This is a genomic window from Lewinella sp. (assembly GCF_050633125.1).
Lineage (GTDB): Bacteria > Bacteroidota > Bacteroidia > Chitinophagales > Saprospiraceae > Lewinella.
In genome coordinates this window covers 1-57,671 of the sequence record NZ_JBOEFX010000056.1, presented here as the reverse complement: position 1 = coordinate 57,671, position 57,671 = coordinate 1, and the positions used below count along the sequence as shown (strand labels likewise).

The following is a 57,671-nucleotide window of genomic DNA, read 5'->3' as shown; positions in this document are numbered from 1 at the left end:
ACGCCCACCCAATATATTCGAGGTCTTCGCATCTCAAAAGCACAGGTTTTACTTAAAGAATCGATGTTGCCAATCGCAGAAATTGCTTATCAAACCGGATTCACCGATCCCAACTACTTTTCACGTACGTTTAATCAGTATTCAGGCAAATCTCCTCGGGAGTATAGGAAAGAAGAAGAGTAATCACCGTTGGAACTACTGCCTCATAGCCTCTACTGGATCAAGTTTACTGGCTTGTACTGCTGGAATAAAACCGGCTACTACACCGATAATGATCGACATGCCAGCACCTAGCAGCACATTGCCAAGGTCGATATAGATTGGGAAGTCCAGTGCTGCCGTGAGTATTTTAGTAATAAGAAATACCAGGCCAAGTCCCATCGCGCCCCCTAAAAGACAGAGGATAATCGCTTCGATCAAAAATTCAGACAGAATAATGTGACGTTTAGCTCCAAGCGCTTTCTTTACCCCGATTTGACTGGTTCGTTCTTTTACAGAAACAAACATGATATTGGCAACAGATACCCCACCCACGAGGATAGAAAAGAACCCAATTACACCGCCTAGTAGATTGAGGACTCCAAAAAACGAATCAAATTGTTCTGAAACGACAGTCAATTCATTGAACGCGAAAGTGTCCTCTTCTCTTGGGTTTAGCCTCCGTTGCGATCGGACGAGTATTCTTAGTTCGCCTTTGAGTTTTTCGAGGCTAACGCCTGGGCGTGCTTTTACGGCAATGAACGAATCGGTGTTATTTCCTTTGACATTAACCAAGCGACTTACTTTGTTATAGGTAACGATGACCGCTTCATCAAAATCCAGGGGGTTGATTAACTCATCTCCGGAGCTTTCTAAAACACCAATCACTTCGTAAGTACCTCCTTGAAGTTTGATGGATTTACCGACGGGCTCAACTGACCCAAAGAGTTCTTCGGCGACAGTAAAGCCAAGGACGACTTTGTTACTGGCGTAAAAAGACTCTGAAGCTGAGAAAAAGCGGCCTCTGTGAAAACCTATTCCGAATACCGAAACAAATTCTGGGGTGACCCCACAGAGGAAAGAACGCTCAACACTATTGTTTTTCCACTTCAGTGTTCTGGAACCGGCACCGAGAAAGAAAGTGCTCATTTGTGCAGAGCGTGCTTTGTCATTGATTACTTCATATTCTTCGTAGCGTGGGGTAGGGCGTTTCATCAGATCCCACCAGTTGCTACTATTATCTCCCCATGGCCATTTTTGTACATAGAGTACATCGTTCCCTAATTTTTCCATGCTACCCCGGATGTTGTCTTCTAGCGAGTCAACCGCAGAAAGCACACCGATGATACAGAAAATACCTATGGAAATGCCAAGCAAGGACAGAAAGCTTCTCAGCTTGTTGCCACTTAGTTGTTGGCTAGCTTGCCGGATACTTTCAGTGAAGATTTTGAAAAATATTCTCATGGTAATCGGGTGTTGAGTTCACGAAGCTAATGAACCTGACTGAATCAGCCGTGTTTTATAGATGAAGAAAAAGGAAAAATCTGCCAACCCTGCTTATTTCACGTTCAATCGTTGATGCTTATAGGTTATTAGCCTCGGGATTTAAACCAGATGCAGGTTTGTTCTGCCTGGTAGTGGTAATAATAAATGCTTGTTGAATAGGGTTTACAGAAGGCAAATAGCTTTGTTGTTGGTATATTTATAATTTAGGCACTCTAAGCTTGCCTTTTGGATAAATAAATTGCTATTTTTGCGCTCTTATTTAAGTAGTGAGCACGTTTAGCGTTTACCTGAATTATCTCTGATGAAGCTCCTAAGCTTTAAGGTAAGCCTTGAACTAGCATCTGAAAAAAATGTAAATGAGGACCAAACTTTCTCAGTTTAACTATGATCTTCCTGAATCACTGATTGCTAAGTATCCGACCAAAGAACGGCATGATTCCCGATTGATGGTTGTACACCGTGAAACCGGTGAAATCGAGCACCGTGTCTTTAAGGATGTTCTGGAATACTTTGACGAAGAAGATGTACTCATTTTCAACAATACCAAAGTTTTTCCTGCCCGTATGTATGGCCGTAAGGAGAAGACGGGTGCCCGTATTGAAGTCTTTTTGTTGCGGGAATTGAACACGGAAGCACGCCTTTGGGATGTACTTGTTGACCCTGCACGGAAGATCAGAGTAGGTAATAAACTTTACTTCAGTGATGAACACGATAATGATCGTTTAGTCGCCGAGGTTGTAGACAATACGACTTCTCGTGGACGTACCATTCGTTTTCTTTACGATGGTCCTGATGATGAGTTTCGTGAAGAACTCAGTTATCTTGGTACTACTCCTTTACCCAAGATGATGAATAGGGAAGCTGAAGAGAGCGATAAAGAACGTTTTCAAACAGTATTCGCTAAAAATATAGGAGCTGTTGCAGCTCCGACGGCCGGGCTGCACTTCAGCCGAGAGTTGATGAAGCGCTTTGAGATTAAAGGTGTTGATTTTGCTGAGCTTACCCTCCATATTGGGCTAGGTACTTTTCGCAGTATCGATGTTGAAGACCTGTCCAAGCATAAAATGGATGCGGAATATTACCAGATCCTCGAAAAAGCGGTCGAACAGGTAAATAAAGCTAAAGCAGCGGGTAACCGGAAGGTCTGTGCCGTAGGTACAACTTCAATGAGAGCTATTGAAAGTTCTGTTTCCGCAGAGCTGATGCTGAAAGCCTCTGAAGGGTGGACAAATAAATTTATTTACCCTCCCTTTGATTTTAAGATCGCCAATGCAATGATCTCTAACTTTCATTTGCCAAAATCAAGCTTATTGATAATGGTAAGTGCATTTGGAGGCTCTGATTTGATTAAGCACGCTTATCAAGAAGCCGTTAAAGAAAAGTACCGTTTCTTTTCTTACGGGGATGCTATGTTGATTTTATAGCAGATGCGAACAATACAAGTCCTTTGGAAAGCGTACCTTAATAAAAAAGGTACGCTTTCTATGTTTTACACCTTTCCGTTGCGGAATTTTTTCCTGGGTTTACTACTAGTAGGCATGAGTGCCCCGCTTTCAGCGACAGAGCTGGTTACTTTTGATTTCTATGATCAAAAGTTGGACCTTTATGTGCCTGATAATTTCGTTTACCCTTACCAACTTAGAATCGAAGAGATGGCGCTGAGGTCGCTGTATCAGGAGTTTGAACGGCGCCCCTATCAGTCGCTACTTACTGATTTACAGGAAAAAGCTTCTCTTCTTCAATTGAATGATTGGCTGTTTTCACAGCTGATTCGGCAGGGGCTTCAAGCGATTTATAAAAAGCAGGCAGGTGACCCAATCGTTGAGTATGCGACCTATTTCCTTTTGGCCAAAAGTGGGTACGATGTTCGGTTAACTTACCGTGATAAGCTGCTACAGGTAAATGTATATACGACGGATGTATTGTATGAAATCCCTTTGATTCAGGATGGAAGCCGTCAGTATGCAAATATTTCGAGCGGTGTTCGTGCCACAAATATGGGGCGATCAATGTATCTGTTGGACCAGGCACCTCAATCTCGTGGCCGAGTATTTTCTTTTTTAATGAAAAAGTGGCCCACCGTTTTAAACAGCAGTGAGGCAAGAAGTGCTGTTTTTCAATATCGTGGACATAGCCAGGAAATCAACTTCCGATATAACCCAGGATTGGCTGCACTCCTGAAAAATTACCCGCTAGTTGATGAGCACTGGTATATGGAAGCCCCGCTATCCGAAGCGTTGAAAGCCACACTGATTCCGCAGTTGAGACAACTCCTCAAAGGAAAGACCCAGCGGGAGAGCCTAGAGTATTTGGTAGCATTTACACGCTCTGCCTTTGTTTATAAGGACGACAAAATTGTTTTTGGAACGAATAAGCCAATGGTCGCTGATGAGTTGTTTTTTTATCCATTTTCTGACTGCGAAGATCGGTCTGCATTATTTTATGCATTGGTGAAAACGTTACTTGAACTGCCAATGATCGTCATAGCTTATGAAGATCACTTGAGTATTGCTGTAGCGGCGCCCGGATTGATAGGGGATGCTGTTACTTACAATGGTCAGGTTTATGTGTTTTGTGATCCAACAGGCCCACAAAATTCCTCGGAAATAGGGAGGATACCCCCTGGGTACGAAGACCAAACCTTTGAAATTCTCGGATCATTTACTGGGCGCAAGGAATAGTATTTTAACGATTGTTGAACTTCTGTTACTACTTACCCGTTCAGTTTATTACATTTGCCTGAATTTTAGCCTATGGCGTACGCTGTGGTTAATTGAGTATAGGAATTATTTTTGACCAAAATAAAGCAAGGGCTTTTTTACTCTTGCGGAAAATTTGCAAACAGAACAAACTGTCTAAGTATGTATTGGACATTGGAATTAGCCTCTCATTTAGAGGATGCACCTTGGCCTGCAACGCGCGATGAACTCATTGATTATGCTGTTCGTTCCGGGTCTCCACTTGAGGTGATTGAAAACCTTCAAGCAATGGAGGATGAGGGAGAAATGTATGAGACCATCGAAGATGTATGGCCTGATTATCCCCGTAAGGATGACTTTCTTTTCAACGAAGATGAGTATTAAAGAACACACGGTGTAAGTTTACGAACCCCGTTTTTAAAGCAAAAAAAGGTTTTACTCTCAGGAGTGAAACCTTTTTTTATTTTTGGAGTAAACCCTGTTACATTTAGTTCTTTATTTTAGCTATTTTGTGACAAGGCAGTCTGTGTGTGAAGAGGGTGTTGCTTGAAAAATATAGATCACTTCTTTTGATTGCCGTTTTACTTTGTATGTGAACCTACCCAAACAGAGAGACGATGAAAAACCTCTTGGAGATCGCCGGAGTGGTAACTAAAAAGAAAGTCAAAAAAATTGAGATTTTTGACGAATACGCGCTTCGTAACAAAGGCAGTAAATTCAATGAATTCTATGAAGACCTGACTTCTGGAGAATACAAGAACGACCGTGATGCTTCTAGTAAGCTTTATGGTTGCACACCTAAAGACGCCCGTTATCGCCAGCTAAAATCACGGTTTCGCAAACGGCTTTTGAATACACTCTTTTTCCTGGATGTTAATAAGCCTTCTGCTTCTAATTATGATCGTGCCCATTTTACTTGTCATAAAGAATGGACACTGGTCAAAATTCTATTGGATAATGACGCACATAGTTCAGCAATGGGGTTGGCCAGGAGCATCCTAACGACCGCCCAGAAGTTTAGAATTTCAGAAATAATTGTCAATTGTAGCCGAATTCTTAGAGAAGATGCTGCACTAAATGGCAACAATAAAGATTTTGAACTTTATGATAACCTGTTGAAAAGCTATAGTGTCATTCTTTCGGCAGAGATGCGCTCAGAAGAGCTGTATCAGCGTGTTGTAATGGATTATTATCAGCCAGTACACAAAGACAATGACCTTGAAGAACGTATTGATACCTATAGTACAACACTACTAAGTTTGTCTGAAATCAATGATTCGCCATTGATTTTTTATAATATGTTTTTGGTGTGGTCTATGCGTTTTGAAATGAAAAGAGAATACACTGCTTTATTAGAGGTGTGTGAGCGAGCAGGAAATTATATCAAGGACCACCCCAAATTTTATCAGGAAGAACGCCTGATCGAATTTTACACCAAAGAAATGTCTGCTTATTTACACCTTGGGAATTATACCAAAGGGCAGATAAATGCAGAGAAGTGTCTAAAGCAATTTCCCGAGGGAAGTAGACCATGGTTTACTTTCATGGAGTATTACTTGTTACTGGCGTTACATACCAATCATCATATTCAGGCCTTGGCCATTTATAATCAAACAGTTGCAAATAAGAAGTTTGTTAAACAAGACGCCAATACCCGTGAGCGTTGGAAATTATTTGAAGCGGTTATTTACTTTTTGCTTCAACGAAGTGGCTTATCTAAGCGCATCATAGCACCTAAACGGCAAGCAACTTTCCAGCCTGAAAAATTTGTAGAGAAAGACCATAATTATGGTTCCGATCAAAAAATATTGACGGTCTTTATGTTGATCATGCAGGTCTTCTTCCTGGTGGTGAAAAAGCAGTACAATCGGAGTGATGAACTGATTAATCAACTGCAGAACATGGCTAATCGCAACCTCCATAAGGATGAATATTATCGGCCTATCCAGTTTATTCGATTGCTATTGCAAATCCGTAAAGCGAGTTATCAGTTAGAAGAATTACGCAATACTGAAAAGTACCTGGAGAATCTGGTGAAACATCCTTTTTCTTACCGCGGGATTTCTTCCCAATTTGAGCCATTACCTTTAGAAAAACTTTGGCAGGAATTTCTGGATCATTTGGATTAACCTTGGCTTGGAGAGGCCGAAACTAGGGCTTATCTTCGCCGCTAATGAATAAAGAAGGAATAATTATAGCTGTTGATGGCTTTTCGGCGTGTGGCAAAAGCACTCTCGCGAAGCAACTCGCCCTGGCTTTGGGGTATACTTACATTGATACAGGCGCAATGTATCGCGCTGTGACTTATTTTTTCCTCAGAGAGCAACTCGACTGGAATGATGAGAAATCAGTAAAGGAGGCATTGACTAGCATCCAAATTGACTTCCGCAGAGAAGAAGATGGAAGTTTACACACTTACCTGAACGGAGAGGATGTTGAAAAATATATCCGTACCATGGAGGTGTCTGAATCGGTAAGCCCGGTAGCTACTATTTCAGCAGTTCGGCGTTTTTTGGTTAAGCAGCAACAAGCCCTTGGCGAGAAAAAATCATGCATCCTGGATGGACGGGATATAGGCACTATTGTTTTTCCGAAAGCAGATTTGAAAATTTTCCTTACAGCAGATCCTGAAGAACGGGCTCGCCGGCGATTGAAGGAATTATTGGAGAAAGGCCAATCGGTTAGCTTAGCTGAAGTGTCGAAAAACCTTACAGAGCGGGACCATATTGACAGTACACGAGAAGATAGCCCTCTGCGGCAGGCTGAAGATGCAGTTGTTATTGATAACACAGTATTGAGCCCAGAAGAACAGTTGGCAATGATTAAGACTTTGGCCGAGATGCGTGGAGCATAGATTTTATAGTATTAAAAAAGCCTCTATTTCCAACTGGTGAGAATAGAGGCTTTTTTAATAGGAAATAAGAACGGATTACAAGTCACGCAGCGAATTACGATCGCGTAAAATATCTTTTAGTTCCTTTAGGAAGGCATACTGATGAGGAAGCGCATCTTTAAGCGCATCTTTAATACTAACAAAGGCACCTAGCTCTATGTCCTTTAGTTTATCTTTCAGTTGTTTGGCATCTTGGTACAACATGGTTTTTAAACTAGGGATTTCATGCCAATCACCCTCTACTGCAAAGGCTTCTTCCTGTTCTCCGCTTGCTTCTTCCCTTACAGGGTCGAGCGTAATATAATCTTCAGGAGACTGTTCGGCGAGCTCTCCTTGAGGGAAGTTCAGGGTGTTTGCTTTTTCGTTATTGACAAAAAACACCTCCAGCCCGCTTTCGCGAAAGCGATAAATGATAAGGTTGACTTTCTTCCTGAGGCTCATAGCCTGAAATTTCGTGAATAATTAATCTTACAACAGGGGCTAACAACAAATGTTCATTTCTCGTTGTAAAGCAGTTGCAAAGTTACGGCTTATTGGCCAAATTTAGGAAACTACAGCTCTTTTTACCAGTTCTTCCAAAGCGAGGGCAAGGAACAACTGCTCTTCCTTATCGCTAATGTCGGGGCGGATGAAGCTAAAAGCCCGCTCGTGGAGTCCTTTTTCTGCTTTAACGATACTGGTTGTGAGGTTGCCTACTTCCTTTCCGCCGATTTCTACGGGTTGCATGGCTTCTTTACCTGGCTTCAATTGGGCAATTACTTTTCCTGTGCGTTTGCCTTTTAAAATGCCGTCACGAGAAAGTGTACCTACTTCCTGGCTATCAATGAAAAGGGTGGCTGTGCCTTTCTTGATCCAGAAAATATATTCGTGTTCGGCAGTACGAGCATAGAGTAACGCATTGGGCTTTTCCGCTTTGCCAAGGTATTGGCGATAGCTATAAGCGAGGACTGGCTCGTGATAGATAGTCGTGAAAATCCCTTTAGCAGTAGTCGTTACACCTTTCCGTAAAACTTGCTTGTCCTGCCCTAGGCTAAACAGCTCAAGTTCTTCTTTATCGATAGGAACCAACTTGGTTACCCAAGTATCCATATCTTCTTTTAGACGCTCGGTTTCCATGGCTAACCGCTTGTTCCCAGGAGCCATGTTTTTTGCAACGAGGCTGGTTAGTGCCAAGCCTCCAATCACCAAGGTGCCAGCAAGTATCGCTAAGTAAATCATATATTGATCGACAACTATTTATTAGTATGCAAAGGTAATGTTTTGTAAGAACAAGTAAGCCTTACTTGTTTCGTTTGCTGAGATAAAGATCCTGTATGTTAGGTCGGCCCAGGGTTTGTCGTCTATGCTTGATCGCTGCAAGGTCCTCTTGATTAAGAATGTTCCAGGTCGACTTAAGTAGGATAGTATCCAGCTCGTTTTGGATTGTTGGCCATTCTTCCCAGTAAGTATTTCCTGAAGTGCATATATCAGACACCAGTTCGTTTTTTATTACCAAGCACTCGGCTTGTAAAAAAGCGTGTTCTTGGGTAAGTTGATCCAACTCAAGTAGCAATTTGTAATGGATATTACGGCCTAGTAGACTGTGTTTCTGGTGCCGCGTAACTGGAAATTCCCAGCTGTGAAAATGATACTCAATTCCGTCTGGAGGATAAACTTCTTTTTGGTAAAACTGAAACATGGCTATTTCAGCTTCCGTTTCTGCTACTTGTGAACAGCGATCTATCCATTGGTTGAAATCTATCCACCATCCTGGGCCTGCGCCTGTTTGATAGGACAATGATGCCGGAAACAAGCCTTCGTACTGATGGGCAGGTAATAAGGGGTAATTTTGTAATGAGGTCTCGAGTTGATCGCGAAGAACACGCATAGCCTGAAAGGTGAGTAGTAGCACACCAGCTTGGTTGGTATTGTTCCACTGCTCCCAAATTTGTTCGTACTGTAAAAGTGCTGTGGTATTAAAAATACTACTTAACCTATTGTGCCATTGCCATGCTAAAACATCCTTATTCCCCAAGTTAAAATTTGTGGGATTGGCATATACCCAAGCAAGTTCCTGGTTGGGTAAGATCACTTTTAGGAAAGGCTCCAGCAAGGTGTCTTTACGCGTTGTCTGGGGATAAAGGCGTTGTGAAATTTCTCCAGTGAGGAGGAGTTTATCGCCTCTTTTTAACGCGATTACGGGCTGACCATCAGGTTGGTCATAAGCGGTAAGGTCTTGTTGTAACACCAACTGCTTTTCGGTATTCGTGTTCCCAGTTTCTTCTTCTTTAGCATCGGGGGACGGCTGACAAGAGAGACAGGAAAAGAGTAAAGCGATTACTGCTGGAAAGACAATAAGTTTGTTTCCCCATTGGAGGTACCCCTCTTTTCGTTTTGAGTATTTGCGCGGAAACACAAGTCTAGCTTTAGTAAATAAGGTAATTGATGAAGAAGAATAAAACAAGATAAATCCAGAGGATATCGAGGAAGTGCCAGTAAATGGTGAGCAAACGAAGTTTTAGCCTTTTTTCAGGATCACTGAAATAGACAAGGACACTTACAGGATCCTGCATTTTTGTAAAAGCTTGCCATATGAAATAGCCTAGAAAAGGAATACCGCCAATAACATGTGCAAAGTGTAAACCGGAAATCAAGTAAAGATAGCCAGCAGAGTTGTTGCTGTCAATAAAAACTTCTTGCCGGAAGAGTTCCATCCATCCAACAGTTTGTAAGGCAAGAAACAGAAAAGAAAGTATCATGGTAACCCCGAGAGCTACTTTATAGCGATCAGTATTATCCGATAGGTATGCTTTTTTGGCAGAAAGCATGGTTCCACTACTCGCTAGTAAAATGAAGGTATTGAAAAGAAAAATCGAGGGGAGCTTGATAGGTGGAACAGAACTCTGTACCCTGGAATATACAAACGAGATAGTCAGGGATACAAACAGGATAGATAGGCTGAAGATGATCAGCATCAACAAAACATTGTAGGGGTGGAAAGCGAAAGATCCGTATTCATCGCCATCAGCATGATACTGGTCACGAAGCGGTGTGTTTTCGTTCATCTTTTCTGGCTTGACGATTCTCCTTGCCGCAACGATTGCTACAGTATTTCACTTCATCCCACACTTTTTCCCATTTTTTACGCCAAGAAAAGGGACGTTGGCAGTGCAGACAAAGCTTTTGTGGAAAATCAGCTTTTTTTCTTGTTTTCGGCATTGTATTTTCAACAGGAAACACAACTAAAGGTTGTTGAATCAAGCTAGCGATTTAGCTATAGCGGACAATCGCTCGTTGATAGAGGACTGTTGCAACGAGATTTCTTCCAGTTGTAGGCCTTCGCGTTTCAAGTGATCGTCGAAGCGGAGGAAGTTATCATCAATACGCTTCTTAAGGTGAACAATGTAGCGTTTGAGTGTGCTATTAACTTCCTCGGTGAGGCGCTCACGGCCTTGGTCTATTTCCAAACGGAAGCCATCAATAATCTTTTTACGCTTAGAGCGTGTGCTGAAGCCAGCAAACAATAGCCCAATGGCAGTAAGTAGACCTCCAGTTATATCAAGCATCCCAATTTGACTGACGGTCATCAAAATAACACCAATAGCAGCAATCCCGGATCCGGCAGCCAGATTGGGGGAGAGGTTACTTTTTTCTGGGAATAAGGATTCGTCTGTAAAATTTTCGGTTTTATTGATAAACCGAGAGAACTGGTCTTGCAAATCGCGGAGCACATTTTCACGCCGTTCTGCGATGTCGCTGAAAATTTCGTGATCGTTACTTAGGATGGTTTTACTGGATCTGATCTTTAGATCAATAATTTTTGCCATTTGCTGGATACTGTCAGCCAGGTCAATCATACCTTCGTTAAGTCGCTGCTGTAGGGCGCCATTGAGTTCGCCTTCCATTTCTTTAGCAAGCCCTTCAAGCCATTGCTGGGCAGAAGGCGTTTTGGAGAAAATACTGCTTACCGACCGGCGCAGAAGTCCGAATAAGCTAAGACCACCTTCTAGTTCGTAGGCTTTTTTGGTGGTGATTCTATCGTATGCTCCCACTAGAGCATCATTGAGTAAATCAACCTGTTTGTAACTTTTTGTTTCCTGGTCACTGAGGGTTTCACGAATATCTTCGCGGAATTCTTGATCTGCCTTGTACTGTTGTTGACGCAAATCAAGCCCCGTCGCAATTCGGCCATTAATATTGCTTGCTGTTTCAACACTGTTGATAAGCTTTAAGGCTGGAGCCTGGCCACCCGTAATATGATTTTGGATGTAAGTTCGCAATTCAACAAAACCGGATTCCTCTGTTTGCCCTTCTTGTTCTTGCTTGGCGGAAACGGCAAAAACATTAGGTGTTGTCATTCCTTTCTTCAGCGCATTGTCCCTGACTCCCTGTATATTTACGGCTAAATCATCAGCGGGCATCAAGTCTTTTTGTTGTAAAACAAAGATGACCTTCTTGCGCCATTCTCCTTGTATGAAATCGAAAAATTCCCATGCAGATTGCCGGTAGGGGTTTTTGGCCTCAAAAACAAAAACGATCAAGTCTGAAGCAGGAATAAAACGTTCGGTAATTTCCTGGTGGTGCTCAACAATGGTATTGGTGCCTGGCGTATCTACAATTGCTATATCTTGCAGGATATCAACGGGCAGCATGATTTTCTTGAGGTAATCATTGACCATCACTTCTGCTTTTTCTTCTCCATAGAGAATTTGCTGGATGGTATCGGTCATTGGTTGTGGTGCTACCTTGGTGATTTCTTCGCCGGTAGCGAGTAGGGCATTTACGAAGCTGCTTTTGCCGGCTTTTACCTCTCCTACAATAACAAACATGAAGGGCTCGTGGAGTCGATTACGTAAATCACTGACTGTATGACTCATCTCTTCGTGGCCAATCCTGATCGTTAACTCATGCAAATCCTTGGTGATTTCTTCTAATTGAGCCCGGTGGGTTTGCAGTTGCTGATTGAGCAATTTAGTCACAGTAGAAAGGTTTTTGTACGTAATACGTTAATCTTAAGACGAGTAATTTTCGCTAAGATACAGATTGGCTTGAGGTCCTTGGCAAAAAAGTAAATCCAAGATACTGAGATTGGCCATAAAACCATGACGTTCTCTGAATACCTGGGGGTAAGCGGTGAAGTTTTCCTGATAAGTGCCGTTGGGAGGGTAGAACTTGGGGGTTACTTTCTGGCGGATATCGTAAATGTTCTCTTCATGTTGGGTACGAAATTCTTTGGTCGTATGAATAGGCTTGTCCCATTGTAATAAACGGAAAATTGTTTTGAGAAAAGCTAAATTGAAATCCCAAAGCAATGCAGGAGGATCAATAAAAATGGGCATTAATTCATCAGCATAGTAAGGAAAAAAAGGAGCATTCCCGTAGGCTGAACGTATACTTTGCCAGTGCTGGCGAGGCCAGTCTTGGTGGAAGTTGAGTGCTACCTCCCGAATGAGAAGTTGATTGTTTTTACCCTTTTCTAGCGGTATACTCAAGCGCTGTAAGCCATTGGCGCCGACGATATAGCAGCGATTGCGGTAAGATCCTTTCTGGTAATTTTCACAAGCCTCCAAGAGAATTTCATCAGCAGCTTTGAAATAACAGAAGCTAGCTATCGAAGGAAGGAAGTGTAGTTCGGAAAGTAATGTTTTCAATTTGTAGAAAGAGTTTAAGCCAGTAGCGGCTCTTCAAAAAAAGGGTATAGAGGCTGTTTTTGAATCAGCTTCTATACCCTTTAACAAAATCAAGGTATAAGGAGTTGATGCTTTATGTGAGATCAATAGTGAAAACCATAGCACCAACAAGCTCTTTTATATTAAGCTCTTGGAATCAAAGCCGTGTCGCGGGTAGCAGCTGGCTTTTTCTTCTTCCCTTGGGTATTCATTGCCATTTGTACTGCGCGTAGTGTATTGGCTACACCACCGGTTACAGATAGCTTGTTGAGCATTACTTGTTTGTCATCTTCTCCAGGAACGTTAACCAAGAAAGAAGGCTGGATAGAAGAATCCATGATGATTTGCTTCACTTGCTGAGCCGTTAGGTCAGGGAAGTAAGAACGCAGGGTAGCTGCCAAACCAGCAACCATTGGAGCTGCCATACTGGTACCCTGTAGGTCTTGGTAATTGTCATCAGGAACAGTAGCGTAAATTTCTACACCTGGTGCAAAAACGTCTACCTTATCAGCACTCCAGTTAGAGAAGCCAGCAGTAAGGTTTTCGTCATTGCTAGCTGCCATAGCGCCTACCTCAATCCAAGTTTCTGCATATTTAGGGCGGAACAGTCCACGACGCTCAAATTTGTCGTGTGGGAAGTTGTTCTCAAAGTCGTTTTCTTTTCCGTCGTTACCGGCAGCGTGTACCAGAATAACATCCTTGGAAACAGCGTAACGAACAGCAGCGTCAACGGCATCTTTGTAAGGAGAATATCCTTTACCAAAGCTCATGTTGATAACGGTAGCACCATTGTCTACTGCATAACGGATAGCGTTTGCAACGTCTTTGTCTCTTTCGTCACCGTTAGGGACAGCACGTACAGACATGATGCGTACATTGCTGGCTACTCCGTCCATACCGATGTCGTTACCGCGAATAGCGCCAACAATACCTGCAACGTGAGTACCGTGGAGGGCATCAGGGCCTTCAACGTCATTGTTGCCATAGTTGCGGTCGTCTAAATCAGAAGGGTCATCACCTACGATATCACGGGCATCAAATTCTGGGTTCCAGTTGTAGTTGTAGGAATCGTTGAAATAATTAGCAGCGCCTTCCACCTGGCCATATACGTCTTCGAAATTGTCGCCTTTCTCTAGGATGCCACTCATAAACTGAGCTGCTTTGCCTACGTTACCTTCTGCGTCGGTGTGTTTTTGTACGTCTTCGAGCTTGATGTCAGCAGGTTCTTTACCAATAGCTTCAATCAGTTCGTTCATCATATCAAAGGTGCGGCTATACAGCATTACATTAGGCTGCATTCCTTCGCGCTTTTCATTGATGATGGTTTCGTACTCTTTGTAAAGTTCATAGTCACGACGGGCTTTTTTTGACAACTTGGAAACATCAGCACCGTCAAAACGCTCGTGAAGCTTACGATAAAGTCTTACTATTTCGAGGTTCTCAGCATTGACGCTTTTGCCATCTTTACCTCCGATAAAGTTCCAACCGTGGATGTCGTCGATATAACCATTGTTGTCATCATCAATACCATTCCCCGGGATTTCGTCCTCGTTTACCCACATGATATCAGCTAAATCTTCATGCTCGGCATCTACACCTGAGTCGATAATTGCGACAATTACCGTTTGACTGGCTTTGCCATTGAGTATTTCCCGATAAGTTTTGGTTGTACTCATGCCTGGATAGCCATCTTCAGCCATATCCATGTGTGGCCAATCTTTTGGTGTTGGCTTTTCGTCTTGGGCATTAAGAAGGGTGCATCCGAAAACGAGGAGCATCCCTAAAATGAGATTAAATTTCATGTAAAAGTTGATGTTTGTGCATAATTCAACGTACCGAACGGTAAAAAAACAAAGAGGAATCTATCCGCCGGAACGTGAGTAAAATATTGCTGTTTACGGAATAAAACCCATTGGGGTTCTCTATATCTTCTGCTTTTTGGTAAAATTCCCTCAAAAGTAGAAAATGAACGTATAATTCTGACTTTTATGTTGGCAATAAGTCACAAGTGGATCGCAAAAGGAAGTGAATGGGCATTAATGACGAATGAATGACTTTAAACTTGTTGGTCAATAGCAATCATGCGGTCTTCTACTTCACGAACAAGGTCTGTGAATTTTGGGTCGCGTTTCATTTCTCGGTCCCTATGAAGCGGCAAGTCCACCTGTATGTGATCTATAAATCGAGAAGGGGCTTTTTTCATAATATAAATATCATCCGCAAGATAAACGGCTTCAGATATATCATGGGTGACGAAAATAACCGTTGGATGAATCTCTCTCCACAGGTCTGCCAGCAAATCTTGCATTTGCAGTCGTGTATTGATATCAAGTGCTCCAAAGGGTTCGTCCATCAATAGGATTTCCTGATTGGCCATTAGGCTTCGAGCTATTGCAACACGTTGTAACTGGCCACCAGATAGGGTAGGGTATTGAGCGAATTTGTTTTCGTGGCCGGCGAGACCTACTTTGGAAATCATCTCCATAGCTCGTTGTCGTCGTTCCTTTTCACTGACTCCTTGGTAGGCTAGTGCCAGCGATACATTGTCGAGAACCGTTAGCCAGGGTAAGCTTGAATACTGTTGAAAGACCATCCCTACGCGGTTGTCCGCATCAATAGGCTTGTCGTGCAAGAGAACTTGACCAGAGGTTGGCTGCTGCAATCCGGCAATGTAACGGAGTACGGTGGATTTACCACAGCCGCTAGGCCCCAAGATGACAACGAATTGCCCCTGCGCAGGCTTGTCTTCAACTAAGAAATCAAGGTTTTGCAGGACGAAATTTTCGCCGCCATCGTAAGAATGCGAAACTTGCCGCAGTTCAATAATATTCTTTTGGTTACTATCAGTAAATAAGGACATAGCTTATTTCGTGTATGAACGTTGAAAACGGAACTCTCCGTAAAGAATCATAATGAGTCCTGTAATCACGGTGATGTACATCAGGTTAGATAAAATGCCAGCAAGCGATGGAACGAACGCACTGAGCAACAGGAACAGCATAACACTGCCCAGAATGACGAGAAAGCCAATCTTTACTTCCTTTAGTCCACCAAAAACGGTTTTGTAATATTTATGAGGAAATAGCCGCTTATCCAGATAGATAAACAAACGATCCTGGAGGAAACCAACAAGGATAATGATGATTAACCAAGCAAAAACCTTGTCTACTTTACCATATTTACCATTTACCCAAATCATAGCTCCGACACCACCGTCCCGGTTTAGTAATTCAGCAATGATGATATAGGTCCAACTGATGGCCGTTAAAACGCGGATATCATCCATTAACTTACTGAGAACGGAAGGAAGATAAACCGAACGAATCATTTGCCAGTTGGTAGCGCTAAGGGTGAAAACGGTTTTCAAATAAACTTCTTCCACTTCATTTATTCGCTGAATAACCACAGGAAGCAGGTAAACCAAAATACCAAAAGCAAGGAAGGCTACCTTCATATTGTCGCCCACTCCAAACCAAAGAATGAAGAGGCCGGTTATTGCAGTGATGGGCAAATAACGTAAGGCGTCCACTTGTTTGCTAAATAAAGCCCGAACAGCGGGTACCAAACCCAGCGGGAATCCTATAGCCAATGCGATGAAAATGGCCCAAAAGTAACCGCGAAGATTACGCCAGATCGAAATCCAGGTGTTTAGAAGCAGCTCATCTTTTTCCTTGAGCACCGGAAAGGCTGCTACAACATGATGAGGTGGTGGTAGGAGGGGGTAAACCTTTTCAAATTCTGTTGCGTTGGCCAAGTTAATAGAGTCAACGGTAAAAAGGCTATCAATATTAATGGCAAAGTCGTCGGCGTTTTGTTCTTCTATGGTAGGTATTTCGGTGCTGTACTCTACCAAAGGCCGCTCTATCGCGAGTGTTTCGGCCATTCCCCACCAAATTAGTATAACAATGATAAAACCGGCTAAGGCCCAAATCCATTGTTGTTTTCCGTCGTAGCGATTACGCAAATGAAGCAATGACGCCATGCAATAGGTATATTTTTGCGGAATTTAGGGTAATTTTAGGAGTCCACAAAATTTCATTTCCAACAGCAACTTTTACACCTTTACAGCTATTATATTGCGCAGAAAATAAAGTGCGATTTAGCTTCGCTGCTTCTTCGAGGTTTCTCAAGTTTTTCAAATAGTTAAAACACTTAAGGTGAATCGTTTATTCAACTATTATGAAAAACAAACCACGAAGTAGCCGCAAAGCGAATCGCTTTTTATTTTCGTGCTGTTCCTTATAACTTTTACACCCCGAATTAGATGTCTGTCCCTTTTTCTACTCATTGGCATTGGATATGTGCTGCCGGCCGATATTATTGGCGGGCGCAAACGCGCTATGATGTTCATTCACCCTTTTTAGCTGCATGGCTGAAAGCGGTTATGGAGGATGATCGGGAGTACTATGCTTTTGATGAAATCGAAATAATTCGCAATTATTGGTTGCGCACTCCTCAGATAGTAGACTACTCTTCTGATTTAGGGGCTGGTAGCCGTGCTGGACAAGGGGCAGAAAGGGCGGTTAAAGAGATGGCACGTTGGAGCAGCGTTGATCAACAAACGGGGCGCCGCTTATTTAGAATGATGCAGTTTTCAAAACCAAAAATGATTCTTGAACTGGGAACCAACCTGGGCGTTTCGGCGATGTACCTACAGCGAGGAGCGGTGGCCGCCAAGTTTTATTCTATAGAGGGCCAAGCTTCAGTGGCACGGTTGGCCAAGGAGTCTTTCCGACGCTTGGGGGCACAATACCAGCCAGAAATTATTACAGGCAGCTTTATGGAGGTTTTACCTAACCTGTTGCCTCGAATGAAACAGGTGGATGCAGTTTGGCTGGATGGTGATCACCGCAAGGAAGCTACGCTGGCTTATTTTGAAGAAATTTTGCCTTTCCTTCATTCAGGAAGCATCGTAGCTATTGGAGATATCCATTGGTCTGAGGGGATGGAGGCCGCTTGGGAGTTGTTAAAAAAACATCCTTCTGTTACGCTGAGTGTAGACCTCTTTGAATTTGGGGTGCTTTTCTTTCGGGAAGAACAACAAGAGAAAGAGCATTTTACGCTGATTCCTTATCAGTATAAACCTTGGCGATTGGGCTTTTTCTAAGATGAAAATAAAGACGGCCCACTGAAATTATCAGCAGGCCGTCTCTTGTATCAAAGGATGTATTGTGAAAATCCTTTTACCTTATACTCTGTACGAAGTACTAGTTAAAGGTGTAACGGATACCAACACGTCCACGCCAGCGAGAACCACGGTCAAAGATATTGAAGCGGTCATCACCTAAACGCTCGTCGTCAAAGGTGAACTGAGGAGTAGTACCATCAGCTGCGTAGCCTCTGAAATCGATCAATTGGTAATCGAATGGATTGCTGTAAATAACACCCCAATCAGAGTTCAACAAGTTCGCGAAGTTGAAGATATCCAAAGAAATCTCCAGCTTGTTGGTTTTAGTACCTGTCTTAACACCGAAAGACTGTGCAATACGCAGGTCGAACTGGCTGAAGAAAGGCGTACGAGCACCATTCTTCTCAGCGTAACTACCACGGTTTTCACTTAGGTAATCATCTTGCTCGATGAAGGTATTCAATGCCTCCCACTGTTGAGCAGCAGTCGTGCCACCGTTGTCAATTAAATTGATTTGAGAAGCATCTGCAGGAATCCAGATCAAAGAACGGTTACGGCTAGTACTACCCGTCTCGTTGTTGATGTTACGAGCAGAACTTTGAGCGTAAACGTAAGAGTAAGGATCACCAGACTGTCCGTTGTAGAAGATAGAAATACCTGTGTTAAACAAGCCATTGGTACCCCAAGAATTGTCATAACCTATAGCTGCGATAATACGTGAACCAATAGAGAAGTCAGAACGACCAACCATTGGTGCGTTACGACCATCTACGTTGAAAATACCACGCCACTGAGAAGAGTTCTGTGAAGAAGTACCTTCCATCAATGAAGTTGCATCACCGTAAGTGTAAGCAACATAAGTGCTCAGACCGAAGTCAAAGTCCTTAGCCAAAGTAGCTGATATGTTGTAGGTGTTACCTTCGTTGGTGTTAGAACCAAGGTAGATAGCATCATACGTAGGATCGAGGCTCGTACGTGTGTATACAGGACGATTATCAGGAGTACCCGTCCAGTTGAAATCAACGGTAGGGTCAGAGTTTACGTTCTGGTAAATGATATCGTTCAACGTCTTGGTGTAGATACCTTCCAAGGTAGCAGTGATACCACCAGGAAGCTCTTGATCAATCGCTAAACTAGCACGGAATACCTGTGGGTATTTGAAGTCCTTAGTAAACAAGTCAATCTGACCAGAAGGAACAGTAAAGTCAGGGTTAGTTGGTTGCTTTTGAGGGTCTGCTTCGAAAGGCTGATCCAGAATGAAAGCACCACCAACAGTCAAACCGTTGTTATTGAAAGCACCACCTGGCCATACAAAAGGAATACGGCTAGTGAAGATACCAAGACCACCACGAATGTTGGTCTTCTCAGATGCAGCGTACTGTAAACCAATACGAGGAGAAACCATCAACTGACCTTCAGGGGTTTCACCACCACGAGTACCTTCTACGTCATAAGCAGCAGAAATAGCAGGAAGGGTGGTTGTATTGAAACTGCTGTGAATGTTAGGATCATCCAAAATGAAAGGTACATCCAAACGAACACCCGCAGTAACAGTCAATTTGTCGCTTGGTGTCCACTCGTCCTGTACGTAAATACCCACCTGTAGAGTATTGAACGTAGCAGCAGCTGCAGATTCGTCACCAGTAACATCATCTACCAAAGAGTAAGAACGGTAGAATTCGTCAGCATTATCGCCATTTAAGAAGGCATCGATAGATGGGAATTCGTAAACACCGAAGTTCTGGCGAATAAATACGTTGTTAAAGCTGCTGAATTCGTTGTGCGTACCGATAGTGATGGTGTGCTCATTCTTGTACAACTTGAAGTTGTTGGTTATCGTAACGATATCCTGCTCCAACAAGTTGGCAGTAGAGAACTGCTCTGAACCCAAACGGATTTGCCCGTCACCATCAAAAAGAATCAAGTAAGGGAAGTCGTTACCGATAGGGTCACGGTCATCACGTACAGTAGTAATACCCAGTACTAAGTTGTTAGACGATTTGGTACCAAACATAGAGTTCAATTCCGCTGCGAAAGAGTTCGTTGTACTTGGGAAGTAAACACCATTGTTTTCGTAGTTAATGGTGTTTGCACTAGAGCCATTTACGCTAAATTGCTCAGCTTTAGTGTACTGATGGCGTACCGTCAGTTTGTTGGTTTCGTTCAGGTTGAAATCCAATTTACCGAACAAACGCAAGCCTTCCAGCTTGTCAATCTTGCTACCAAAACCACCTGGGTTGTAACCGTAATCGCTGATTAAGCGGTCAGATAGGTTGTTGAGGTCAGCTTCAGAAGCATCACCACGGTAGGTGTCGAACAAGAATGGAACAGGCGTTTCATCACGCTGGATTTCTCCGTTGAAGAAGAAAAATACTTTGTCCTTAACGATAGGGCCACCAAGAGATAGACCGTAAAGATTCTGAGCGAAATCGTCTAATTTTTCAGCTTCGCCACTTGTACGTTCGATCAGTGTTCCGTTGGTTTTACCAGCCAGACTTTCGTTCTGGGTGAAGTAGTAAGCAGAACCTTCCAGGTTGTTAGTACCTGATTTGGTAACAGCACTAATACCACCACCAGAGAAACCACCAAGGGTTACGTCGTAAGGAGATACTACTACCTGAATCTGCTCGATCGCATCAATACTGATAGGAGCGATACCGGTTTGTCCACCGTTAGTACCATTCGCTGCCAGACCGAATACATCGTTGTTAACAGCACCATCAATGTAGATAGCGTTGTAGCGGTTGTTCACACCCGCAATCGAAGTACCTCCACCAAAAGAGGCTTTAGATTGTGGCGTTAAGCGTGTAAAATCACCCAAATCCCGGCTCAAGGTCGGCATACGGCTGATGTCGTCAGACTTAATAATGGTAGAAGAGCCAATGTTACCACCAGCAGGGCCACCCTGAGCAGTCACCATAATGGTACCCAACTCAATAGCTGTTTCCTGGATAGCTACATCTAGACGGTAAGGCTGTCCTAATGACAGGTAAATACCATCATAACTAGCGTCTTCAAAACCAGTGTAAGAAATCGTGATCTTGTAAGGGCCTCCTACCCGCATACCGGGGATACGGAAGTTACCATTCAAGTCAGTAGATCCGCCGTAGGTGGTACCGGATGGTCCGTGTACGGCAAATACGTTGGCTCCAATCAGTTCTTCCGAACCGTCAGTGACCTTACCCTGCATGGATGAGGTCGTGGAACCTTGTCCGAATGCAAATGATGCAATGAATAGCATCGCGCAAATCGTAAAAAACTTCTTCATAGTAAGTGTAAAATTTAATGAAGTATGTACGCTGCAAAATTACGTTGAGTAAAAGTAGTCAATCTTCCTTTAATGTTAACTTTGTGTTAACTTTTTCCAAGTGCTTTGTTTCCAATAAGTTGTAAGAATTATGTTTGGTAACACTTTAATAGCTGCCAAAGAATTAATGGGAAACAAACAAGGAGCATTAGGAAAATATGGAGGTGCCAATTAGTTTGTTTTTTGCTTTTTTAGTCCTCTTATTTTTTCGTAGTTTCAAGGCTTCAAAGTTAAGTTTTTCATCTTTGTTTACCCAAAACCATTTTTAATGCGAACATTTACCTTTTTCTTGCTTGCTTGTTGCTTAAGTGTAATGGCGCTTAATGCACAGACCCCTGACTTGGTCATCTCTGAAATTATGTATAATCCACCTGAATCTGGACAGGATACTTATGAGTACCTGGAGATTTATAACAATAGTGCTGATGCTGTTGATCTTTCAGGGTACAGCCTTACAGGAGTTACTTATACTTTTACCAGCGCTACTAACCTTGGAGCTGGGGAGTATATCCTTCTTGCCGGTGACAGTATCGCTTTCGAGGCTGGATTCGGTTTAACTGCTTTACAGTGGACTGGCGGAAGCCTCAGTAATGGTGGCGAATTATTGAAACTCTTTGACGCTACTGGCGCGATAGTTGACTCTGTCGACTACGATGACAGCTTCCCTTGGGCAACTGCGGCCGATGAAGGTGGTGCCAGTTTGGTGCTTTGTGATTTTAATAGCGATAATAACGATGGAGCCAACTGGGCTGCTGCTAATACTGGAACAGGCGTATTTTCTGCCGGTGTAGAGATGTTTGGTAATCCGGGAGCAGCTTCTGCTTGCCCCACTGGGCCTATTGTACGTTTCCTTACGGATGAAGTAGAAGTAGGAGAAGACGCCGGAACTATAACACTTGGTGTAGAAATTCGTGATGTTCAAGCTGGATCTTATTCCATTGACATTGCTGCTGATGGTGTCTTTACCGCAACCATCGGAACAGATATTACCTTTATGCCTGCTAGCTTGACGTTCTCAAGCGGAGCTGAAGTTGATACCATGGACGTTTCCATTACCATCATTGATGATATGGACCCAGAGGCATTGGAGTCATTAATTCTCAATTTGTCAAATCCTTCAGCAGGATTAACAATTGAAGGAGTTTCCAGTACATCAACGGTGCTGATTACGGATAACGATACGAATATTTCAGACATTGTTATCAACGAAATCATGTATAACCCTCCTGGGACCGACTCTCAGTACGAATACCTCGAATTGTACAATAACGATGATGCTACCGTCAATGTAGGAGGTTACTATTTCTCTCTAGGTATTGAAGCTACGCTTCCTGATGTAGACCTACTACCAGGGGATTTTCTTTTACTAGCAGTAGATAGTATTAGTTTCGAAGCCGCTTATGGCCTAACGGCTTACCAATGGACAAGTGGTGCTCTTGGTAACGGAGGTGAAGTACTGGAGTTGCGGGATGCCTCAGGCAACGTAGTTGATATGGTAGAATATGATGACACTGGTGATTGGCCAGAAGCTGCTGATGGTACTGGGGCTGCACTGGTTTTGTGTGACCCGTCTTCGGATAATAGTTTAGCGGCTAGCTGGATTGCTGGTGTACAGTCTACAGGTATTTTTATTAGTGGTACTGAAATCCTTGGTAGTCCTGGTGCTGCTAACGATTGTACACCTGTTGCTCCACAAGAGTATACAGTCTACACTATAGGTGAAGTTACAGGGGTAGACGACATGGGTAATGCGGATTCTTTAGGCGTACGTGCTGAACTGACAGGGGTTGTATATGGTGTTAATCTGCGCCCCGGTGGTGCTCAGTTCACTATTATTGATGCTGCTGGAGATGGTATTGGGCTTTTTAATTTTGATAACGACTATGGCTATACCATTACTGAAGGAGATGAAGTGACCGTACAAGGGGTGGTGGGCCAGTTTAATGGTCTCACTCAATTGAACTTGGATACGATCATCATGAATAGCATGGATAATGCTTTATTGTCACCAACGACAGTGACAGCATTGGGTGAGGATACCGAATCACAGTTGGTAAGAGTTGAAGGAGTGAGCATCGTGGATATTACTCCTGCCGGTGGATTGAATATCAATGTTACGGATGGTGTAAATACCTTTCTAGTTCGTATAGACTTTGATACAGGTATTACGGAAGAAGATATCAATAGTCTTCAAGGACTTTCCTTAAGAGTAACAGGCCTGGGAGGACAATTTGATAACAGTGAGCCTTATGATGGAGGTTACCAGTTGTTGCCCCGTTACCTTGATGATATTGAAGTTATCATCGCGACTAGTGAGCCAACATGGGCCCAAGGGGTGGAGTTGTTTCCTAATCCGGTAGCTGATCAGCTTACGATCAGGGGAGAAGTAGAATTCGAAGCGCTGAGTTTGAAAAATGAACTTGGACAAACGCTTCGTACCTGGAAGGCTTCTGGTACGCAAGCCAGTGTCGATATTTCTTCTTTGCCAGCTGGAATGTATTTCCTTGAACTACAAGCTACTGGTGAGAAAGTCACTCGTCGCATCATAAAGCAATAAGCACGCAATTTTATTGCTGTTAATGTTTTGTCAAACATGGGCTATCTCGAGTTTCGGGATAGCCCATGTGCTTTGTATGTCGTAATTTTGTGGCATGTATAAAGATAAGTTGAAAGTAGGGTTGAGTCTCTCAGGAGGCGGTGCAAGAGGCTTTGCACATATTGGCGCATTGCAAGCTTTACTAGAAGCGGGTATCGAACCCGATTTAGTGAGTGGCGCTAGTGCTGGTTCCGTGGTTGGAGCACTTTATGCAGCGGGTTATTCACCAGAGGAAATGCTGCATTTTATTAAAAAAAGCAACTTTCTTCGATTGGTAAAAATAGGCTTACCCAATGGTGGCTTGACAAAGTTGACCTATCTACAGGAACGCCTGGCAGATATCATAGAAATCGATGATTTTAGCGCTCTGAAATATCCGCTTTGTGTGGCAATAACCAATCTTAATACTGGAGAGTTGGAGTTGCGAAAAGAAGGGCCACTATTTGATGTGGTAATGGCTTCGTGCAGTATCCCATTGGTATTTCAGCCGGTGGAGATGGAAGGACATTTATTTGTTGATGGAGGATTGCTCTGTAATTTGCCGGTAAGCCCGCTTAAAGAAGAAGCAGACTTTGTGATTGGAATAAATTTAGTCCCTCGCATAAATACAGATAAGAAGGCATTGAATGGTGTGGTAGGTATTGCTTATAGGTGTTTCGACTTGTCAGTACTTACCAATACACAACCACAGATTGCCTTATGTGATTTCCTTTTGGAGCCAGAGGAGATCACAAAGTTTAGCATTTTTCAATTCAATAAATACCAATCTATCTATCAGCTAGGATATGACACGACCAAAGCACAAATCCCTAATGTTATAAAAGCTTTAGAGGCCGCAAAAACAGTGGGAGCAACTTTGTAAAGCTTATTTTAGAATAGCTCGGTAATTGTTGTCATCGTCAAAGTATACTTCAATACTTTCTTTCAATGTTGTTGCTAAAGACATACCATGGTAATCTACCTGGATAGGGAAGGATTTATGAGTGCGATCAACCAATACGGCAGTCTCCAGCTGTTTGGGGAGAATATCCAATAAAGGCTTGCAGGCATAGAAGAGGGTCCGACCTGTATTAGCAACATCATCGACTACCAGAATCGGTTTGCCATCAAGATCTGAAAGGTCCAAGCCTATGGTGACTTTTTCGGAAACAGGATTGGCGGGGTTAACTTGAATATTCGTCAAGCGGATAGGTGCATCTGATAACTCGCGAAGATGATCTACCAACAGTGTGGCAAAGTGCATCCCGCGGTTATTAATTCCCGCCACAATGAGCTCATGCTCTTTGGTATTGCGCTCCATGATCTCAATGGCCAAGCGCCGAACCTTTTGCAAAATCTGGCGATGGTTGAGGATTTCTATGGTATTTGCATCAATGCTATTCATCTTGTAAAGTTAGGGATAATTTCTATACTAGAAGCCTGCTTGTTTAGACTTTGTTTAAATCAGCGAATTTTCGCTACTTGTTCTTTTTACATTGCAAATTCTTTTGTTTACTTTGCAAATCAAGCGTACTAAAATAGGCAGATGATACAGCAAATTTTATTCTTAATTATAGCGGGAGGAGCTTCCTTCTACGCTTTTCGCCAGTTTATGGCCATTCGGCAAACGATCCTGCTTGGACAGGACGAAGAAATCTCAGGAGATTCTGCTGAACGCTGGCGCAATGTCTTATTGATTGCCTTTGGACAAAAGAAAATGTTTAAACGGTGGATACCAGCTGTTTTCCACTTGTTTATTTATGTTGCTTTTATCTTCACACAGATTGAACTCATTGAAATTTTTATTGATGGCGCTTTTGGGGTACATCGTTTTTTCGCTGATAAGATAGGAGGGCTTTACAATCTTATTCTCAATACGATCGAAGTATTGTCGGTACTTGCATTTGTTGCTACATTCATCTTTTTAGCTCGGCGTAACCTTTTGAAGGTTCCTCGGCTGTATAGCCTTAATGGTTGGCCTAAATTGGATGGAAATCTCATCCTGATCTTTGAGGTTGTTCTTCTGGTAGCGATTTTTACCATGAACGGAACAGATGCAGTATTGCAAGGTATTGATCCTGATCATTATCCTGATACGGGAACCCTTGCTGTGAGTTCCTGGCTGGGGCCTGCTTTATTTGGCGGCCTCGGGGAAGGCACTCTGATTGTGCTGGAACGAATGGGTTGGTGGCTTCACTTGGTGATGGTACTTCTCTTTCTTAATTATCTCCCAAAATCGAAACACCTGCATATTATGTTGGCGTTTCCAAATACTTTCTTCTCAAGACTGAAATCCCGTGGCGAGATGGACAACATGCCCGAGATAATGAACGAAGTGAAGAGTATGATGGGCCTCACGGAAGATACCGGTGAAGCGAGTATGGAAGAAGAATTGCCCGAGTTTGGTGCCAATGACGTGACAGGACTGAGCTGGATTGATATTTTGGGAGCCTACACCTGTACGGAATGTGGCCGGTGTACTTCCGAGTGCCCAGCTAATCAGACGGGCAAAAAACTTTCTCCCCGTAAAGTCATGATGGATATTCGTGATCGGGCAGAAGAAGTTTATACCAAGATTGAGTCTGGCAAGGAAGAGTATGCCGCTAACCCGGAACAGCCAGTAAGTAAGGATAACTTCGATGATGGGAAATCACTGTTTGATTACATTACCAGAGAAGAGATACATGCCTGCACGACTTGTAATGCTTGTGTAGAGGCTTGCCCGGTATTGATCAACCCGCTGGAGCCTATCCTTAAAATGCGGCGTTATGAAATTTTGACGGAATCTGCGGGCCCCGGAGATTGGTTACCTATGTTTAATGCCATTGAAAATAGTGGTGCTGCCTGGAGTATGACCATCGATCGGGAAGAGTGGACGAAGGCGGAATAATATCAAAAAAAGAAAAACGCAAGACGTAAACCTACCTCGTTTAAGTCGAGGTAAAGGATAAATCAATAGTTTGATTAAGCGTCCTGCTAAAGAGGGAAATATGATGAATGTAAAAACCATGGCGCAGTATGCCGCCGAAGGGAAAGAACCGGAAATTTTGTTCTGGGTAGGTTGTGCAGGTAGTTTTGATGACCGTGCCCAAAAAGTGACCCGTGCTTTTACGGAAATTTTGAATGCTGCTGGTATCGAATTTGCTATCCTCGGCAATGAAGAACAGTGTACGGGTGATCCTGCTCGCCGTGCCGGTAATGAATTCCTTTTTCAGATGACGGCCCTGCAAAATATTGAGACCCTCAATATGTACAAGGTGCAAAAGATCGTAACGGCTTGCCCCCATTGTTTCAATACATTGAAGAATGAGTACCCCGCTTTGGGCGGAAATTATGATTTGGTTCATCATACCCAGTTGTTACAAGAGCTGATCGACGATGGCCGTATTAAGTTGACGGAAGGAGGAACCTTTAAAGGGAAGCGTATCACTTACCATGACAGTTGCTACCTCGGACGGATCAATGGCGTTTATGAAGCACCTCGCGCTACCCTTGAATCCCTTGATAGTCAATTGGTAGAAATGAAACGCAGTAAGCAGAATGGCTTATGCTGTGGTGCGGGTGGTGCCCAAATGTGGAAAGAAGACGAAGCTGGCGACAAGAGAATAAATATCGAACGTTCGGAAGAAGCAATGGCTACCGGAGCTTCTGTCATTGCGGTTAATTGCCCATTTTGTTTGACCATGATGAGTGATGGTGTCAAAGCCAAGGAAAAGCAGGACGAAGTAATGGTACTCGACTTGAGTGAATTGGTGGTGCAAAACTTAGTGCGTTAAGAAACGTTTAAGAGTTGCACACTTATTTTTTTGTGCAATATTTATGATTATGAAAAGCATTGATGCCTTAAACTCCCAGGCCCGTGTGTGGATATACCAGGCCAACGAACCTTTTGCGAACCAGGAAGTTGCGGAGGTAGAACATAACCTTCAGCAATTTGCCGAGCAGTGGGTGAGCCATAATAACCAACTCAAAGCAGGCGCTGCTATTTTGCATGATCGGTTTTTGGTACTTGCCGTTGATGAAACCCAGGCTGGTGCCAGCGGTTGCAGTATTGATAGTTCTGTGAATTTCCTTAAGAAACTGGGCGCTCATTACCAGCGCGATTTATTTGATCGACTGCGATTTTCCTACGTGGATAATGGCGCTGTACATACGGTCAGCAAAGATGATTTTGCCCAATTGTACCAAGATGGAACCATTAATGACGAAACCTTGGTATTTGACCCCTTGGTCAAAACAGTAGAAGAGCTTTCCTCAGGTTTTCAGAAGCCCCTTAAAGACAGTTGGCATTCTCGTTTTGTGTAAAGTCAGTCTTGATTTCCCTGTCGTTGATAGAAATTAGTAGCAACAATAAGTGAAGTATCCCTAATTTTGATTCGAAGCTAAATTAGCTCTACGGTTTCCAACCAGCAAACCCAAAAAACAATGATCGGAAAAGTAAAACAGTGGCTTGGTATTGAAGGCGTAAAATTGGTAGTAGATATTCCAGAAGGACAGGCACTGGCCAATGAGAGTCTCCATGGTACCCTGCATCTCCAGTCGATGAATCCACAAACCGTTACGGGAATTCGAGTAGTCCTGATTGAGCGATACAGTCGGGGCAGGGGAGAAGAGCGCCTAGTAGACGAATATGAATTAGGGCGGGCAGAGTTGAATGAAGTCTTTGATGTGGAACCAGACACCGTTGTAGAAAGGTCTTTTAAATTATCCTTCGAGCCATTGCGTTCAGAGGTTGACAATTGGGGAGACCGGAATATCTTGAATCGTCAATTTGCTAAAGCAGCCCGCTGGATGCGTAATGCAGAATCTCAGTACCGGGTAGAAGCCGAAGCCAAAGTAAAAGGCGTAGCGCTTAATCCTTTCGATAAAAAGGTCGTAGAATTGAGCTAATAGATATTTTTCTAAGTTAGTAGCTGATAAACAAAGTTCAACGTTCTAACTTTTACACTTTTATACCTGTAGCAACCTCATTTTACCTTCTCCCTCTCCGGAATCCACCCTTTTTGCCACCGCCAGCTCCGGGCATTCCTCCCATCATACCTGGATTTTTACTCATTTTGTGCATAAGCTTACGCATCTGGTCAAACTGCTTGATAAAGCGGTTGATCTCGTCCATGTTCTGGCCACAACCAGCAGCAATACGACGCTTGCGACTTAGGTCTAAGGTTTCAGGGTTTTCTCTTTCGTAGGGGGTCATGGAAAAAATGATAGCCTCTACTTTATTGAAGGCACTATCGTCAATATTCAGATCGCGGGTCATCTTGCCGATACCCGGAATCATACCGAGGAGGCTTTTGAGATCACCCATGCGGCGAAGCTGTGCGATTTGACTGAGGAAGTCATTAAAATCAAATTTGTTCTTTTTGATTTTCTTCTCTAGTCGCTTAGCTTCTTCTTCGTCGAATTGCGATTGTGCTTTTTCTACAAAGGAAACGATGTCACCCATGCCCAGGATACGCTGTGCCATCCGTTCGGGATGAAAAACATCAAGGGTGTCCATTGTTTCGCCGGTAGAGACAAATTTGATAGGCTTCCCTACGGTGTATTTTACCGAAAGAGCAGCACCACCACGGGTATCACCATCAAGTTTGGTCAAGACAACACCGTCATAATCGATACGATCATTAAAGGCTTTCGCTGTATTGACGGCATCTTGCCCGGTCATCGAGTCAACAACAAAGAGCGTTTCATTAGGAGAGATAGCACCTTTGACAGCAGCGATCTCGTTCATCATCTCTTCATCAACAGACAAGCGTCCGGCAGTATCCACAATGACGACGTCATGCTTTTGCTGCTGTGCATGAGCAATAGCGCTTAAAGCAATCTGTACTGGGTTTTTATTGTCGGGCTCCTTGTAAATCTCTGCACCTACTTGTTCAGAAATCACGGTGAGCTGATCAATAGCAGCTGGACGGTAAACGTCACAGGCTGTTACTAATACTTTCTTTTTATGCTTTTCTTTGAGGAAGAGAGCCAGCTTACCAGTAAAGGTTGTTTTACCCGACCCTTGTAGTCCTGCGATCAGAATGACCGCCGGTTTACCTTTGGTATTGAATTCAGCAGCTTCGCCGCCCATGAGTTCCGTTAGGCCATCCTGGACCAGTTTTACCATTAACTCACCAGGCTTTACATTCTTGAGAATGTTTTCTTGCCCAAGTGCTTTTTCCTTAATGTTATCGGTAAACGATTTGGCAATCTTATAGTTAACGTCAGCGGCAACCAGTGCTCGGCGAATTTCTTTCACCGATTGGGCAATATTGATTTCCGTTAGTTTGGCATCACCACTGAGGGTCTTGAAAACCGAATCCAGACGATCACTTAAGCTATTGAACATATCTTCCGTTCTTATTTAGGGGCGCAAATATACGTATTTCTTCCGGGATACGAAGGGAGAAATGTGGACTTCCTGAGGTAATTATTACGGACTAATTTGCAGTAGCGCTTCGTGAGTGGTAAATCTTGGTTTTTGGGAAAAAATCAAGACAATAAGCTTGTTTTGTGTCAAAAAAAAGACAAATATTTCGTTTTTGTTGATTTCTCCGATTAAATTTACCTGTGCAAGCAATAGCTTGGTATTATCCCATCGAATATTGAAAAACACTGGAATTCTTCGCCAAGAGTTCCAGCCTGTTTTTGCTTGGCCGTGACTTTTTCCCGACTTATAGTCCCAAGATTGAACAAAACGAATGATCAACTGACCTCGCAGGAGAACAAGATGAAGTTCCCTTTATTTTCTTCTAGCTGTTGGTTAGTTGGAATTATACTTTTTTAATTACTAACTACCACACTTATGTCCACACTTATGAAGTGGTTAATCATGTTGCTGGCTTGGTTAGCGTTTTCCGTCATTACTTTTCGCACTTGCGTTAAAGACAGTTGCTGTACAGCCTGTACTACGGAAATGACTACCGAGGAAGTAACTCCACCACCCGCAGAAACCTCCATTACGAGGTATCCTGTAGATTCTAGACTTGGTTTTGCAGAAGTTGAAACCACCGACCAATTTACTGCTTGGAAGGATGCTATCCTGGCAGGAATGGAAGATGAAAAAATGCTAGAAGTAGAAGGCATTTACTACGCTTCTGAAACAGCTCCTGATGGCTACGAAAACATGGGGCTTGCCCGTGCTGCCAAAACCATTGAGTTATTGTCAGAATTTATTCCTAAGGACCGTATGCGGCCCGTGGCTCGACTTATTGAAAATGATTCTTCTTTAGAAGACGGCGGTTACTTCTTAGCGGCAAATACTCGCTGGCAAGCTGACAGTAATGTCGAAGAGGAAGAGGTCATCAGTATTTCTGAAGATGAAAAGATCATTTTATTTCCCAATGCATCTGCAAAGCCAATCGAAGACGCTGGTGTACTTAAGTACCTGGATGATTTAGCTGCCCACCTCAATGCTCACCCTGATGACAAAGTGATGATCACAGGACACGCCTCTAGAACGGGACTCCCAGAACCCAACATGGGCTTCAGTCGTGATCGTGCGGAACGTGTACGTGATATGCTCACAGATCGTGGTGTCAATGCTGGACAAATAAGCATCGCCTTTAAAGGTGATACCCAATTGCGTGACAGTGGGACTACGGAAGCAGCTCATCGGAATAACCGTAGAGCGGAAATCAAACTTACCCGTTCAGGTAACTAATTTTACTATTTAAAAAAGAAATAATCATGTCTAATATATTATTACTTGATACAGGCTGCTGCTCCTGGCTTTGCTTATGGTGGGTCTTATGGACGCTCGGCGCATTTTTACTCGGTGCCCTTTTGCATCACTATCTTTTCTGCAAAGACAAGCAAGATAAGATCGATAGCCTTTCTGTTGAACGTGATGGCCTTCATGCTCAATTGACGAATGCAGAGAAGGATATGGCCAGCCTGAAATACCAGTTGGATGAGGCTAATAAGCACAACACGCATCTACGTGGTCAACTTACAAAGTGCGAATCTGATAAAGCGGCAATGGCTGCTCAGGCTGCGGTACACGGGGATGGCGATGGTACTGCATTAGGCTTTGCCGCAGGTGTTGCTGCTAGTCGTGATGCCGATGATGATGGCATTAATTATGCAGGTGTCCTGGGTACTGATAATCTCCAGATTGTCGAAGGCGTTGGCCCGAAGATTGAAGGCTTGATGAAAGAGGGCGGTATTGCTGATTGGGGGGCTTTGGCAGGGACTTCTGTTGAACGTTTGCAAGAGATTCTTGAGGGGGCTGGTTCGCGTTACCGTCTAGCTAACCCTAAGACTTGGCCACAACAAGCTAAATTAGCTCACGAAGGAAAGTGGGACGAACTGATTGAATACCAGAAGTTTCTCGATGCCGGTGTAGAAAACAAAGGCGACTTTGCATCACCATCGAAAGTAGAGAAGCTGATTGTTAAGAAATTGGGATACTCTACTAATCCGGAGGATTTGAAGATCGTCGAAGGCATAGGCCCTAAAATCGAAGGTCTACTAAAGGAGGCAGGCATTAAAAACTGGTCTGATATGGCCGCTGCAAGTGTTGAGACACTCCAAGGTGTATTAGATGCTGCTGGTGACCGTTACCGTTTAGCTGATCCTTCTACTTGGGCCAAGCAAGCAAGCCTTGCCGCTGCTGGTAAATGGGATGAACTTAAAACTTATCAGGACTTCCTTTCCGGAGGAAAGAATCCTACTAAGTAAATGACCTATTAGAGCTTATTGAACTCTAAGGAACAGCACGAAAATGAAAAGCGATTTGGCTGCGCCGCTACTACGTGGTCGCTTTACGGCTACTTCGTGGTTTGTTTTTCACAATAGTTGAATAAGCGCTTCATTTAAAGTGTTTTAACTATTTGAAAAACTTAGAAACCTCGAAGAAGCAGCGAAGCTAAATCGCAGTTTATTTTCTGCGCAATACTAAATGGATTCCCCTGGTGCTCTTTTATAGAGGATCAGGGGATTTTTATTTAAAACAAAGCTATACAAAAGCTGTTGGAGAGGTTATTACCTCGGGATAATTCATATTTACATCAATCACGACTATGAAAGCTTTTTTAACAACCATTTTTGTTTTTTTTAGCCTAATCAGCCTTTCTTTTGCGCAATCGGATAACCCACCAGCCGAAGGCTTCAACAATGATGCTTCTGACCAGCGAGCCATTGAATTGGCTGATGAAGTCATGGAAAGTATGGGTGGGCGGCTCGCTTGGGATAATACACGCTTTATTCGATGGACCTTTTTTGGACGGCGTACCCTGCTTTGGGATAAATGGACGGGAAATGTACGTATCGACTTTGCTGACACAGATGAGGTTTACTTGGTTGACATAAATACCGGCGAGGGGAAGATATGGCAGAACGGAACTTACTTGACAGAAGCGGATAGTATTACTAAATATACGGCCAGAGCTAAAAGCATCTGGATCAATGACTCTTATTGGTTAGTAATGCCTTACAAGCTAAAAGATTCGGGTGTGACCCTGAAGTACCTGGGGGAGGAAACCCGTGGTGATACGATTGAGCATACCTTACAGCTTACGTTTGAAGGGGTAGGGGATACTCCAGAGAATAAATATTGGGTCAAAATAGATAATGACAACAAATTGATAACAGAATGGTTGTTTTATACCCAGTTTAATGATGATGAGCCGCGTTTTGCCACTCCTTGGGCAGATTATAGTACCTACGGAAATATTCTCCTTTCCGGCAATCGTGGTCGCGGACAATTAACGGATATTGGCGTATTTGAGAGTGTACCGGATCAGGTATTCGAATCTGCAAAGAAGTACGAAATAGGGGATTGGTAAGTAGAAAACGTGAACTGGACTTTAACCATTTGGCTAAAGTCCAGTTCATTTCCGGTTCAAGAGGAACTATTTTTTCTTTGATTTAGGCTTGGTTGCTGGTTCCGGAGCCACAGCTGGCGGTTGATTTTTAATTGTCCAGACGATGAACGCGATTAAGGCCAAAATCAAAGCAAGAGAAGAAATCGTCGAGATGGTTTTACCCAAGAAGTATTTTCGAGGAGCAAATTCGAAGACGATTTCGTGAACACCTTCGGGGATTTTTAGACCACGTAAAGCATAATCAACCCTGATATGTTCTACTGGATTTCCGTCAATATAAGCCTGCCAGCCTTTATCGGGGCCGTACCAAATTTCTGAAAAGACAGCCAATTCCTCTTGCGCAGCATTACTTTCATAGGTAAGCCGATCCGGGCGGTATTCCGTCAAGCGTACGGCACCTTGCCCTGTTGGCTTGAGCGTGTTTACATAGCTGTCGAATTCTTGATGTACGACAGCTGCCCGCTCTAGCGGAAGGTATTCCAGCCCATCTATTTCTACATTGGCATTAGGAACAACAACAATGGAGTCTACCAGCCAGGCGTTCCCCAGCGCACCAGGATTTTGCTGAACAGTAGGTTGTCCTTCGGGGCCAGGAATGATGAAGTATTTTGTATTTAACATATCGAGTACCCCTTGGTTTCCTCGTGTGATATGGCGATCAATCAAATCCTGGAAACGCTGAAGTTTAGCAGCGTGGTAGCCACCTATCATCTTGTGGTGGTAAGACGATTGGGCTGAGTTGAAGGTATTAACCGTAGCGTCAAATACTCGGTAATGAGGGTCCTTATCTTGTAGTATTTGCTGGTCTACTGCCCGTGGCGCAAAGTACTGACTAATCGAAGTCGGTCTTTTGAAATCATCCTGATTAAGATAACGCATTCCTACACCGAAGAGATCAAAAACAGTCAACACGCCCAGACCAATGAGCACAGGCGTTAATTTTAGTTTATCCTGGATGTAGAAATAAACCATTCCAGCGGCTAAAGCTACGAGTATCAAACTCCGAAGGGCATCAGAACGCATGAGGTCGGCCCTTGTGTCCGCTAAGCCTGTTACCAGCGCTTGAATCACCTGAGGATCTGCCTGGCCAAATTGTTGTGCATCGCGAGGGTTGACAAAATCAAACATGCCAGGCGCTACAACTGCAAAAAACAGCGCAATTGCAGCACTAATACCACCGCCAATGGCTAAGGCACGAATAGCTTTTGCTTTATCAGCTTTGCCGCTAAAAATTTCATTGAGGCCTAAAATCGCCAGAATAGGAATCAGAAGTGAGGTTACACTGAGGACTGAATTTGGCGTTCGGAATTTATTGTAAAGCGGGAAAGTATCGAAAATGAAATGATTAAAACCTTCAAGATTATTCCCCAAGGAAAGTAAAATTGTAAAAAGCGTACCCAGTGCTAGCCACCATTTTATGGGCCCTTCCACCAGGAATAGGCCTACCAGGAAGAACAGCACCATAATGGCTCCAAAGTAAATAGGTCCACTGGTAAAGGGTAAGCCCCCCCAGTATAGCGGAGCGTCGAAATTTTTCCCTTGACCTGCCCCTAGTCGCCGTAGTGCCTGGCCGTAAGGAGAATCACTAGTGGTAGGCTGTGCCGATCCACCGCCAACAACGCCGGGAATGAAGCCAGAAAAAACATCTAATGTATTGTTGCTCCACTGCATAGCATAGTCCCAATCAAGACCATTGACTTCGCTACTAGAGGTTGGTGTTGTACTTGCTTCTTGCTCTAGAATGGGCTCACCTCGCATGGTATCTTGGGCATATTCATAAGTGACCCAAAGGTTAGATGCCGCTGAGCCAAGGGCTAGCAAACCACCAATAATAAGTGCAATAGCAGCTTTCCCAAAATGAGGAAGCGTTTTGTTTTTTATGTTACTAATCAACTCCGCTGCTCCCCAGATTAAGACGGTGAGAAAGAAATAGTAGGTCATTTGGACGTGGTTGGCGGCCAAATCCATACCTAAACCAATGCCAAATAGGATGCCACCAAGGAGGTACCGCTTACGAAACGCCAATAGCATACCACTAGCTACCAGTGGCAAGTAAGAGATGGTACGCAGCTTCGTTTCGTGCCCTGCTTCGAAAAGCACCAGGTTATTGGTTGCAAAACCGAAGGCAATAGCCCCGATAATACTTAGCCAGGAGTTTACGCCAAGTAAAACCATCAATATATAAAAGCAAACCATTGCTGCGATAAACTGACCAGCAGGTGGCTTAATATACATGCGTACTACCCGTTCTAAATTTTTTACATAGTTGCCACTGCTTACCGTATTGATTTGATAAGCAGGCATTCCCCCAAACATAGCGTTGGTCCAGAGGGCTTCTTCGCCGGTGGCGTCTTTGTAGGCACGTAGCTCCTGAGACATACCTCGGTAGCCCATAACGTCACCCTGTTCGATGACTTTTCCGGAGAATTGTGGGGTGAAGTAAAAAATGGAAACCACAATGAAAATACCCAGGGCAGCCAAGTGCGGCACAAAAGAGGATAGATTAAAACGCATGTTATAGTTTTTCAATAGGTATAATACAGAAAATATAGGACCGCAAGATAAAGAATATTAAGCGTACGTCGCTATAAGACATCAACGTCTACATCGTAAGGGAAACTCATTAGATAATCCATTGCTTTTTGGATCGGGAAATCTTCGAAGACAATCCGATAAAGCATTTCTGTTATGGGGACCCTCAGTTTGTAATGCTTGGCCAGGTGGCGAGTGATGCGTAAAGTCCTTACACCTTCGGCTAATTCCGGCATTGTATTGGAAACCTGTTCTAGGGATTCACCGCTGCCAATGCGAAAACCGAAAGTGTAATTCCGGCTCTTCTTACTCGTAGCGGTAGCGATCAAATCACCGATGCCAGCAGTACCGAAAAAAGCTTCAGCTTCGGAGCCCATTGCTTTGCCAAAATAGACCATCTCCATCAGGCCTCTGGTCAAAAGCATAGCTTGGATGTTTTTTCCCAAGCCGTATCCTTTTAGTATTCCTGATCCCAGTGCAATTGTGTTTTTCAAAGCGCCAGCCAGTTCGGCACCTAAAAGGTCATAAGAACCAAAAACATGAAAAACAGGACTGCTTAATACTGATTTTCCTGCGGAAATGACTTCGTCGAACTTACTGGCAATGAGGGTGGCGGTTGGTTGCCCTTCCAATATTTCTTTAGCGAGGTTGGGCCCCGACAAGCAGCCTAATCTGACAACAACACTTTCTTCTCTGATTACTTCAGAAATCGTACTTACGTAGCTACGGGTTATTCCTTTTTCTTCGATCTCTGATTCTGCCATGCCGTGCACATCAAAGCCTTTGGTGGCGTGTATCAGGATATGGTAAGGCCTTAGATAAGGGGCCATGTCTTGCATCATCGACCGAAAACCACTAGAGGGTACGACTGGAAATAACAGATGACAGCGGGCCGCTATTTCTGCTGGGTCAGTTGTGGCGGTAACTCTTTCAGGTAATACAATGCCATGTCGTTCTTCTCGCCCATTGATTTGATTAACGACTTCTTCTTTTCGTGCATACAGGATCACATCCGTATTGTAGGCAAGGAGGTTAGCAATTGCTGTTCCAAAACTCCCTCCGCCAATAACCCCAACGGGCTTCCCCATAACTGCTGACATAATGTTCTGACTTGATGTTACAGGCAAATATAGACTAAAGGCAAGGATGATCAACCACCATACCATTAAAATAAATGCTTCTTTGCAGTTAATATCAACAACACTTTTTAAGTAAGCCCGTGTACGATCTTGGCTTGATCTAGAAGAAGACGAGTGGTTTTCATCCATTCTCAAGATAGAAAATTGTCATTAATGCACCATCCTCTTTTCAAATACCAGTGGATATGCTACATTTGAGGAAAAGAAATTCACCTATGACGAAGTACATCTTTTTCTTCGCATTATTTTTTTGTAGCATTTCGGTAATGGCTCAATTGCCTCAATCTAATGTTTACCTCTTCAATATGAAGCAGGTTTCTGACAGTATTTTTGAGTTTAATCAACCACAGTACCTGACGGCCTTCAATGCTGATGGCTACAATAACCAACCGTCTTTCTTCACGAATGACGAGCTGTATATTTCTGCACAGTTGCCTTCAATGCAGCAACCTGAGCTGTATTTGTTGAACTTGAAAGACCGGACAAAGTTGCGCGTTACGGAAACAGCAGAAGGAGAGTTTTCTCCTACGCGGATGCCTGATTTTTATAATTTCTCGGCTATTCGTCAGGAATACATAGGGCGCGATACGGTTATCCGCTTGTGGCAATTCCCGATGGATCGATTGACTAATGGCAAGCCGGTATTCAAATACCTCCAAGGAATTGGATATTACTGCTGGATCAATAGTAAAGAAGTAGCCGTATTCGTTGTGGATAATCCCAGTTATCTGGCATTGGCCAATGTTGATACCGATGACCTTATTCCATTGGCAACAGATGTTGGGCGTTGTATCAAAAAGCTTCCTAATGGAAACTTATCTTTTGTGCAACGCAATGAAGCTGGCGCCTGGCAAATCATGGAGTTGTCCTTGTATCGACGTGGGAATATCACGCCACAGCCTATTATTGCTAGTCTAGGCGGTGTAGAAGATTTCGCGGTGTTGCCTGATGGTTCCTACATCATGGGAAGAGGCAGTAAAATTTATAAATTCAACCGTTTTCGTGATGAAGACTGGATTGAAATTGCAGATCTACGGTACTACAACATCACCAACATCTCTCGGCTAGCAGTCAGCCCGGATATGAAGATTGCGATTGTAGCAGACTAGAAAATGCGGGTGTCTAAACTAGCTCTTGATCTCCATTTGTAGGTTTATCAGGAGCTAGTTTTTTTATTTTCTTCCTGTGTTCGTATAGATAATGGTCTAGGAAACCTTGTACAACCCGCAGCCCCATTTGGAGCTGGGTGTTGTTGTTAATGATAAGGTCTGCTTCGTCCATATAGGGTTTGATGTATTTTTCGAAGGCAGGGAGCACGTGGTTTTCGTAGCGATAGAGTACATCCTCAAGTGGGTAGTTACGTTCTACCCGGTCTCTTTTTATTCGGCGGATAACCTTCAGGTTTTCCTTGGCGTGGAGGTAAACCTTCAGATCAAGGTGTCGTCTCATTTTACGGAAATGGAAAACAAAAAGCCCTTCCACTATAATGATGGGGGTAGGGTGGAAGGTTAGCATCTGAGGAGTAGCCTTTTCATTGTTGAAGGTATACTCTTGGCGTTCTACGATTTCTCCTTTAATAAGGCGTCCTACATCTTTGATGAAGGCTTTTTTGTCAATTGATCGAGGAAGATCGAAATTGGTAATGCCCATTTTATCGCTCTTTTGCTCTTCTCTGGGACGATAATAATCGTCTTGAGAAATTACGCAAAGGTGTTCTTCGGGGAAATGTTCCCGAAGTGAGCGAATAAAAGTGGTTTTGCCGGATCCACTGCCGCCGGTAATCCCAATAATGAATGGTTTCATCCTGAAGAGGTAGGTTCGGCCAAAAGTAAGGCTTTCCGCCAAGAGGATAAAACGAATGAGGGAAAAGAAAAATCATTCGGGATGTTACAAATAGTTTACTTACTTTTGGCTGGAACTAATTGACCGTATGGATTTTTTGAACGACCTTTTCCGCGCGAGCCTTGGAGTAACTGTTTTACTCGGTATTTGCTATTTGTTAAGTAGTGATCGTAAAGCTATCAACTGGCGCTTGGTAACCATAGGAATGGGCCTGCAATTAATGCTGGCCTTTTTTATTTTAATTGTGCCAGGTGTAAGCAGCATCTTTGACTGGATTTCAAAGGGCTTTACCAGTGTAATTGCCTTTACGGCAGCTGGTTCGCAATTCATGTTTGGTAACATTGTTACAGATATGAGTTCCTTCGGCTACATTTTTGCTTTTCAGGTATTACCGACGATCGTGTTTTTTAGTGCACTAACGGCGGTACTCTATTACCTGGGGATCTTGCAAAAAATCGTTTATGGTCTGGCTTGGTTGTTAACCCGTACAATGGGATTGTCTGGTCCGGAGAGTCTTGCAGCAGCAGCAAACGTATTTATTGGTCAAACGGAGGCGCCTTTAGTCGTAAAGCCCTATTTGGAAAAAATGACCAAGTCGGAAATCCTCTGTCTTATGACAGGTGGTATGGCGACAATAGCCGGTAGTGTTTTCGTCGCGTACGTGGGCTATCTTGGTGGAACAGACGAAGCAACAAAACTCTTTTTTGCCAAGCATTTACTCACGGCGTCAATTATTTCTGCACCAGCGGCAATTGTTGCAGCTAAGATGCTTTTTCCAGAAACGGAACGAGACGAGGATCTCGAAAAGCAGCTGGAAATGGCGGATGGGGAAGCCTCTAACTTATTAGATGCTATTTCTCGAGGTACTACAGATGGATTGCGCCTTGCGGTGAATGTAGGCGCTATGTTGTTGGTCTTTACAGCGATGATTTTCATGATGAATGAAATTTTTCTCAGCGTAACAGATTTGCTTAATGGAGCGGTGGCTTGGTTCAATCCGAGCGTTAGCGACTGGAATGAGCAAATATCACTTTCTACAGGAGGGCGCTTTGAAGGCTTTAGCTTTACCTATTTACTAGCCATGATTTTTGCTCCTTTCGCCTGGATTTTGGGCGTCCCTTTTGAAGATATTACAGTCGTTGGGCAATTGCTAGGCCTGAAAACGGTGATTAATGAATTTGTAGCTTATGAGCAGTTTCAGGGAATTTTAGTAGAAGGATTGCTCAAAAACGAGAAATCTGTCATTATCGCAACTTATGCGTTGTGTGGATTTTCTAATTTTGCCTCCATTGGTATTCAGATTGGCGGGATTGGTTCTTTAGCTCCCGGACAACGAAATACCTTGACCTCATTTGGTATTAAAGCTTTAATAGGAGGTACCATTGCCTGTTTCCTTACGGGTGCTATTGCTGGGTTGTTTATTTAAGCCCCGCAAACTCTTGCTAAAAGGTTGGATTTATATTGCAAGAAGTAGGAAGAGACGGCTTTCTAAGAAGGTATTATTAGTGTTGATAACAAGGACGGAAAGTAGTTATAATAGAGACTCGTATGGGTCTAATTTTTATATAAATAAAAAATATATAGAAAAATGTATATTTTTTTAGTCTTAATAGAGACCATAGCGCTAAAAAATGCCGTTTTTTGCACTATAGAACAGAACAACTAGATTAGATTTTTACCCAATTAGGCTTATTGCCTCACTCTGAACAAGCATTTTACCCCGTTTGAAAATTTTTTACTAGATAGAGTTGTGAGAGTCCCCCTTGACCCACCTCAATCTACAATCCCTCTATGCCTTGTTTTTAGGTATTGAGGGGTATCAACCCAAGTGAGTAAGCACACTGTAGACTGTGCTGGCTGCCAATGAAATTGGCGCTAAACTTCTATTCTCTGACCGAGAGGTCTAGAGATAGGGTTTTGCTATGTCAGCACTTATTCTTTCATCAACTTAAATGTGTGCTCACATGACTTATTACTTCAGAGAAATTCAGGATCAACAAGAAATGTTGAATTGGCTTCGCCTTCGGTATACGATTTACAACAGCACTCGTTGTGCAGGCTTTTTAAGGGCCAACGAGGAAGAAATCGATGTCGATGATTATGACCTACGTGCTCGTCACTATGGTTTGTTTGTCGAAGAAGCAGATGAACAAAAGCTTATCGGTGGTCTACGGATTATCCAAAACAAACCGGTATTATCGTCGATTAGAATGCTCAAGGAAATGGGTATTCTAGATAAACAGGAAATGCTTAAAGAAAAGGCGGTATTGCCTATCATGAGCTATTTTGAAGATGATGATAATGCAAATTTTGACAACCTGGTGGAGCATTCCCCAGTGGCTACAGAAGGAAGCAGATTAGTGCTTAATAAAGAATACCAATCCCTGCGCCTTGCCAAATTTATTATTAGCAATGCAATCATCATGCATTTATTACTAGAGGAAGACTGGACTGCTTTTGTGTCATGTAACCCTTTGCACGCTCGTTTGTATCATAGTTTTGGCTTTAAAAATGTATGTTCGCAAACTACCTGGGCTAAAGATGCTCCAGTGAGTGCGTTGTATTTACAGGATGGCTTGCTTGAGGCTGATAAGCGAGTAGAGCTTGAAGACATGGCCGCAGCCTATAAATCAGATGGTTTTACCGTTTACGAGCATAATCGAGTTCGCAAAGTACCTGTACGCCGTACAGCATAATTTTAGTCCGCTAACTTGTTTTAATCAGTATTTTATCACGCTTTCTTGAAAAAATAATCATGCCCTTATGAGCAAGAAAATAAAGCCTATTTTACTTTTCATCATTGTAGGAATTGTACTTCCGTTAGTTGGTTGTCTAGAAGCTTTGCTAGATATTCGCATTGTTTTGCTTACAACGGCTTCTGCATTGGTGTTTCTAACGCAGCCAGCACCACGCCCCACAGAAGCAAAGGAACAAGCGGGGACAGACCGAAACTCATTTTGGTGGATAACCGTGATGTCCTTGCTATCGCTTCATGTACCATTGATAGAGTGGGCTTATTTTCATGATATGAAAACGGTATACACTTGGAGTTTCCCTTTAGGTATAGGCATATTGTTGTTGAGTATTGTTTTTAGGGTATGGGCGATTCGTACCCTTGGGCGTTTTTTTACAGCTACCGTACAAATTGTTGATGGCCATCAAGTCGTACAGACGGGGCCTTATGCACTGGTTCGACACCCCAGTTATACCGGGGCCTACTTATCATATCTCGGAACTGGCATTATGTTAGAGGCCTGGATCGGGTTATTGTTTGCGATGGTGGCGATGGGAATCGCCTATTATCAACGTATTACAGCAGAAGAGGAGGCGCTACGTAGTCATTTTGGAGAAGCCTATGCGGACTATTCCAAAATGACTAAGCGTTTGATTCCATTTGTCTTTTGAATTTCAGCTACTTGTACTAGCGCGTGTAAGCATGCTCTAAATCAAAACCCTCGATTTCTTCCAGGCCATCAACTTCTTCGAGATAAACCTCTGCAACTTGGGCCTTTAGCTGCTTGAGGGCTTCTTCTGCGAGAGATTGCCGGACGGAAACATCCAGTTCGGCGGTGATCGTGAAGCGTTGTTCAATAACCTGGAATGGAGGCTTAGAAACAGCGTTCATGACCTTGCTCATGTGGGCGTAATCAAAACGGAGGGTGTAGACATCTTCTACTAGTTTTTCAACCTTTACACCTGCCGCCAAGGCCTCTGCTGCACTTTTTTTATAGGCATTAATCAAGCCTGATGCTCCGAGTAGCGTTCCGCCAAAATAGCGCACAACAACTACGAGAGTGTTGGTTAATTCTGCGCTGTCGATTTGTCCGAGAATGGGTCTTCCAGCGGTTCCACTGGGCTCTCCATCGTCATTGGCGCGATAGTTGTATTGATCTAGCCCCAAGCGGTAACCATAGCAATGGTGCCGGGCTTTGGGGTGTTCTTTGCGTACTTCTAAAAGAGCATCCTGAATTTGATCTGTATTCTCCACAGGGAAAGCATAGGCCAGGAATTTGCTTCCTCGGTCTTTAAATTCTCCATAGGAAGGCCCCTCAATGGTTTGATATATATCTGTATATTCCACAGCCATAAAGGTCGTAATTATTTTTGTTAACTATATTTTGCAATTCATTTGCAAGCAATAATGGAGGAGTTGTTACATTTGCAGAACAATAAAAAAAGCCGCTAAGTGGAAAGTACACTTCAGCAATTCGATCAAATAATGGCCAGCTGCCGGGAAGTTTTCTTGAATAAGCATCAGGACTATGGTTCTTCCTGGCGGATATTTCGGCCCAGTTCCTTGACGGATCAGCTCTTTATCAAGGCCAAGCGCCTACGTAGTATTGAAGAAAAAGGCCTGCAACTTGTAGATGATCCTCTAGACGGAGAGTACAAAGGCCTTATCAATTACAGTATCCTGGCCATCATCCAGTCTCGGTTACCAGCCGATAGTGGGCTTGACCTTAGTGCTGAAGAAGTAGCTGCACTATACGATACCGAAATTAGGGGTACCCGTGCACTTCTCGAAAAAAAAAATCACGATTATGGTGAGGTATGGCGGGAGCTTCGGCTAACCTCTATTACCGATTTGATTCTAGCTAAATTGCTTAGAATCAGACAAATTGAAGAAAATCAGGGCCGTACCCTCGTTTCTGAAGGGCAAGAAGGTAATTTCCGTGATATTATCAATTATGCCGTTTTCGCCTTAATATTGTTAGAGGATGGATCGATTGATCCACAATAATCCAGCTTATTATGAATCTACCTACACTCATTATTGGACTTGCCATTTTTGCTCTCGCTCTGACGGGCATGCAAAAAGCTATGGATCGCAAATTGATCAAGAATTTTTTGATAAGCCTTCTTCAAAATTTTGTTGGAGGTCTTTTTATATTCTCCGGTTTGGTGAAAGCAGTTGACCCATTGGGTACCGCTTACAAAATGGAGCAGTATTTCGCAGAGTTTGAAACAACTTTTGCAGGTACGAAAGCAGCCTTTCTAGCACCTATGTTTCCGGCACTAGCTGAGTATGCTGTGGCTTTTGCGGTATTTATGATTGTCTTTGAAATTTTCCTGGGCTTCAACCTACTTATTGGCGTGATGCGCAAGTTTACGGCCTGGTCTTTTTTCCTCTTGGTTCTGGTATTTACTTTCCTGACAGGCTTTACTTACTTAACAGGGTACGTGCCTGAAGGCGTAAATTTCTTCCAGTTTGGGCAGTGGGGCAGCTACGAACCAACAAGTATGAAGGTGACAGATTGTGGTTGTTTTGGCGATTTCCTCAAGCTAGAACCCCGTGTATCCTTCTTCAAGGATATCTTTTTACTGATACCGGGGCTGATCTTCCTTTTTGCAACAAAATCTTTTCACGAACTAACCAAAGGGTCTCAGCGTGCATTGGCCGTTGGCCTTGCGGTAGGAATCTCTATTTTGGCCATTTATATTAATGGATACACCATTGGCTGGCGCTTACCTGTGTTTTTTGTGGCAATTGTAGGTATTGAGTACCTCAGTAAAAATATGGTCATTATTGGTAGTGTCCTGGCACTTATGCTTTATTCTTTTACTAATTACGTAACGGATATTCCTCAAGTGGACTTCCGGCCGTTTCGGGAAGGAGCTAATATTGCAGAACGCAAAGCACTGGAAGAAGAGTCAGAGGCCAATGTTAAAGTACTGGCCTACAAAATGACTAATAAGGCCAACGGCGAAGTGGTAGAGTTGCCCTTTGACGTTTACTTACAAGAATACGCCAAGTATCCGGCAGAAGAATGGGAGCTTGACCAGGTGAAGTCAGAACCAGAAGTTGTTCGGACAAAAATTAGTGATTTTGAAGTCAGCGACCTGGGGGGGAATGATATCACTTCCGGTATTTTACAGGAAAGTGAACCTCACATAATGATTGTCGCCTACCGTTTGTATGGCACCGAACATCAAGAAACAACGATAGTTCCTGATTCTGTTTTTGTGACTGACACCGTAATTACTTTACAGGACACCGTTTTAGAACGCCGGTTGACGAAAGTGAATCAGAAAGAAGTAGTGACCACCATCTACGATTGGGATCCTTCTTATGTAGCTCGTTGGCGCAGTAAATTTTTGCCGGTTATGGAAGCTGCTGCTGCGGCTGGATTAAAAGTTTACGCCATTACGGCTTATTCAGACCCTGAACGGATTGCCAGTTTCCAAAAAGCTTTGGGTACTGAGATTCCATTTTTTATGGGCGATGATATTTTATTGAAGACCATTGTTCGTTCCAACCCAGGGCCAGTACTTATGAAGGAAGGGACTGTTTTGAAGAAATGGCACTTTAAAAATATCCCTAATTTTGATAATATTCAGGCAGATTTTCTCAGCGAGTCCTAATTCTTTGTGATTATAAGCGGATAATGCTTTCCTTTGCAGGAATTTTATAGCGGGATTGTTTCCCGTTCATCAAATGTTACTTGAAATCATGTTAAGCCGTAGAAACGTCCGGATCAAGGTTATGCAGGTGCTGTACGCGAAAAACCGCGAGCAGGAACCAACAACCGGTGTCAAAGGTGCAGTTAAGTATTATCGCCGGATGGTAGATGATTCCTTCAAGCTGTATTTACTTAATTTACTGGCTTTTATGCGAGTAGCGGAATATGCCCGACAGGATAAAATTCGCAAGGACGGTAAGCTGCGTCCTACGGAAGCTGATCAGGAATTTTCGGCCAAGCTGGCTAATAATGAGGCGCTTCAATCGCTTGCCAAAAATTTTACACTCACCAATGCTCATGGCCGTTTTAGCCTGGGCCAGCATTTGGATGCTGACCTGATCCGTAAACTCTACGTAGGGTTTTCAAAAACAGATGAGTACAAGGCGTACATTGATCAAGCTGAAAGCAACGAGGAAGATCACCGCAATATATTGCTGGAACTTTATCGCTTTCTGATCAACAACGAGACTTTTATCTCCATGATGGAAGATCAATTTCCATTGTGGATGGACGACAAGAGCTTGGTTGTTGGTGCGATGAAAAAAACGATTAAAAATCTACCGGCAGAGGAAGATTTTCTGGAGGCTTATGAGCCACAAGACGAAACCATAAGTGAGTTTGGGCAGGAGCTACTTGAAAAAGTAGTAGATGCTGATAAAGAATTACTCGGTATAATTGAGCCTAATCTCAAAAATTGGGATGCGGAAAGAGTCGCAATTCTCGATATGATTATTCTTAAAATGGCGATCGCAGAATTTTTATACTTCTCTTCTATTCCTGCCAAAGTTACCCTCAATGAATTTGTAGAGGTTGCTAAGCTGTATAGTACAGATAAGAGCAAGGATTTTATTAATGGTGTACTAGATCGCTTGCTAAAGCAACTGACGGAACAAGGTTTGGTACAAAAGAAAGGAAGGGGCTTAAAAGAAGAATAAAACTAAAGCTATTTATAAATATTGAATACAAGGGTTCCCCTCCGTCTACACAAAGTATTGCGCAGAAAAAAACGCGATTTTATCCAAGTTTTTCAAATAGTTAAAACGCTTAAAATGAAGCGCCTATTCAACTATTGTGAAAAACCAAATCGCGTTTTTTTCGTGCTGTTCTAAAGTAAACGGAGAGGAATTTTTACTTTGTTTAGGTGATAAATTACATGCCTAGCTTGTTTTCCTGGATAATTCGCTGGGCAATTTCCAGTATGGCCGTGTCTTCTAAAGAAACGACGCCACCTTCTGGTCCGGGCTGAACATGTTTACCGGTAAGGGAACCTTCCTCAAATTTATTTGCACCAAAATAATTCCTTACTGTTTGCTCGTTGATACCCAATTCATTAGCAATGCGACCTACACTGCCACTTGGCATCTGGTGCTTGATGTTGCGAAGTTCTGAGAATGTAATATTCATCGGCGATAAGCTTTTAAGTGATCGGAAAAATCTTTATTACGTTGTAATTGTTTTAAAAATAACGATTTATCAGTATAAAAGAAAATCAATTTGCGTTAAAAGAAGTATTTTATTTGCCAAAGGCGCGTGTTATCGGTTTTTTTGAAAGTTGACAATGCTCCACCCTTCGTTATCATTCCAAATAACAATGAAGTAGCTCCCTGAGGGAAGAGTGCTTACATCTATTTGTGCATTGCTAAACGAAGATTCTTTGATTTTTTGCCCACCGGTGTTATAAATAGCCATTTGCCAAGAAGAAGTGGTTGCTGGAAGACCATCAATAAATAGATAATCTGTTCCTGGATTAGGCCAATAGCTAATATCATTTAGTTCCAAAGAGCCTTGAAGAATGCTCACGATTTGAAACAACCACTGATAGGTTCCTGGAAATTCTCGCCGCCAGTACCATTCACTATGTTCGCCATCAGCATGGGTTGTGATGAGTAGTTCATCGGAACTGAAGCCTGCACTAAGCAGAGTATTGTACATAGCTTGTAATTCAGCGACCATCGTACTAGACTCTTGTTCTCCTGCGACCAACGCTATTTTTAGTTGGGCTTGCTTGCCTGTACTGCTTACGAAATCATAAATATCATCAGTAAACCAAAGGCTTGGGGAGAGTATGCCTGCTTTGCCAAAAATATCCTGATGACGGATACAGGCGTATAACGAAATCAAACCGCCAAGGCTGGAACCCATAATGCCCGTGTTTGGCTGGTCGCTTTTGGTGCGGTAGTTGTTGTCTACATAAGGCTTCAGCGTTTCAACGATAAAATCTACATAAGCAGCTCCATCGCCGCCGCCGTAAGATGGGTTAGCCCATGGGGTTAATTCGTTAATTCGTTCTCCTCCACCGTTTTCTATACCGATGACAATAATACCGGGGTCGCCTTGATTGAAGAGATCGTTGAGGCTTTCGTCAACTTCCCATTCTCCGCCAAAGCTGGTCGCTTGGTCAAAAAGATTCTGGGCGTCATGCATATACAAGACGGGATATTCACGACTAGAGGTATAATAGTCAGGAGGCAGATACACCCAAATCCGGCGGTTGCGGTTGAGTTGTGGCATGTAAAAACTATTAGAAAGGATTTCTACATTAGGAGCAGCGGTACTGCCACCGCTGCTGAGCCCCTCCCAGCCGTCAATGATGAGCGACGCGGTTTGCTGCCCGCCACTATAGGTAATTTGTCGGTTAGGGCGAAAAGTTCCATTTGTGGTACCTTCAACAGTAGGCCAACTGCCACGGGTAAACTTAAACTCGTAGGTGCCAGCTGCTATGTCGAGTTCAATTTGGTAAATGCCGGGGGAAGTTTCTGCGAGAATATAGTCGGTATTGTCAGGGGACCAATCATTGAAACTTCCTGCGATATAAATATCACTTCCCGGAGGTGTTGTCGAAGGAAGATTGCTGACTTCGATAAGCAATTGCCCCCAAAGGCTGATCGGAAGAAGGAAAAGAAGGTTAAGGAATAGGCGGAAATGACGCATCATCATAGGAAATGTTATATTGTGTCTAGTGTTTATTTTGGCTGCAAAGGTAATTTGATTCTCTGGTTGAAGACAGGAAAAGGATTAAGATTTTGCTTGGAGCTAAACGATTTTTGATTTATCACTACAAATACCCAACCTTTGTTTGACCGTCGACTGTCTTGACTGTACAATGAAGGTAGACTTGCTAATAAAACTGCTTTTAGAATGATTAAAAAGATGACTTCTCTATTTGTGTTCTCTTGCTTTTTGCTGACTTTGGCGGCGCAGTCTGCCGATGTATTGCATCTACGTAGTGGTGCGATTGTCCAGGGAACTATCCTCAATTATACGGAGGACAATAAAATTGTTTTCAAGAGAGCCGAAGACGATATTGTACAAACCTACCTGCTGGAAGCAGTTGAACAGATTCAGCAACTACCTACTCCTGTAGCGGAGACTTGGCGTACAGCATTTCCCATAGCTCAGGAAAAAAGAGTGGTTAGCAATATTACCTTGAACGATGGGACAGTCCACAAGGGGGTTATCAAGTCTTATTCCCCAGAGGGAGAAATGAGGATTCAGTTAAAGACGACTAGATACACTATTTTTATTATGGATACAGAGGTGAAAGAAATCACCTATGAAATACCAAGTGCTAAGCGAGGTAGTGAATATTTAGTGAAGGAGCCGAATGCCGATAAGCCCTCATTTGAGCGGCGTAAGCCTGTTTATGAATTTCAGGAAGAAGGATGGTTTAATACTACGAGTTTTGCTTTTTCTTTTGGAAAAAGAGAAAGGGAAGATGTGCCATTTTTTGATCCGGGTTTCGATGATGTCGCGGTTACGCAATCCGCAATAGGCTTTAATATTCAGCATATTATGGGCTATCAGTTTAATCGATTGGTAGGAGCAGGCTTGGGGGCGAGTTTTGATGCCTATGACTTGGAGGATGGTGAATCTATCCTCAGTATTTTTGGGCATTATCGTGGCTATTTAAGCAGAAGCATTGTGGCACCTTACCTTGGTTTAAATGCAGGCTATGGTTTTGCGCTTACCAATAAAAACCAAGGCGTAACAACTGCCGAAGGAGGCTGGATGATTCACCCGGAAGTAGGCCTGCGTTTAGGAGCCACTGAAAAATCAAATTTCACAATTAGCCTTGGGTACCGCTTACAAGACGCTTACTATGTTCAGGAGCGCCCGTTTAACGGGAATATCGAATATCGTAATGTCACCTATCAGCGATTTTTATTTTCGCTGGGCTTATTATTTTAAATCATTTTCTCTGAATGATCAGAGAAGTAATTACTTAGGAACAGCACGAAAATAAAAACCGTTTTTGTTTTCATAATAGTTGAATAAACGATTCATTTTAAGTATTTCAACTGTTTGGGAAACTTAAGCTAAATCGCGGTTTATTTTCTGCGCAATACTTAGTCAGGTAATTGGCAACACAGAAAGACAATAATAACGAACGGGAACTGGTAGAGGGCTGCGTGAATAACGACCGCCGCTCTCAGGAACTGCTTTACCGTAAGTTTTTTCCGACGATGTATCGGATGTGTCAGCGTTATGCCAATTCAGAAGAAGAGGCGGTAGAAATTTTGAACTCAGGATTTTTACGGGTGTTTACCAAACTACATACCTTTCAATTTGCGGGCTCTTTGGAGGGCTGGATTCGTCGCTTGGTTTTTCATAGCATGGCGGACTATTATCGGAAAAGCGATAAGAAAGTACGCTTTCTGCCTGTTGAAGATTGGGATGCGCCAACTTCGACCTCAGCTTTACACCAGCTGTATTTTGAGGATATGGTAAGCCTGATTGATAAACTACCCAAAGCTACCCGAGAGGTTTTTTGGCTTTATGCGGTAGACGGCTATACGCACATGGAAATAGGAAAGCGATTGGGGATAAGTGATGGCACTTCTAAGTGGCATTTATCCAATGCCCGGAAAAAGTTGAAAGTATTAATGAACAAAGAATCAAATCATAGTGGCCAGTATACAGGATAATAAAGATAGGGAGCTGGATCCGGCATTGATTGATAATGCCTGGATGCAGATGGAGCAGGAGCTAGACCAAGCTATGCCGCGAAAGAAGCGTGGTGCATTTTGGTGGCTGGCTGGCTTGGCTGGTATTGTTGTCCTATTTTTGAACATCTATTTGTTTGGTAAAGGTAGTGGCCAGAATTCCTCTGGACGTGCGTTTGTAGCAGAAAAAGAAGCTGTTATTGCGGATAATACAAACACTGGTGAACAAAATGTTTATCAGCAGAACGATGAGCTTTTGTCTGAAACTCCAACGACTGCTGTGCCAGTAGAAGGGCGTTTGGTAGAGCAGGAAGTTGCTTCATCCTTCGCGGTAGAGCAAGCCTCCATTTCATCGTTTCAGCAAGCACCTGTTGATGAGGAAAATGACCGCACTGAAAATACGATTGATTATGAAACCGATCCAGTACCATCCTCCATTATTGTCAATAACGAAGAGCGTACAACGCTTAATGATGTCCCCGCTGAATTACTTGTGAATGAAAGTATACCTTCAATAGTATCGGAAACTTCTGAGTTCATAACGGCGAATCGCTCTCGAGAGGTAACTGCCATCTCTTATCTATTGCCGACCATTAGCGACGGTCCTCTTTCTATTTCCAATTCGCAGCTCCCTGTTAAAGTTGCTGAAGTCAAGCCTGTTAGTCGTTGGCATTATTACATGGAAGGGCAAGGCGGTGTGTCGTTGTCAACCACGGATTATAGTAGTATTGCTATTGGTGTGGGGATACTACGTGATCTCGGGAATAAGTGGAATGTTGAGCTAGGGGCACAATACCAGGTCAACCAGCGCTCCTTTTTTGTAGGGAGAAATCAAGAGAATGCCTTTGCTGATGAACTTCAGCCTAACTTGGGTAGTGGTTACTCCGTAGAGCGAACCTTGGCTTTTCAAAACTTGGAAACTTCGCGCCTCAATATTTACCTTGGTGGTAGTTGTCAGCTATCTCCTCGGTTTAGCTTAGGGATGTCAGTACAGGGGAGCTATTTTACGAAAGCTTTTGCTGTTTTCGAAAGTTCGTCAACTGCTGTGGCCGAGCCCGTAGAAAGTGACCCCAATGGCTTACGGGTAGACCTTTATGAAGGTGTTTTGTCGGTCTATGATTTCGATTCGATCACCAATGCTGTAAATGGCCCCTTTGCTATTGATGCGAACAGATTGCAGTGGAGCCTTAACGGTAGTGCTCGCTATCAATTTGCGAAACATTGGGAAGCTGCTTTTCAATATCAGCACCATCTAACCGCTTGGCCAAGTAAGCAAGAGCCTTTTGGTGGACTTTCTGCCCTTCAGTTGGGGCTAAGGTATTATTTACGGTAAGAATTTGATCTCGGCGGCTTATCTTTGACGAAATGCCCGTCCAAATGTTAAAATGCCAGAGGTCTTTATTTCAGTTAGATGAGTCTGTAACCTACCTGAATTGTGCTTACATGTCCCCTCAACTCAAGAGTGTTGAAGCTGCTGGACGACATGCCGTAAGTCTGAAAAATACACCTAATCGCGTTGCACCAGCAGATTTCTTTAATCTGGTTAGGAATGTAAAAACTGCTTTTGCTAAAACCATCAATGCCGAGGAAGTCGACCGTATTGCGGTGATTCCTTCTGTATCGTATGGGATTGCAACNNCGGTAGCTAAGAACCTGCCGATAGAAAAGGGCCAGGAAGTAATTATCGCAGCCGACCAGTTTCCCAGCAATTATTATTCCTGGAGCCAACTCACAACAGAGAAAGGCGGTAAATTAACCTCAGTTAAGGTAGATGATGGCCCCAATAAGGGCCAACGTTGGAATGAGGCACTCCTCGCTGCAATTGGGCCCAATACGGCTGCAGTAGCTCTTTCTCACATACATTGGGCAGAAGGCGTCTTGTTTGATTTGGAAGCGATCAGAAGAAAAACCAAAGAAGTTGGTGCCTGGTTAATTATCGATGGCACTCAGTCTGTGGGGGCTTTGCCTTTTGATGTACAGAAAATTCAACCTGATGCGCTGATTTGCGCGGCCTACAAGTGGTTGATGGGCCCTTACTCAACGGGCGTAGCCTATTTTGGCCCAGCGATGGACGGGGGGCAACCCATTGAAGAGAACTGGATCAATCGTAAAGGAAGTGATGATTTTCGTAATTTGGTAAATTACCAACCTGAATACCTTCCGCTTGCAGGTCGTTATTGCGTGGGCGAGCAGAGTAACTTTATACTTATGCCAATGTTGGAGGTAGCTCTTCAGCAAATCAATGCTTGGGAGCCTGTCCGTATCCAGGAGTATTGTGCTAATTTGAACAGGCCTTATCTAGAAGAATTGCTTTCTAAGGGCTATCATATTTTGCCCGAAGGGCAAAGGGCGCAGCATCTTGTAGGGCTAGGTTTGCCCAAAGGTGTCGAAATGGAAGCTGTTCAGGCTGCTCTTGCAAGACATAATATTTTGGTAAGTGTTCGCGGACAAACTATTCGAATTGCGCCCAATGTCTACAACAACTCACAAGATTGGGAGTGTTTAATGGAGGTGTTACGGAAAGTAAAATAATAATAAAATGAGCAGTGGAGCTTTAATTGTAGTTGTATTTGCCCTAGCTGTATTCTGGTTTATGTGGCGGCAAATAAAAGAAAACTTGGTTCATCTTGAAGATGATGATCTGGATGATTTCTTATCCAAGCGGATGGGAGAGAAAGAGCTTAAACGTACTAGAGAACATCTTTTAAGGTGTGCATCTTGCAAACTTCGCTTAGATGAAATGACAAAGAAAACACAGAAAGTTAAGCCCGATCGTTGGTTGAAACGACGGTTCTAAGAGTAAAAACAGCAATAGAAGGATAATACTACAGGTGTAAGGACGCTTTTCTGGCCAATAATTGCTCTTCAGTTTCCTCTCTTTCCGGATCAGGAACACAGCAATCTACTGGACATACGGCAGCACACTGAGGCTCTTCGTGAAAACCAACACACTCCGTACATTTGTCAGGAACTATGTAGTAGAATTCGTCAGATACAGGTTCTAAACGCTTACTGGCGTCAACAGAACGATCACCTTCAATGGTGTAGGGGCCGGTAATCGAAGTACCATCCTCAATAGCCCAGTCCATACCGCCTTCGTAGATGGCGTTGTTGGGGCATTCAGGTTCACAAGCACCACAATTAATACATTCGTCGGTTATCATTATCGCCATAGCGAGGTCGTATTTATTTTATCTGCACGCATTCATCGAGTAAACATCCGGAATACCTGCTTTGTTTTCGCCCGCAAATTTAATGTTTGCTCAGCATTTGCCAAAGCCCTATCTTGCCGAATATTCAGTTAAATGAGAATATGCCATTAATAGCCTTCTTAATTATCCTGTTATTCGGAGCCGGACTCTTCTGGTTTATTGCCTATCTGCTCCGAAAAAGACTTCCCAGAGTAGCGCTTGCTTTGGTAGGTGTTGGTACTTTAATTGCATTATTCCTACTAGGGCTTTGGTTAGTAGAAATAACGGGTTGGCAACGAGAAGGTTTCTACAAGCAGTTGCTTTACGGATTAGACAAGGAAGAACTGAAGGAGTATGTTTATCGCCAAGACGATCTTCAGGAGACCACCATCTTTATGATGAGCCAATCGGCTATCGCCTTGCATCAGATGGCCGATTTACTCGATGAGCCTGATCCTCGTATAGCTAAGCACATGGCTTGGATGGCTGCTTATATTAGCGATACAGACCACTTTCCGCTTTGGAAGAACAAGAAAAAGTGGGAGCAACAGCTTTTTTTTCTGACTCAAGCAGCCATAATACTGGGGCATTATCAACAGTATACCGGAGATGAAAAATATCATCTGCAGTGGGAAGAGTTGTCGATTTACCTTGTAATGGGGATTTCTCGGTCTCAATACAAGCATTTGGCCTCACGACCGGAAGATATGGCGTTGCGGCCTGCAGACAATGCAGCCGCGCTTTACGCACTTAAACTGTATGATGACGCCTATGGTACCAACTATCTTGATGTGGCAGGAGAAGATTGGAGCGAGTATATTCGAAGAGAACTACAGTTTGAAGACACAAAGCTGCCTTGTGCAGGGTTTACAGCTACTAACCGTTGCCGGCTTCCGCCCGTTGGTGGATCACTAGCTTTACTGAATGCCTATGTGGCTGCTGCAGACCTTCCTATTTCTACCGATTTTTGGAGAGAGTTTCGTTATTACTACAAAGAGAGTTTTGTAAATGTCTTTGCCTGGATCAATGTAATGGGCAGAGGAGAGGAAGCACCCGAATTTTGTGACTTCAGCACGGCTCCTCTTCCATGTGGGCGTTATGAAGCTGCTTTTGCTCAATTTGCGGCAGCTACAAGGGAAGACTGGGTGACTTATTACCAGTTGAATAATGCCCTTTTACTGGACGATATGATCCATCCTCCTAATAAATTATGGCATGAAGCACCACAAGAGCAAGTCCGGGGAATTCTCAATTTAGCTGTTCGTTTAAGTGCTATTAGCCGACCCTCGAATGATTAGGGAGTTCGCAAAAAAAACTACACACCTTCCTACAAACCTGCCGGCCTCGCAGCATACGGGTTTCCCTTTATCCATCATCAGATTTTCCTTGCGTAGCCCGCTATGCTGCGAAAAACCTGACTTGTCCGAAGCAAAAATTGCTACGTCTTTTGCGTAGATTATTTATTTCCTCATCCCTTAAGTATTTGGACAAATGTAATCACGGATGATTGCTTTTTGAGTCTTTTCCTCCTACTCTTCGTACAGTCCTCAACTTGGCAGCTATGGCTACCAGTTTCCGGGCTTCCCTTGATTAGAAGAAAAATAGCTCTAAAAATCAATACCACATTTCTTTTGTCCAAGTACTTAATGAAAAAATATGGGTAACATTTCTATTATTCGTGATTTTTAGGCAACTAATAGGCTTTTATTTGCGTTACATTTCCATACAATATACGTCAGAAGTGTATTGATTAATAATGTTTTAACCTTAGCTCCCCAAAGAACGCTCAGGCTAACACAGCCAACCCAAAAAAGGAAATGATTAAACTGGAAATCCCTCGCAAAGACGAGTCCAATATGGACTTAGTCGACAAACTTACTGAACTCGCTTTAGCTCATTCTGTTCGATTGAATCGCAATCTTAAAGAAGCCATCCTCACCGATGGAGGTGCACGCTTTGTCGGAATGACAAAAATTAAGGAGTACCTCCTGGAAACAGAGGAGGAATTGAAAAAATGGTGGTACTGCGCTTGTTAGTTTAAATTGCGGTAAGCATTTATACCTCCCTCAAGATTATATACCTGAGAAAATCCCTTTTCTTGTAATAGGGCTACAGCTTTTGCGCTGCGAGCTCCGCTTTGGCAATGTACCACAATCAATTGACCATTGGGAAGCTTATGCCAGCTGTCAGAAAGTTCTCCCAGAGGAATTAATACCCCTCCCAGGTGATCCACCTCATTCTCTGTTGGTGTTCTTACGTCAAGTAGAATAAAATCATCACCACGTTCCTGCATCACTTTTAATGCCCCTGCATCGATGCTGGGCAATTGCTCCTGGGCAGGAAGTCCACAGAATACCTCGTAATCAATTAGTTCTTCAATTCTGGTAGCAGGGTTTGCTTTATAGCGCAAGGTATGTTGGGTGAAATGGGCTGCATCAAACAATGCAACCTTTCCTGCTAGTGGTGTGCCAGTATCCGAAATGATTTTGATGACTTCATTAGCTTGCATAGCGCCGATCATGCCGGGTAGTACCCCTAGTACACCGCCTTCGGCACAGTTAGGAACCTGGTTTGCTGGCGGCGGAGTAGGGTAGAGGTCGCGATAATTAGGGCTCCTGCTTCCGTCTGGCAATAAAAGATTGAATACACTTACTTGTCCTTCAAAACGAAAGATAGAACCATAGACGTAGGGCTTTCCTGCCAATACACAGGCATCGTTGACCAGGTATCTGGTTGGAAAATTATCTGTTCCATCTGCTATTATATCATACTCAGATAGAATTTTCATCGCATTGTTTTTGTCGAAAACTTGCGGATAGGTTACGATAGTAATGTGAGGATTCAAATCAAGTAACCGTTCTTTAGCGGCTTCTACTTTTAGCTTACCTAAATCTTTCTCACCGTAGAGCACCTGCCGTTGGAGGTTGCTGCTGCTTACTCGGTCAGGGTCTATGATGCCGATGGTGCCCACACCGGCGGCGGCGAGGTACTGTAATAATGGGCTACCCAAGCCGCCCGCCCCAATAACCAGGACTTTGGCTGCTTTGAGCTTTAGCTGAGCTTCCATTCCAAAACCTGGAAGGATCAGGTGGCGCGCATAACGATGTTTTTCTTCTGTTGATAAATTCACGTTGGTTATTTAGCCTTAGTATTGCGCAGAAAATAAACTGCAATTTTTTCAAATAGTTAAAACGCTTAAAATGAATCGCTTATTCAACTANNTTATTTTCGTGCTGTTCTTATTCATCGGAGGCCAAGTCAAAAATAGCTGTACTCTGCCTAAATTCTTTGTCTAGTACCAATTTGAGGTTTTCGTAGACGATCTCCCCCATGCTTTTGCAGTGGTCAAATACCTTGGTTGAGTGGTGATAAGCCAACTCTTTTTTGAGTTTTTCGACTTTTTTTGGATTTGAAATTTCGTCTTTGATCATCACGGAGAACAATGCGCTTACTCTTCGTTTGCTTGCTTTTATGCGATTGGCAATCAGGCTGCGTTCTTCCATTTGGTACTGTTTCATGGTATCCACCGTCATGTGCTGTTGGCCCAGAAAAATGATGGGGTTGTTCTCCTTAAAGTATTTAGGTTGGTAAAAACTACTTCCTCCTTCATACGATTGTTGGTCAAAATCAATGGCCCGCATACGGTACTGGGACCCCTCAATGTCTGGCGTAATATCCACCACGTAGTTGTAGGCTCGCATATCGCCCAAGAGGCGCACAAAACAGCGTTCGTTGAATTTGACAAATTCCTTGGCTATTCGGATTTGGTTGAAGGTGGTGTCTGCTAGATTTTTACGGATAAAGTCATCACCAGGGATGCCTGCAATGTGTTCTTCAACCAGGGTATCTCCATGATGGAGGTACATAAAAGAATTGGGCGAAAGCAACTCTTCGAGTTCTGCTCCATAAATCCGGGAGGCATCTGATTTTTTGATATAAAAATGGTCATAGTTATCATTAAGTCCATTGATGATCCTGATCCGGAAAGGCTTGGTGTTGCCAAAGGTGCAATAATC

53 protein-coding genes and 1 pseudogene (1 of these 54 running past the window's edge) are annotated in these 57,671 nt (G+C 43.3%); 31 read left to right on the top strand and 23 right to left on the bottom strand.

Annotation, left to right across the window (positions count from 1 at the left end; all coding sequences use genetic code 11):
- Nucleotides 1–183 carry part of the coding region annotated (locus ACRBG0_RS13475) for a hybrid sensor histidine kinase/response regulator transcription factor (RefSeq protein ID WP_431487392.1) on the top strand (this coding region is incomplete at its 5' end). 1,602 nt of the annotated region lie to the left of the window's left edge, so 183 of the 1,785 annotated nt are shown.
- 12 nt (nt 184–195) lie between these two features.
- Here the strand turns inward: ACRBG0_RS13475 and ACRBG0_RS13470 are convergent.
- Nucleotides 196–1,443, bottom strand: coding sequence for an ABC transporter permease (locus ACRBG0_RS13470; RefSeq protein ID WP_431487391.1), 1,248 nt, complete (start codon nt 1,441–1,443; stop codon nt 196–198).
- A gap of 398 nt (nt 1,444–1,841) precedes the next feature.
- Between ACRBG0_RS13470 and queA the strand changes: the two genes are divergently transcribed.
- The 5 genes from queA (at nt 1,842) to cmk (ending at nt 7,038) form a co-directional block, all read left to right on the top strand.
- Entirely contained in the window at nt 1,842–2,909 is a 1,068-nt protein-coding gene (queA, locus tag ACRBG0_RS13465; RefSeq protein WP_431487390.1) for a tRNA preQ1(34) S-adenosylmethionine ribosyltransferase-isomerase QueA, read from the top strand.
- Between the two features lie 60 nt (nt 2,910–2,969).
- The gene (locus ACRBG0_RS13460) at nt 2,970–4,166 is read left to right on the top strand and encodes a hypothetical protein (RefSeq protein WP_431487389.1); all 1,197 of its coding nucleotides are present in this window, start codon (nt 2,970–2,972) and stop codon (nt 4,164–4,166) included.
- Between the two features lie 180 nt (nt 4,167–4,346).
- A complete protein-coding gene (locus ACRBG0_RS13455; RefSeq protein ID WP_020539443.1) occupies nt 4,347–4,568 on the top strand; it encodes a DUF2795 domain-containing protein in 222 nt (73 codons plus the stop codon).
- 233 nt (nt 4,569–4,801) lie between these two features.
- On the top strand, nt 4,802–6,313 hold the full coding sequence (locus ACRBG0_RS13450) for a hypothetical protein (protein WP_431487388.1): 1,512 nt from the start codon (nt 4,802–4,804) through the stop codon (nt 6,311–6,313).
- Between the two features lie 44 nt (nt 6,314–6,357).
- Complete coding sequence (cmk, locus tag ACRBG0_RS13445; protein ID WP_431487387.1) at nt 6,358–7,038, top strand: (d)CMP kinase; 681 nt, start codon at nt 6,358–6,360, stop codon at nt 7,036–7,038.
- A 75-nt stretch (nt 7,039–7,113) separates the two neighbouring features.
- Here cmk and ACRBG0_RS13440 read toward each other — a convergent pair whose 3' ends face one another.
- The 10 genes from ACRBG0_RS13440 to ACRBG0_RS13395 all read right to left on the bottom strand — a co-directional run bounded on the left by ACRBG0_RS13440 (nt 7,114) and on the right by ACRBG0_RS13395 (nt 16,707).
- Entirely contained in the window at nt 7,114–7,518 is a 405-nt protein-coding gene (locus ACRBG0_RS13440; RefSeq protein ID WP_431487386.1) for a hypothetical protein, read from the bottom strand.
- Between the two features lie 102 nt (nt 7,519–7,620).
- Nucleotides 7,621–8,295, bottom strand: coding sequence for a hypothetical protein (locus tag ACRBG0_RS13435; RefSeq protein ID WP_431487385.1), 675 nt, complete (start codon nt 8,293–8,295; stop codon nt 7,621–7,623).
- Between the two features lie 61 nt (nt 8,296–8,356).
- Nucleotides 8,357–9,472 (bottom strand): hypothetical protein, encoded by a 1,116-nt coding sequence (locus tag ACRBG0_RS13430; RefSeq protein WP_431487384.1) that lies wholly within the window; start codon nt 9,470–9,472, stop codon nt 8,357–8,359.
- A 10-nt stretch (nt 9,473–9,482) separates the two neighbouring features.
- The gene (locus ACRBG0_RS13425) at nt 9,483–10,121 is read right to left on the bottom strand and encodes a cytochrome c oxidase subunit 3 (RefSeq protein WP_431487383.1); all 639 of its coding nucleotides are present in this window, start codon (nt 10,119–10,121) and stop codon (nt 9,483–9,485) included.
- A complete protein-coding gene (locus ACRBG0_RS13420; protein WP_431487424.1) occupies nt 10,096–10,275 on the bottom strand; it encodes a DUF2256 domain-containing protein in 180 nt (59 codons plus the stop codon). The genes ACRBG0_RS13425 and ACRBG0_RS13420 overlap by 26 nt, the downstream gene beginning before the upstream one ends.
- 38 nt (nt 10,276–10,313) lie before the next feature.
- A complete protein-coding gene (locus tag ACRBG0_RS13415; protein ID WP_431487382.1) occupies nt 10,314–12,035 on the bottom strand; it encodes a dynamin family protein in 1,722 nt (573 codons plus the stop codon).
- 33 nt (nt 12,036–12,068) lie between these two features.
- Nucleotides 12,069–12,707 carry a WbqC family protein gene (locus ACRBG0_RS13410; protein ID WP_431487381.1) on the bottom strand — a complete coding sequence of 213 codons (639 nt, stop codon included), beginning with the start codon at nt 12,705–12,707 and terminating at the stop codon, nt 12,069–12,071.
- A gap of 161 nt (nt 12,708–12,868) precedes the next feature.
- Entirely contained in the window at nt 12,869–14,527 is a 1,659-nt protein-coding gene (locus ACRBG0_RS13405; protein WP_431487380.1) for a S8 family peptidase, read from the bottom strand.
- A 254-nt stretch (nt 14,528–14,781) separates the two neighbouring features.
- Nucleotides 14,782–15,585, bottom strand: coding sequence for an ABC transporter ATP-binding protein (locus tag ACRBG0_RS13400; RefSeq protein ID WP_020539433.1), 804 nt, complete (start codon nt 15,583–15,585; stop codon nt 14,782–14,784).
- A gap of 3 nt (nt 15,586–15,588) precedes the next feature.
- The gene (locus tag ACRBG0_RS13395) at nt 15,589–16,707 is read right to left on the bottom strand and encodes an ABC transporter permease (protein WP_431487379.1); all 1,119 of its coding nucleotides are present in this window, start codon (nt 16,705–16,707) and stop codon (nt 15,589–15,591) included.
- 282 nt (nt 16,708–16,989) lie between these two features.
- On the opposite strand from ACRBG0_RS13395, the gene ACRBG0_RS13390 reads away from it, so the two are divergent.
- Nucleotides 16,990–17,832: an O-methyltransferase gene (locus ACRBG0_RS13390; RefSeq protein WP_431487378.1), complete on the top strand. Its 843-nt coding sequence runs from the start codon at nt 16,990–16,992 to the stop codon at nt 17,830–17,832.
- A gap of 100 nt (nt 17,833–17,932) precedes the next feature.
- Here the strand turns inward: ACRBG0_RS13390 and ACRBG0_RS13385 are convergent, their stop codons facing one another.
- Entirely contained in the window at nt 17,933–21,121 is a 3,189-nt protein-coding gene (locus ACRBG0_RS13385; protein ID WP_431487377.1) for a TonB-dependent receptor, read from the bottom strand.
- Between the two features lie 307 nt (nt 21,122–21,428).
- On the opposite strand from ACRBG0_RS13385, the gene ACRBG0_RS13380 reads away from it, so the two are divergent.
- Together ACRBG0_RS13380 and ACRBG0_RS13375 are read left to right on the top strand one after the other, a co-directional pair.
- Nucleotides 21,429–23,717 (top strand): lamin tail domain-containing protein, encoded by a 2,289-nt coding sequence (locus tag ACRBG0_RS13380; RefSeq protein WP_431487376.1) that lies wholly within the window; start codon nt 21,429–21,431, stop codon nt 23,715–23,717.
- Nucleotides 23,718–23,811: 94 nt separating this feature from the next.
- Nucleotides 23,812–24,618 carry a patatin-like phospholipase family protein gene (locus tag ACRBG0_RS13375; RefSeq protein WP_431487375.1) on the top strand — a complete coding sequence of 269 codons (807 nt, stop codon included), beginning with the start codon at nt 23,812–23,814 and terminating at the stop codon, nt 24,616–24,618.
- Nucleotides 24,619–24,621: 3 nt separating this feature from the next.
- Here ACRBG0_RS13375 and ACRBG0_RS13370 read toward each other — a convergent pair whose 3' ends face one another.
- Nucleotides 24,622–25,140, bottom strand: a complete 519-nt coding sequence (locus ACRBG0_RS13370; RefSeq protein WP_431487374.1) for a phosphoribosyltransferase family protein — start codon at nt 25,138–25,140, stop codon at nt 24,622–24,624.
- 141 nt (nt 25,141–25,281) lie between these two features.
- Here ACRBG0_RS13370 and ACRBG0_RS13365 point away from each other — a divergent pair, with 141 nt between their 5' ends.
- From ACRBG0_RS13365 to ACRBG0_RS13350, 4 genes are all read left to right on the top strand, one after another.
- Nucleotides 25,282–26,625, top strand: a complete 1,344-nt coding sequence (locus tag ACRBG0_RS13365; protein ID WP_431487373.1) for a 4Fe-4S dicluster domain-containing protein — start codon at nt 25,282–25,284, stop codon at nt 26,623–26,625.
- Nucleotides 26,626–26,728: 103 nt separating this feature from the next.
- Complete coding sequence (locus tag ACRBG0_RS13360) at nt 26,729–27,511, top strand: (Fe-S)-binding protein (RefSeq protein WP_431487423.1); 783 nt, start codon at nt 26,729–26,731, stop codon at nt 27,509–27,511.
- Between the two features lie 49 nt (nt 27,512–27,560).
- A complete protein-coding gene (locus tag ACRBG0_RS13355) occupies nt 27,561–28,040 on the top strand; it encodes a hypothetical protein (protein ID WP_431487372.1) in 480 nt (159 codons plus the stop codon).
- Between the two features lie 120 nt (nt 28,041–28,160).
- Nucleotides 28,161–28,625 (top strand): sporulation protein, encoded by a 465-nt coding sequence (locus ACRBG0_RS13350; RefSeq protein WP_431487371.1) that lies wholly within the window; start codon nt 28,161–28,163, stop codon nt 28,623–28,625.
- A gap of 82 nt (nt 28,626–28,707) precedes the next feature.
- Here ACRBG0_RS13350 and ffh read toward each other — a convergent pair whose 3' ends face one another.
- On the bottom strand, nt 28,708–30,069 hold the full coding sequence (ffh, locus tag ACRBG0_RS13345; RefSeq protein WP_431487370.1) for a signal recognition particle protein: 1,362 nt from the start codon (nt 30,067–30,069) through the stop codon (nt 28,708–28,710).
- Nucleotides 30,070–30,525: 456 nt separating this feature from the next.
- Between ffh and ACRBG0_RS13340 the strand changes: the two genes are divergently transcribed.
- The 3 genes from ACRBG0_RS13340 (at nt 30,526) to ACRBG0_RS13330 (ending at nt 33,508) form a co-directional block, all read left to right on the top strand.
- A complete protein-coding gene (locus tag ACRBG0_RS13340) occupies nt 30,526–31,383 on the top strand; it encodes an OmpA family protein (protein ID WP_431487369.1) in 858 nt (285 codons plus the stop codon).
- A gap of 26 nt (nt 31,384–31,409) precedes the next feature.
- On the top strand, nt 31,410–32,402 hold the full coding sequence (locus tag ACRBG0_RS13335) for a helix-hairpin-helix domain-containing protein (protein ID WP_431487368.1): 993 nt from the start codon (nt 31,410–31,412) through the stop codon (nt 32,400–32,402).
- Between the two features lie 341 nt (nt 32,403–32,743).
- Nucleotides 32,744–33,508 carry a hypothetical protein gene (locus ACRBG0_RS13330; RefSeq protein WP_431487367.1) on the top strand — a complete coding sequence of 255 codons (765 nt, stop codon included), beginning with the start codon at nt 32,744–32,746 and terminating at the stop codon, nt 33,506–33,508.
- Nucleotides 33,509–33,574: 66 nt separating this feature from the next.
- On the opposite strand, the gene ACRBG0_RS13325 is transcribed toward ACRBG0_RS13330, so the two are convergent.
- Nucleotides 33,575–36,061, bottom strand: coding sequence for a YfhO family protein (locus ACRBG0_RS13325; protein ID WP_431487366.1), 2,487 nt, complete (start codon nt 36,059–36,061; stop codon nt 33,575–33,577).
- A gap of 71 nt (nt 36,062–36,132) precedes the next feature.
- The gene (locus ACRBG0_RS13320; RefSeq protein WP_431487365.1) at nt 36,133–37,179 is read right to left on the bottom strand and encodes an NAD(P)H-dependent glycerol-3-phosphate dehydrogenase; all 1,047 of its coding nucleotides are present in this window, start codon (nt 37,177–37,179) and stop codon (nt 36,133–36,135) included.
- A gap of 254 nt (nt 37,180–37,433) precedes the next feature.
- On the opposite strand from ACRBG0_RS13320, the gene ACRBG0_RS13315 reads away from it, so the two are divergent.
- Entirely contained in the window at nt 37,434–38,327 is an 894-nt protein-coding gene (locus tag ACRBG0_RS13315; RefSeq protein WP_431487364.1) for a hypothetical protein, read from the top strand.
- Nucleotides 38,328–38,340: 13 nt separating this feature from the next.
- On the opposite strand, the gene ACRBG0_RS13310 is transcribed toward ACRBG0_RS13315, so the two are convergent.
- Complete coding sequence (locus ACRBG0_RS13310) at nt 38,341–39,021, bottom strand: uridine kinase family protein (protein ID WP_431487363.1); 681 nt, start codon at nt 39,019–39,021, stop codon at nt 38,341–38,343.
- Between the two features lie 127 nt (nt 39,022–39,148).
- On the opposite strand from ACRBG0_RS13310, the gene ACRBG0_RS13305 reads away from it, so the two are divergent.
- The 3 genes from ACRBG0_RS13305 to ACRBG0_RS13295 all read left to right on the top strand — a co-directional run bounded on the left by ACRBG0_RS13305 (nt 39,149) and on the right by ACRBG0_RS13295 (nt 42,465).
- The gene (locus ACRBG0_RS13305; protein ID WP_431487362.1) at nt 39,149–40,486 is read left to right on the top strand and encodes a NupC/NupG family nucleoside CNT transporter; all 1,338 of its coding nucleotides are present in this window, start codon (nt 39,149–39,151) and stop codon (nt 40,484–40,486) included.
- A 538-nt stretch (nt 40,487–41,024) separates the two neighbouring features.
- A complete protein-coding gene (locus tag ACRBG0_RS13300) occupies nt 41,025–41,756 on the top strand; it encodes a hypothetical protein (protein ID WP_431487361.1) in 732 nt (243 codons plus the stop codon).
- A 67-nt stretch (nt 41,757–41,823) separates the two neighbouring features.
- Nucleotides 41,824–42,465 (top strand): methyltransferase family protein, encoded by a 642-nt coding sequence (locus ACRBG0_RS13295; RefSeq protein WP_431487360.1) that lies wholly within the window; start codon nt 41,824–41,826, stop codon nt 42,463–42,465.
- A 16-nt stretch (nt 42,466–42,481) separates the two neighbouring features.
- Here the strand turns inward: ACRBG0_RS13295 and ACRBG0_RS13290 are convergent, their stop codons facing one another.
- On the bottom strand, nt 42,482–43,147 hold the full coding sequence (locus tag ACRBG0_RS13290; RefSeq protein WP_431487359.1) for an IMPACT family protein: 666 nt from the start codon (nt 43,145–43,147) through the stop codon (nt 42,482–42,484).
- Nucleotides 43,148–43,246: 99 nt separating this feature from the next.
- On the opposite strand from ACRBG0_RS13290, the gene ACRBG0_RS13285 reads away from it, so the two are divergent.
- The 3 genes from ACRBG0_RS13285 (at nt 43,247) to nusB (ending at nt 46,456) form a co-directional block, all read left to right on the top strand.
- Nucleotides 43,247–43,801, top strand: a complete 555-nt coding sequence (locus tag ACRBG0_RS13285) for a DUF1599 domain-containing protein (RefSeq protein ID WP_431487358.1) — start codon at nt 43,247–43,249, stop codon at nt 43,799–43,801.
- Between the two features lie 11 nt (nt 43,802–43,812).
- The gene (locus ACRBG0_RS13280) at nt 43,813–45,423 is read left to right on the top strand and encodes a DoxX family protein (RefSeq protein WP_431487357.1); all 1,611 of its coding nucleotides are present in this window, start codon (nt 43,813–43,815) and stop codon (nt 45,421–45,423) included.
- Between the two features lie 88 nt (nt 45,424–45,511).
- Entirely contained in the window at nt 45,512–46,456 is a 945-nt protein-coding gene (nusB, locus tag ACRBG0_RS13275) for a transcription antitermination factor NusB (protein ID WP_431487356.1), read from the top strand.
- A 214-nt stretch (nt 46,457–46,670) separates the two neighbouring features.
- Here the strand turns inward: nusB and ACRBG0_RS13270 are convergent, their stop codons facing one another.
- Both ACRBG0_RS13270 and ACRBG0_RS13265 read right to left on the bottom strand, forming a co-directional pair.
- Nucleotides 46,671–46,925 (bottom strand): DNA-binding protein, encoded by a 255-nt coding sequence (locus tag ACRBG0_RS13270; RefSeq protein ID WP_431487355.1) that lies wholly within the window; start codon nt 46,923–46,925, stop codon nt 46,671–46,673.
- A 129-nt stretch (nt 46,926–47,054) separates the two neighbouring features.
- Nucleotides 47,055–48,458: an alpha/beta hydrolase-fold protein gene (locus ACRBG0_RS13265; protein ID WP_431487354.1), complete on the bottom strand. Its 1,404-nt coding sequence runs from the start codon at nt 48,456–48,458 to the stop codon at nt 47,055–47,057.
- Between the two features lie 201 nt (nt 48,459–48,659).
- Between ACRBG0_RS13265 and ACRBG0_RS13260 the strand changes: the two genes are divergently transcribed.
- The 6 genes and pseudogenes from ACRBG0_RS13260 (at nt 48,660) to ACRBG0_RS13235 (ending at nt 53,261) form a co-directional block, all read left to right on the top strand.
- Complete coding sequence (locus ACRBG0_RS13260) at nt 48,660–49,709, top strand: hypothetical protein (protein ID WP_431487353.1); 1,050 nt, start codon at nt 48,660–48,662, stop codon at nt 49,707–49,709.
- Nucleotides 49,710–49,879: 170 nt separating this feature from the next.
- Nucleotides 49,880–50,446, top strand: a complete 567-nt coding sequence (locus ACRBG0_RS13255; protein WP_431487352.1) for an RNA polymerase sigma factor — start codon at nt 49,880–49,882, stop codon at nt 50,444–50,446.
- Nucleotides 50,427–51,797: a hypothetical protein gene (locus tag ACRBG0_RS13250; RefSeq protein ID WP_431487351.1), complete on the top strand. Its 1,371-nt coding sequence runs from the start codon at nt 50,427–50,429 to the stop codon at nt 51,795–51,797. The genes ACRBG0_RS13255 and ACRBG0_RS13250 overlap by 20 nt, the downstream gene beginning before the upstream one ends.
- A gap of 32 nt (nt 51,798–51,829) precedes the next feature.
- Nucleotides 51,830–52,101, top strand: a pseudogene (locus ACRBG0_RS13245) (aminotransferase class V-fold PLP-dependent enzyme); the annotation flags it as partial.
- A 2-nt stretch (nt 52,102–52,103) separates the two neighbouring features.
- On the top strand, nt 52,104–52,996 hold an 893-nt coding region (locus ACRBG0_RS13240; protein WP_431487350.1), incomplete at its 5' end, for an aminotransferase class V-fold PLP-dependent enzyme.
- Between the two features lie 7 nt (nt 52,997–53,003).
- Nucleotides 53,004–53,261, top strand: coding sequence for a hypothetical protein (locus ACRBG0_RS13235; protein WP_431487349.1), 258 nt, complete (start codon nt 53,004–53,006; stop codon nt 53,259–53,261).
- A gap of 28 nt (nt 53,262–53,289) precedes the next feature.
- On the opposite strand, the gene ACRBG0_RS13230 is transcribed toward ACRBG0_RS13235, so the two are convergent.
- Nucleotides 53,290–53,637, bottom strand: a complete 348-nt coding sequence (locus ACRBG0_RS13230; protein WP_020539398.1) for a 4Fe-4S dicluster domain-containing protein — start codon at nt 53,635–53,637, stop codon at nt 53,290–53,292.
- Nucleotides 53,638–53,777: 140 nt separating this feature from the next.
- Between ACRBG0_RS13230 and ACRBG0_RS13225 the strand changes: the two genes are divergently transcribed.
- Both ACRBG0_RS13225 and ACRBG0_RS13220 read left to right on the top strand, forming a co-directional pair.
- Nucleotides 53,778–54,953 carry a hypothetical protein gene (locus ACRBG0_RS13225; RefSeq protein WP_431487348.1) on the top strand — a complete coding sequence of 392 codons (1,176 nt, stop codon included), beginning with the start codon at nt 53,778–53,780 and terminating at the stop codon, nt 54,951–54,953.
- A gap of 519 nt (nt 54,954–55,472) precedes the next feature.
- Entirely contained in the window at nt 55,473–55,691 is a 219-nt protein-coding gene (locus ACRBG0_RS13220) for a hypothetical protein (protein WP_020539396.1), read from the top strand.
- On the opposite strand, the gene moeB is transcribed toward ACRBG0_RS13220, so the two are convergent.
- Nucleotides 55,688–56,785 (bottom strand): molybdopterin-synthase adenylyltransferase MoeB, encoded by a 1,098-nt coding sequence (gene moeB / locus ACRBG0_RS13215; RefSeq protein ID WP_431487347.1) that lies wholly within the window; start codon nt 56,783–56,785, stop codon nt 55,688–55,690. The genes ACRBG0_RS13220 and moeB overlap by 4 nt on opposite strands.
- Before the next feature lie 109 nt (nt 56,786–56,894).
- Nucleotides 56,895–57,671 (bottom strand): hypothetical protein (locus ACRBG0_RS13210; protein ID WP_431487346.1); only part of this gene is annotated, 777 nt, incomplete at its 5' end.

What these genes read in the sequence shown, in the direction of transcription:
- ACRBG0_RS13325 (WP_431487366.1), bottom strand. Translation starts at nt 36,061, where the DNA reads ATGCGTTTTAATCTATCCTCTTTTGTGCCGCACTTGGCTGCCCTGGGT.
- ACRBG0_RS13370 (WP_431487374.1), bottom strand. Translation starts at nt 25,140, where the DNA reads ATGAATAGCATTGATGCAAATACCATAGAAATCCTCAACCATCGCCAG.
- ACRBG0_RS13400 (WP_020539433.1), bottom strand. Translation starts at nt 15,585, where the DNA reads ATGTCCTTATTTACTGATAGTAACCAAAAGAATATTATTGAACTGCGG.
- ACRBG0_RS13235 (WP_431487349.1), top strand. Translation starts at nt 53,004, where the DNA reads ATGAGCAGTGGAGCTTTAATTGTAGTTGTATTTGCCCTAGCTGTATTC.
- ACRBG0_RS13335 (WP_431487368.1), top strand. Translation starts at nt 31,410, where the DNA reads ATGTCTAATATATTATTACTTGATACAGGCTGCTGCTCCTGGCTTTGC.
- ACRBG0_RS13435 (WP_431487385.1), bottom strand. Translation starts at nt 8,295, where the DNA reads ATGATTTACTTAGCGATACTTGCTGGCACCTTGGTGATTGGAGGCTTG.
- ACRBG0_RS13305 (WP_431487362.1), top strand. Translation starts at nt 39,149, where the DNA reads ATGGATTTTTTGAACGACCTTTTCCGCGCGAGCCTTGGAGTAACTGTT.
- ffh (WP_431487370.1), bottom strand. Translation starts at nt 30,069, where the DNA reads ATGTTCAATAGCTTAAGTGATCGTCTGGATTCGGTTTTCAAGACCCTC.
- ACRBG0_RS13340 (WP_431487369.1), top strand. Translation starts at nt 30,526, where the DNA reads ATGTCCACACTTATGAAGTGGTTAATCATGTTGCTGGCTTGGTTAGCG.
- ACRBG0_RS13385 (WP_431487377.1), bottom strand. Translation starts at nt 21,121, where the DNA reads ATGAAGAAGTTTTTTACGATTTGCGCGATGCTATTCATTGCATCATTT.
- ACRBG0_RS13315 (WP_431487364.1), top strand. Translation starts at nt 37,434, where the DNA reads ATGACGAAGTACATCTTTTTCTTCGCATTATTTTTTTGTAGCATTTCG.
- ACRBG0_RS13395 (WP_431487379.1), bottom strand. Translation starts at nt 16,707, where the DNA reads ATGGCGTCATTGCTTCATTTGCGTAATCGCTACGACGGAAAACAACAA.
- nusB (WP_431487356.1), top strand. Translation starts at nt 45,512, where the DNA reads ATGTTAAGCCGTAGAAACGTCCGGATCAAGGTTATGCAGGTGCTGTAC.
- ACRBG0_RS13270 (WP_431487355.1), bottom strand. Translation starts at nt 46,925, where the DNA reads ATGAATATTACATTCTCAGAACTTCGCAACATCAAGCACCAGATGCCA.
- ACRBG0_RS13330 (WP_431487367.1), top strand. Translation starts at nt 32,744, where the DNA reads ATGAAAGCTTTTTTAACAACCATTTTTGTTTTTTTTAGCCTAATCAGC.
- ACRBG0_RS13420 (WP_431487424.1), bottom strand. Translation starts at nt 10,275, where the DNA reads ATGCCGAAAACAAGAAAAAAAGCTGATTTTCCACAAAAGCTTTGTCTG.
- ACRBG0_RS13365 (WP_431487373.1), top strand. Translation starts at nt 25,282, where the DNA reads ATGATACAGCAAATTTTATTCTTAATTATAGCGGGAGGAGCTTCCTTC.
- cmk (WP_431487387.1), top strand. Translation starts at nt 6,358, where the DNA reads ATGAATAAAGAAGGAATAATTATAGCTGTTGATGGCTTTTCGGCGTGT.
- ACRBG0_RS13350 (WP_431487371.1), top strand. Translation starts at nt 28,161, where the DNA reads ATGATCGGAAAAGTAAAACAGTGGCTTGGTATTGAAGGCGTAAAATTG.
- ACRBG0_RS13425 (WP_431487383.1), bottom strand. Translation starts at nt 10,121, where the DNA reads ATGAACGAAAACACACCGCTTCGTGACCAGTATCATGCTGATGGCGAT.
- ACRBG0_RS13375 (WP_431487375.1), top strand. Translation starts at nt 23,812, where the DNA reads ATGTATAAAGATAAGTTGAAAGTAGGGTTGAGTCTCTCAGGAGGCGGT.
- ACRBG0_RS13300 (WP_431487361.1), top strand. Translation starts at nt 41,025, where the DNA reads ATGACTTATTACTTCAGAGAAATTCAGGATCAACAAGAAATGTTGAAT.
- ACRBG0_RS13290 (WP_431487359.1), bottom strand. Translation starts at nt 43,147, where the DNA reads ATGGCTGTGGAATATACAGATATATATCAAACCATTGAGGGGCCTTCC.
- queA (WP_431487390.1), top strand. Translation starts at nt 1,842, where the DNA reads ATGAGGACCAAACTTTCTCAGTTTAACTATGATCTTCCTGAATCACTG.
- ACRBG0_RS13460 (WP_431487389.1), top strand. Translation starts at nt 2,970, where the DNA reads ATGTTTTACACCTTTCCGTTGCGGAATTTTTTCCTGGGTTTACTACTA.
- ACRBG0_RS13405 (WP_431487380.1), bottom strand. Translation starts at nt 14,527, where the DNA reads ATGAAATTTAATCTCATTTTAGGGATGCTCCTCGTTTTCGGATGCACC.
- ACRBG0_RS13380 (WP_431487376.1), top strand. Translation starts at nt 21,429, where the DNA reads ATGCGAACATTTACCTTTTTCTTGCTTGCTTGTTGCTTAAGTGTAATG.
- ACRBG0_RS13450 (WP_431487388.1), top strand. Translation starts at nt 4,802, where the DNA reads ATGAAAAACCTCTTGGAGATCGCCGGAGTGGTAACTAAAAAGAAAGTC.
- ACRBG0_RS13390 (WP_431487378.1), top strand. Translation starts at nt 16,990, where the DNA reads ATGTCTGTCCCTTTTTCTACTCATTGGCATTGGATATGTGCTGCCGGC.
- ACRBG0_RS13440 (WP_431487386.1), bottom strand. Translation starts at nt 7,518, where the DNA reads ATGAGCCTCAGGAAGAAAGTCAACCTTATCATTTATCGCTTTCGCGAA.
- ACRBG0_RS13280 (WP_431487357.1), top strand. Translation starts at nt 43,813, where the DNA reads ATGAATCTACCTACACTCATTATTGGACTTGCCATTTTTGCTCTCGCT.
- ACRBG0_RS13360 (WP_431487423.1), top strand. Translation starts at nt 26,729, where the DNA reads ATGAATGTAAAAACCATGGCGCAGTATGCCGCCGAAGGGAAAGAACCG.
- ACRBG0_RS13320 (WP_431487365.1), bottom strand. Translation starts at nt 37,179, where the DNA reads ATGTCAGCAGTTATGGGGAAGCCCGTTGGGGTTATTGGCGGAGGGAGT.
- ACRBG0_RS13470 (WP_431487391.1), bottom strand. Translation starts at nt 1,443, where the DNA reads ATGAGAATATTTTTCAAAATCTTCACTGAAAGTATCCGGCAAGCTAGC.
- ACRBG0_RS13230 (WP_020539398.1), bottom strand. Translation starts at nt 53,637, where the DNA reads ATGGCGATAATGATAACCGACGAATGTATTAATTGTGGTGCTTGTGAA.
- ACRBG0_RS13355 (WP_431487372.1), top strand. Translation starts at nt 27,561, where the DNA reads ATGAAAAGCATTGATGCCTTAAACTCCCAGGCCCGTGTGTGGATATAC.
- ACRBG0_RS13265 (WP_431487354.1), bottom strand. Translation starts at nt 48,458, where the DNA reads ATGATGATGCGTCATTTCCGCCTATTCCTTAACCTTCTTTTCCTTCTT.
- ACRBG0_RS13310 (WP_431487363.1), bottom strand. Translation starts at nt 39,021, where the DNA reads ATGAAACCATTCATTATTGGGATTACCGGCGGCAGTGGATCCGGCAAA.
- ACRBG0_RS13455 (WP_020539443.1), top strand. Translation starts at nt 4,347, where the DNA reads ATGTATTGGACATTGGAATTAGCCTCTCATTTAGAGGATGCACCTTGG.
- ACRBG0_RS13260 (WP_431487353.1), top strand. Translation starts at nt 48,660, where the DNA reads ATGATTAAAAAGATGACTTCTCTATTTGTGTTCTCTTGCTTTTTGCTG.
- ACRBG0_RS13295 (WP_431487360.1), top strand. Translation starts at nt 41,824, where the DNA reads ATGAGCAAGAAAATAAAGCCTATTTTACTTTTCATCATTGTAGGAATT.
- ACRBG0_RS13220 (WP_020539396.1), top strand. Translation starts at nt 55,473, where the DNA reads ATGATTAAACTGGAAATCCCTCGCAAAGACGAGTCCAATATGGACTTA.
- ACRBG0_RS13225 (WP_431487348.1), top strand. Translation starts at nt 53,778, where the DNA reads ATGCCATTAATAGCCTTCTTAATTATCCTGTTATTCGGAGCCGGACTC.